The sequence below is a fragment of the Rathayibacter sp. AY1C2 genome (genome assembly GCF_002931195.1).
Classification (GTDB): domain Bacteria; phylum Actinomycetota; class Actinomycetes; order Actinomycetales; family Microbacteriaceae; genus Rathayibacter.
In genome coordinates this window covers 1-57405 of the sequence record NZ_PSWG01000016.1, presented here as the reverse complement: position 1 = coordinate 57405, position 57405 = coordinate 1, and the positions used below count along the sequence as shown (strand labels likewise).

The window sequence follows — 57405 nt, the reverse complement described above, 5'->3', positions numbered from 1 at the left end:
CCCGAGACCTCGCCGCCACCCGCACGTCGAGGCACGACGTCGCCTCGGCGAGCCCGAGCAGCGCGTTCACCAGCAGCTCCAGCTCGACCGCGGTCGCGTGGAGCACCAGCACCCGCGAGGCCGGGCTCGACGGGCGGCGGACGAGGAGCGTCGCTCCGGTCATCGTCGCCGCCCCCCCCTGCCCGGGACCGGTCCGGGAGGTCCGCCCCGCCTCGGCCCTCGGCGACCGCCCGCGCGACGTCGGCGTGCACGCATGGGGTTCCTTCTCTCGTCCTGCTGCGGCGCGATCTGCACCGCACCTCCATCCCACGACGCGGGCACCCGGCCGGGGAGAGGGTTGCCAAGCGCGCGTCGGCGGGTCAGGAGGCGCCGGGGCCGCCGGGGATGAGAGGGTTGCGCGATGTCCACTGCGAGCGTGCCGTCGCCGCGCGCCGGAGTCCGGACCCGGCGCTTCCGGCGCCTCGCCCGCACGGGCTTCGCCGTCAACGGACTGATCCACCTCCTGATCGGCGGCCTCGCCCTGCGCGTCGCGGTCAGCGACGAGACCTCGCGGGAGGCGGACGCGTCCGGAGCGATCGGGCGCATGGCCGACTCCCCCGTCGGGCTCGTGGTGGTCTGGGCCGCGCTGATCGGGCTGGTCGCGCTCGGCCTCTGGCAGCTCTCCCTCGGCGGGCGCTCCTCCGCGCCGGGGCTCCCCGCCCGCCTGGGCCGCCGGATCGTCGAGTCGGGCAAGGGCATCGCCTCCCTCACGCTCGCGGGCACCACGCTCGTCTTCGCCCTCGGCGGCTCGACGAGCTCCTCGGCCACGATCCGCCGCATCAACACCGAGCTGCTGACGAGCACGGTCGGCGTCGTGATCCTCGTGATCGTCGGCGGGATCGTGCTGGGCAGCGGGATCGGCTTCGTCGCGATCGGGATCCGGCGCGGCTTCCGCAAGCTCGTCCGCATCCCCGAGGGCCCGACGGGGACCGCCGTGCTGATCCTCGGCGCGACCGGCTACATCACGAAGGGGCTCGCGCTGGGCCTGGCCGGCGGGATCTTCGTGGTCGCGGCGCTGACCGGCGACGCCCGCCAGGCGACCGGGCTCGACGGGGCCATCCGCTTCCTCGACGTCCCTCCGTACGGCACGATCGCCCTGACCCTCGTCAGCGCGGGACTGGTCATGTACGGGCTGTTCCTCGTCGCCCGGGCGAAGCTCGCGAAGCTCTGAGCCGACGCGGCAGTCGTTCACAGTCGCCACCCATATCGCTGAGTATCGTTCGGACAAACAGGAGGTCATCATGAACGGATCGTCATCGACCGGCGCGTTCGGCACCGGCACGCCCATCGAGAGCATCTGGCGCGCGATGGAGCAGGCCCGCTCCCGCATGGAGAAGCGCGTCGGCTCCCGGGTCGGCCGCGGGGACGTGCGCACCGCGGTGCTCGCGCTCCTCGCCGAGCAGCCCATGCACGGCTACCAGATCATCCGCGAGATCGAGGAGCGCAGCGGAGGCGACTGGAAGCCGAGCCCCGGCTCGGTCTACCCGACCCTCCAGCTCCTCGCGGACGAGGGCCTCATCACGGCCGACGAGCAGAACGGCCGCAAGACCTACACGCTGACCGACGCCGGCCGCGCGACGGTCGCCGAGCACGGCACCTCGACCCCGTGGAACGACTCCGACCACGTCGACTTCGGCGCCCTGCCCAAGGCGGGCCTCGAGCTCGCCCAGGCCGCGGCCCAGGTCGGACGCTCGGGCACCCCCGAGCAGATCCGCAAGGCCGTCGCCGAACTCGAGGACGTGCGCCGCCGCCTGTACGCGATCCTCGCGCAGGACTGACCCGGGTGGCCTCGGTCAGCCCGGGTCCTGCCGCCCCGGGCCACCGAGAGCGGGAGGACCGGCGGCGCTACCGCCGGATCCTCCGCTTCGCCGCGTGGCATCTCGCGGTCACCTGGTTCTTCGACCTGCTCCTGCCGCGGGTGGGGCTCACGCGCGTCGCGGTCCGCACCCGGCCCGGCCGGATGCGCCGCTTCGCCCGCAGCTTCCACGTGCTCGCGGTCGACCTCGGCGGCCTGATGATCAAGGTCGGCCAGTTCATGTCGTCGCGCCTGGACGTGCTGCCGCCCGAGATCACGCGCGAGCTGGAGGGGCTGCAGGACGAGGTCCCGCCCGTCCCGTTCCCGCGGATCCGGGCGCTGGCCGAGTCCGAGCTCGGGCTGCCGCTCGAGCGCGCGTACGCCGGAGTCGACGAGTCGCCCGTCGCCGCCGCCTCCCTCGGGCAGGCCCACCGCGCCCGGCTCTCCCCCGTCGACGCCGAGGACACCGGCTACTCCGCCGCCATCATGAAGGTGCAGCGGCCGGGGATCGACCAGATCGTCGAGGTCGACCTCGCGGCTCTGCGCCGCGTCGGCGGCTGGCTCAGCCACGTGCGCCTGGTCTCGGACCGCGTCGACGCCCCGGCCCTCGTCGAGGAGTTCGCGGTCACCAGCCTCGAGGAGATCGACTACCTGCAGGAGGCGGCCAACTCCGTCCGCTTCGCCGCCGACTTCGCGGGCGACGCCCGGGTGGCCGTCCCGGACGTGGTCTGGGAGCGCTCGACCCGCAAGGTCCTCACGCTCGAGGACGTCACCGCGATCAAGATCACCGACCACGCCGCGCTGCTGGCCGCCGGGATCGACCCGCGGGAGGTCGCTCCGGTCTTCGCGGCCGTGATGTTCGACCAGCTCTTCACCAACGGCTACTTCCACGCGGATCCGCACCCCGGCAACGTCTTCGTCACGCCGACCCCCGGGGGCGAGCTGCCCTGGCGCCTCACCTTCATCGACTTCGGGATGATGGGCGAGGTGCCGCCGAGCACCCGCGCGGGCCTGCGCCGGATGCTGATCGCCGCCGCCTCCCGCGACGGCAAGGGGCTCGTCGACGCGGCCCGCGCGGTCGGCGTCCTCCTCCCCTCGGCCGACTCCCGCGAGCTGGAGCGGGCGCTCACGCAGCTCTTCGCCCGCTTCGGCGGCATGGGCTTCGCCGAGCTGCGGGAGGTGGATCCGCGCGAGTTCCGCGACTTCGCCGTGCAGTTCGGCGACGTCGTGCGCGCGCTGCCGTTCCAGCTCCCCGAGAACTTCCTGCTCGTCATCCGCGCGATGTCGCTGACCTCGGGCGTCTGCAGCGCGCTCGACCCGGCCTTCAACCTGTGGGACTCGGTTGAGCCCTACGCGCAGCAGCTGATCCGCGAGGAGCGCGGCTCCGTCGTGCAGGACGTCGGCAAGCAGGCCGTCGACACGCTCGGCCTGATCTGGCGCCTGCCGCGCCGGCTCGACGAGCTCGTCACGACCCTCGACGACGGCGAGCTCGCGGTCACCGTCCCCACCATCGAGCGCCGGCTGAACCGGCTCGAGGGCACCGTCCGCCGCGTGATCTCGGCCGTGCTGTTCGCGGGCCTGCTGATCGCCGGCGCCGTCGTGCGCCCGGACGACAGCGGCTTCGGGACCGTGCTGATGATCGCGTCGGCGCTGCCGCTGCTGCACGCCCTGCTGGCCCGCGGCCCGCGCGGCTGACGGCCGCCGTCGGGCCGCGGCTGCCGCGTCGCATCCGTCACCTCCTCCGCCCACCTCACCGGCGACGCGGTCGACATCGGCTACACGGACGCGGACAGCTGGCTCGCGCAGCACGGCACCGACTACGGGCTCTGCCAGACCTACGCGAACGAGATCTGGCACTTCGAGCTCGCCACCGAGCCGGGCGGCGACTGCCCGGAGCAGCTGCCCGACGCGAGCGCGACCTGAGCGGCTCTCCCGCGCTCCCGGGGATCCGATGCGTCGCGAACGGTCGTCATCGGAGCCGCGTGGGAGCCGTTCGCGACGCATCGATCGCGCAGGCGGCCGGGCTCAGCGGCTGGTGAGCAGCTCGACGAACTCGTCGGCCATCGCGAGCTGGGCGCTCAGCGCCTCGCGGCGCTCGCGGGCCTGCGCGACGAAGGCGTCGAGCTGCGCGCGGACCTCGGCCGGCGCGTCGTCGCCCTCGGCCTCGAGGGTGTCGATCACGCGGAGCAGCGCGGCCATCTCCTCCAGCGAGAAGCCGAGCGGCTTCATGCGGCGGATGAGGATCAGGCGGTCGTAGTCGGTGGACGTGTAGAGGCGGAAGCCGCCCTCGGTGCGGCCGGACGCCTTCACGAGGCCGATCTCGTCGTAGTGGCGCAGGGTCCGGAGCGAGAGGCCGGTCCGCTCGGCGAGCTCGCCGATGTGCATGGTGCCGATCCTGCTCACCCCTTCAGATCTACCCTTACGTGAGGGTAGGGTTGCACGTGCTGCTGACACGCCTCTGCAAGCTTGGCATCCCCGCCCGCTTCCGCCGACCCGATGCCGCAGCCCTCCGCGCTCCTCGTCGAGCACCCCTCCCACTCCCTGGAGCCGCCGCGATGGCCCTCGCCTCGAAGACCCCTGCCCGCCCGCACGCCGAGCCCACCGTGATGACGGCGCTGCGCACCCCCCGCATCCTGACCCGCGAGGTCCTCGCCGGCCTCGTGGTCGCGCTCGCGCTCATCCCCGAGGCGATCTCGTTCTCGATCATCGCGGGCGTGGATCCGCGGGTCGGCCTCTTCTCGTCGTTCGTGATGGCCGTGTCGATCGCGTTCCTCGGCGGACGCCCCGCGATGATCACCGCCGCCACGGGCGCCGTCGCCCTCGTGATCGCCCCCGTCGCCCGCGACTACGGGATGGACTACTTCATCGCGACGGTGATCCTCGCGGGCGTGCTCCAGATCGTGCTCGGGCTGCTCGGAGTGGCGAAGCTCATGCGCTTCATCCCCCGCAGCGTGATGGTCGGATTCGTGAACGCGCTGGCGATCCTGATCTTCTCGGCGCAGATCCCCAACCTGATCGGCGTGCCCTGGCTGGTCTACCCGCTGGTCGCCGTCGGCATCGTGATCATGGTCGTGATGCCGCGCCTGACGAAGGCCGTTCCGGCGCCTCTCGTCGCCATCGTCCTCATCACCGCGGCGGTCGTCGTGACGGCGGTCGCCGTCCCCACCGTGGGCGATCAGGGCGAGCTGCCCCGCAGCCTTCCCGAGCTGTTCCTGCCGAACGTACCGCTGACCTGGGAGACCTTCACGACCATCGCGCCGTACGCCGTCGCGATGGCGCTCGTCGGACTCCTCGAGTCGCTGATGACCGCGAAGCTCGTCGACGACATCACCGACACCCCCTCCCGCAAGACCCGCGAGTCGCTCGGGCAGGGCGCCGCGAACGTGCTCTCCGGCCTGTTCGGCGGCATGGGCGGCTGCGCGATGATCGGCCAGACGATGATCAACGTGAAGGCGTCCTGCGCCCGCACCCGCATCTCGACCTTCCTCGCCGGCGTGTTCCTCCTGATCCTCGTCGTCGCGCTCGGCGACCTCGTCGCGATCATCCCGATGGCCGCGCTGGTCGCGGTGATGGTGATGGTCTCGGTGGCGACCTTCGACTGGCACAGCATCCGCCCGTCGACCCTGAAGCGGATGCCCGTGGGCGAGACGGTCGTCATGATCGCCACGGTCGTCGTGGTCGTCCTCACCCACAACCTGGCGATCGGAGTCGTCGTCGGCGTCCTCGCCGCCATGGTCGTCTTCGCCCGCCGGGTCGCCCACTTCGCGACCGTCGAGCGCACCCTCTCCGCCGACGGATCGACGGCCCACTACACGGTCACCGGCGAGCTGTTCTTCGCCTCCAGCAACGACCTGACCACGCAGTTCTCGTACGCGGAGGACCCCGCGCACGTCGTGATCGACCTCTCCGGCTCCCACATCTGGGACGCCTCGACCGTCGCCGCGCTGGACGCCGTCACCACCAAGTACGAGCGCCACGGCACCCGCGCCGTGATCGAGGGCATGAACGACGCCTCCACCCGGATGCACGGCCGCCTCGCCGGGAACCTCGGCGCGGGGCACTGAGGGTCGGGGCTGCGGGACCGCACGCGCAGCCCCTCAGAGCGGCGCGAGCACCAGCGACCAGAGCCAGCGCCCGCCGACGACCCGGTGCACGACCACGAACAGGGCGGTGATCGCGAGTCCGACCGGCAGCAGCACGGCGCCGGCCGCGAGGCGGTCGGCGGGCACGGCGAGCAGCAGGCCGAGCGGCACCGACGCGCAGGCTGCGACCAGCGCCGCGACGAGAGCGGCGCGGCGGTCCCGGGTCGGCTGCGGCACGACGCCGATCCGGCGCCGGACCAGCCAGTGGGCGAGGGCCCACGCGGCCGTGGTCCCGAGGGCGGTGCCGCCCGCGATCGCCGGCACGACGAGTTCGGCAGGCAGGAGGAGCCCGCCGACGAGCGCCCCCACCGCGACGCCGACGGCCGAAACGACCTGGGTCGCCAGCGAGTCGCGGGCCCGACCCAGCGCGAACATCGCCCGGTTGAGGACGTAGGTCTGGCTGAAGCCGACCAGGCTCAGGGCGAGCAGCTGCAGGACTCCGCCGATCACCGGTGTGCCGAAGACGAGCTGCGTGAGCAGTGGCGCCGCCGCGACGAACAGGAGCGTCGCGAGCAGAGTGACGGCGAGCACCGCGTCCTCGGTCCGTCGGAGGTTCACCGCCGCGGCCGCCCGATCGCCGCGGTGCAGGTCCCGGCTGAGCGGCGTGAACATCGCCGTGGCGACGGAGACGACCAGGATGCCGTGCGGCAGCAGGAGCAGCAGCTGCGCGCTCGAGAAGGAGTTGAGGCTCGGCCCGTCGACGCCGGCGCGGTTCATGGCCTGGCCGGCCGCCGTCGCCGCGTTCGAGACGACGATGTACGACACCTCTGCGACGAGGGCGCCCAGGAACACCCAGACCGCGTCCCGCGACACTCCGCCGAGCCCCGCGACGCCGAAGCGCGGCCGCAGGCGGACGCCGACGGACCGCGAGAACGCGACCGCGATCACCCCCTGCACCACGATCGCGGCGGTGGCAGTGCCGCACAGGAGCGCCACCATCTCCGGCGTCCACTCGTCGGCGGGCGTCGACGCCGCCTCGGGGTGGATCAGGAGGAACACCGCGATCCCGAGCACGGAGATCACGTTCGCGCAGGCGGGCGCCCACGCGCCCGGCCCGTACTTCTCGGCGGAGTTGAGCAGCTGCGAGAAGACGGCGAAGACGATGTAGAAGAAGATCTGCGGCAGGCACCAGTAGGCCATCTGGGTGGCGAGCAGAGCCCAGTCGGCCGACCAGCCCCCGGCGTAGAGCCCGACGATCAGCGGCGCCGCGAGCGTGCAGGCGGCCGTGAGGAGCGCCGCTCCGCCGAGGCAGACGGTGAGCAGCCGCTCGAGGGTCCGCACGCCCTCCGGTCCGTCGGCCCGCGCCCGGACCATCTGCGGCACGAGCACCGCGCCGAGCACCCCGCCCGCGATGAGCCCGTACAGGTAGGTGGGCGCGGAGTTCGCGACCTCGAACACCTGCCCGCCGACCGACGCGCTCGTGCCGCCGACCGCCACGATCAGGAGCGCCAGCCGGACGAACCCGAGGATCCGCGAGACGAACGACGCGACCACCATCCCCCCGGTCGCGCTGCGCATCCGGGCAGCATAGGCGGTGCGACCCGGGTCGCCACCGACCGCGGCGCCCGCCGGGGTCGATGCGTCACGAACGGTCGTCACGGGCGCGGGAGAGGGGCCGTTCGTGACGCATCGATCCCGAGGGGGCGGGGTGGGAGGGCGAGCGGGCGGCGCTAGACGCGCACGGGCGCGACGGAGGCGCGGCGGATCAGCCGCGTCTCCAGCTCCATGCGGGTGGCCGAGGCTCCCGAGGCGAGCGGGGTCGCCGACCGGTGCGCCTGGTGCAGCATCCGGAAGGCGATGGCGCCCATCTCGCCGATGGGCTGCTGGATCGTGGTCATCGGCGGGGTCGCCCAGGCCGACTCCTCGACGTCGTCGAAGCCGATGACGCTGAGGTCTCGCGGGATGCGGAGGCCGGCGTCGTCGGCGGCCTCGTAGACGCCGAGCGCCATCACGTCGGAGCAGGCGAAGAAGGCGGTCGGCGCGTCCGGCTCAGCGAGCATCAGCCCGGCGGCCTCGCGGGCCAGCTCGCGGTCCCAGTCGCAGTAGGCGACGCGCGGATCCTCGACCCCGGCGGCGCGGAGCGCGGTGGTGAAGCCGTCGATCCGGGCGCTGCTGTAGAGCTGGGTGCGGGTGCCGCCGAGGACGCCGAAGCGGGTGTGGCCGGCGTCGAGGAGGTGCTCGGCGGCCATGCGGCCCCCGTCCCAGTTGGTCGCGCCGACGCTCGCGACGTCGGCCGGCGGCCGCGTGCTGGGGTCGACGACGACGACGGGCAGCTCGGCGGTGGTCAGCAGGTGCAGCTGCGCGGCCGAGACGTTGACCAGCACCACGATGGCGCCGAGCGAGGGGCGGCGGAGGAGGCGGCTGATCCAGGCGCCGTCGTCGCGGGCGCGGGTGAGCACCAGGTCGACCCCGGCGGCGGAGGCCTCGGCCTCGATGCCCTCGAGGACCGGGCCGATCCAGGTGCCGCCGATGTGGCCGACGACGACGTCGACGATCTGGGCGGAGTGCGGATCCTCGACCGGCGGGCGCAGGCGCGGACGGCGGCGGTAGCCGAGCGCGTGCGCCGCCTCCATCACGCGCAGACGGGTCGCCTCCGAGACGTCGGTGCCGCCGTTGAGCACCTTCGAGACGGTGGGGACGCTCGTCCCGGCGCGCTCGGCGATGAGCGCCATGGTCGGGCGGGTGGTCGCTCCGGAGACGTCGTCGTGGTCGGGCATGTGCTCACCGTAGCGGATACCGACTTTCGCAACTGGACCGGCGCGCGGACGGCTTGCTCCCGCCGGGAACCGCGGTGCATGATGGTCGGACGCCGGGGCTCCCGCGCAGAAGTTGCGCAAGTCCTGTTCGATGACGAACCGCGGAGCGATCCGCCCGCACGTGAGGACGACGATGACCGACCACTCCCCGACCACTCCCGGCAAGACGGCCCTCGTCGTCCGAGGGGGCTGGGACGGCCACCAACCGGTCGAGGCGACCGAGCTGTTCCTGCCGTTCCTCCGCGACAACGGCTACGACGTGCGCGTCGAGGAGTCGACCGCCGTGTACGCCGACGAGGCCTACATGCGGACGGTCGACCTGATCGTGCAGTCGAACACGATGACCTCCATCCAGTGGGAGGAGTTCCTGGGCCTCCGCGCGGCGGTCGAGCGCGGCACAGGCCTCGCCGGCTGGCACGGCGGGATCGCCGACTCCTACCGCGACAACTCCGACTACCTGCAGCTGATCGGCGGCCAGTTCGCCTCGCACCCCGGCAAGCACCCGGACGAGCGCACCGGCGAGCAGTCGGACAACTACATGCCGCACACGATCGAGATGACGGCCCTCGCCGCCGACCACCCGATCACGCAGGGCATCACCGACTTCGAGCTGGTCACGGAGCAGTACTGGGTGCTGCACGACGACTACAACGACGTGCTCGCCACGACCACGCAGGCCGTCCGCCCGTGGGACCCGTGGAAGCGCCCCATCACCTCCCCCGCGATCTGGACCCGCCTCTGGGGCGAGGGCCGCATCTTCGTCTCGACGCCGGGCCACCGCGTCGAGATCCTCCAGGACGACAACGTCCGCACGATCATCGAGAGGGGAATGCTGTGGGCGTCCCGCTGAGAGTCGGCATCATCGGCGTCGGGAAGATCAGCGAGCAGTACCTCGCGAACCTCCCGACCTTCCGCGGCCTCCGCCTCGTCGCGGTCGCCGACCTGAACCAGGAGCGGGCGCAGCAGGTCGCCGACGAGCAGGGCGTCCGCGCCCTCACCGTCGACGCGCTGATCGGCGACCCGGAGATCGACGCGGTGCTGAACCTCACGATCCCGGCGGCGCACGTCGAGATCGGCACCCGCGCCCTGAAGGCGGGCAAGCACGTCTTCGCCGAGAAGCCGCTCGGGCTGAACCCGGCCGAGGCCGCGCCGATGCTCGACCTCGCGGACGAGCTGGGCCTGCGCTTCGCGAGCGCCCCGGACACGGTGCTCGGGACCGGCGTGCAGACCGCGCGCCTCACCCTCGACTCCGGCGCGATCGGCACCCCGATCGCCGCGCAGGTGCACTGGGCCGCTCCCGGCCACGAGCGCTGGCACCCGGCGCCCGAGTTCTACTACCAGCCCGGCGGCGGCCCGCTGCTGGACATGGGCCCGTACTACCTGACGGCGCTCGTGCACTTCTTCGGGCCGGTCGTCCGCGTCACGGGCCTGGCCACCCGCTCCGACCGCCCGCGCACGATCGAGACCGGGCCGAAGGCGGGTACGCCGATCGAGGTGACGATCGACACGCACATCACCGCGCTGCTCGAGCACGCGAGCGGAGTCGCCACGACCGTCACCGTGAGCTTCGAGGTCTGGCGCAGCCGGGCCCCGAAGTTCGAGGTCTACGGCACCGAGGGCACCATCTCGGTCCCGGATCCGAACATGTTCTCGGACCCGGTCGAGGTCGCCGTCCGCGACGAGGACTGGCGGGTCGTCCCCGACTCCGCCGGCGTGATCGACACCGGTCGCGGAGTGGGACTGGCCGACCTCGCGGAGGCGATCGCGGAGGACCGCCCGCACCGCGCCTCCGGCCGCGTGGCCCTGCACGTGCTCGAGATCATGGACGCCGTGCTCCGCTCGAACGAGGAGAAGGCGGTCGTGACGATCGCGAGCACCGCCGAGAAGCCCGACGTGATGCCGCTGCGCACGGCGGGCTCGATCGGCGCCTGACAGCGCCGGGGGGCGACGACGGGGGGCGGGGGATCGCCGCCAGCGCGTCGCTCCCCGTTCGGGGGTGACGGCGGGGCGCGACGCCGTAGACTCGGCGGATCGACGGTCCTCAGCCGCCGTCGCACGCGGAGGGGGATCGGCCGTGGCAGTCGGCTTCCGGCGGAGCGGAGAGCTCCGTGCCCTCGCGCGCCCCCGGCTCCGGGCGGCCGGCGACCCGCTCTCCCCCGAGGACCACCGCTCCCGGCTGTCCGGCTGGCTCAGCATGCCCGGCGGGCCGGGTCTCGTGCGCCCCTCCGCCCTCGCTCCGGCGTGGGAGGCGCCCCTGCTCCGGCTCGTGCGCGCCGGGGCGCCGGCGGAGGACCTGCACGAGGCGACCACCGGCTCCCCCGAGGGCTCGCGCCTCGCGGCCGTCGTCGAGCTCGTCCGCGACGCCCTGCACTCCGCGGACGACGATCGCGCTCTGCGGCTCACCGGCTGGCTGGTGCGCATCCGCTACGACCCGTCGGCCGACTCCTTCCTCCGCCGCTACGGGATCGCGCTGACCGTCCGCCTGCCGCTGAGCGGCGGCCTCGACGTGGAGGTGCCGCTCGACGCCCCGGCGCTGCGCCTGCTCTACGCCGAGCTGACGGCACCCACGGATCCGGCCGCGGCGGTCGTGGCGGTCGAGACCCTGGAGCCGTCGACCCTCGCGGCGTCGACGCTCGCCTCCCTCTACTCCGCCCGCCGACGCTGGAGCGACGTGGCCGAGTTCTCGGCGCCCGTCGAGAACGTGGACGCCGCCTCCGCCGCGGTGCTCATCCGCCGCGGCGTCGCTCTTCGCGAGCTCGGCGTGATCGAGGGCGCCGTCGAGGCGTTCGACCGGGTGGTGCGCCCGACCGTCACCAGTGCGCGGCCCGTGGAGCTGCGGGCGGAGGCGCTGCTCGAGCGCGCGAGCACGCTCCTCTCGGACGGGCGCACGGCTCCGGCTCGGCGCGATCTGGAGCGCGTGCTCTCCCGCTACCCGGACAGCGCCGCGGCGCACGAGCTGCTGGCGGTCACCGGGCGCTGACGCGATGGAGGGGCGCACCCTCTGCAGGATGCGCCCCTCCGGGGAGTGCGTCGGCTCAGTGCGTCGGCTCAGCCCTCGGCCTTCGAGGGCTTGCCCTCGGCGGGCAGGACCTTGTGCGGGGTGTCGCGCTCGTCCTCGCCCTCGGCCTGCGACGGCTTGTCGGACTGGTCGTCCGGGTCCTCGACGGGGCTCGGGGTCTGGTCGCTCATCGGAGTCCCTCCGGCTCGTCGGACGTGGCGGACGGCTCGGGGTGCGCCTCGAACTCCATCCAGGCGCGTTCCAGATCGGCCTGCGCCGACTCGGGCTCGCTGGCGAAGTAGCCGTCGTAGATCGCGCGGCCGCCGTGCTCGGGCAGGTCGTCGCGACCGCCGAAGGCCTGCGCGAAGCGGCCGACCTCGTCGTCCCTCTTCTGCTGATCCCGCAACCAGGCGGGGAAGGTCTGCGTCATGGTGACACCTCTCTCTCCTGCCCTCCAGCCAATCGCCCGTCGCGGATCCGGGCAAGCCCTTCCGCCGCGGGCCCCGAGGGGCCAGGCTCCGCCCTGGAGGGCGCGGGCTCCGCCCTGGAGGAGCGGCGCTCCGCCCTCTAGAGGACATGTCCGCTACAGGGCGCCCCCGCCCCGCCCCGGAGGAGAGCCGGCCCCTAGCGTGAGCCCGTGACCGACCCCGCTTCTCCGCGCCCCGCCCGCACCGCCGCGGGCCTGCGCCGCACTCTGCTCGCTCTGACCGCGACCGTCGCCCTGCTCGCCGGCACCGCGGCTCCCCTCGCCTCTGCCGAGCCGGACCCGGTGCCGGTCGGGAACGACCACCTCGCCAACGGCGTCGCCGCCTGGGGGCGCTACCTCAACGGGGAGTGGGACGTGCCGGCGGGCATGTCCGACCTCACGGACGTCGCGAGCAGCTACAGCCACACCCTCGCGCTCCACACCGACGGCACCGTCGAGGCCTGGGGAGCGGATCTGGAGGGCGAGCGGGACGTGCCGGCCGGGCTCCGCGAGGTGACCGCGATCTCGACCGGGTACCTCCACAGCATCGCCCTCACGATGGAGGGGACGGTCGTCGCGTGGGGCGACGACCGCCAGGGCCAGACCGACGTCCCGGCCGGACTCGGCGGCGTGACCGCCGTCGCCGCGGGCAGCTACCACACCCTCGCTCTGCGGGGCGACGGGACCGTGGCGGCCTGGGGCTCCGATCAGTTCGGAGCGACCGAGGTGCCGGCGGGTCTCTCCGGAGTGGTCGCGATCGCCGCGGGCGGCTGGAACAGCCTCGCGCTGCGCGCCGACGGGACGGTCGTGGCGTGGGGCGGCGACGACAGGGGCGCGTACACCGCCCCGGCAGGCCTCCGCGACGTCGTCACCGTCTCGGTCAGCTACTCCCACAGCCTCGCCCTGAAGCGGGACGGCACCGTCGTCACCTGGGGCGACCCCGCCGACTCCGGCTTGCCGCGGGTCCCCGCCGATCTCGGCGGCATCACCGCGATCGCCGCCGGCATCGGCTTCAGCGTCCTGCTGACGTCCGACGGCACCGTCGTCTCCCTGCACTCCGACGGCGACACGGAGCTGGACGTCCCGGCCGGGATCACCGGCGCCACCGGCATCGCGGTCGGCTTCAACCACGCCTTCGCGATCGGCCCGCTGCCGACCCTCACCGCCGACACCGCCGAGACGCTCGTCACGACCGGGACCCGCTACTCCGCGGCCTTCACGGCGTCCGGCCCGGCCGCGACCTTCGAGGTCTCGTCCGGCGCCCTTCCCGCGGGGGTGGCCCTCTCGCCGGAGGGCGTCGTCTCGGGCAGGCCGACCACCGCAGGCGACTCCACCTTCACGGTGAGCGCGCGGAACGCGTACGGCACCACGGCCGGCGTGCCGCACACGGTCACCGTGGTCCCCGCGAACACCCCGCCTGTCGTGACGGTCGCCTCCGCCACCGACGGCGCCTCCTACGAGAAGGGCTCGGAGCCGAGGGCCGCCTGCGCGATCACGGATGCGGAGAGTGGAACGTTCAGCGAGGAGGCCGTCGTCACCGGCACGCTCGTGAACGGCCTCGGCACCCGCACGGCGACCTGCACCTGGACCGACCCCGGAGGACTGACCACGACCGCCGCCGCGACCTACCGGATCGTCGACACCGGCGTCCCCACCATCGCCGCGACGACCGCGCCGACGGCTCCGAACGCCGCGGGCTGGTTCCGCTCCCCCGTCTCCGTCGGCTTCTCCTGCGCCGACGGCAGCGGCTCCGGGATCCGCAGCTGCACCCCCGCGCGGATCCTGCGCGAGGGCCCCGGCCAGAGCGTCACCGGCACCGCCGTCGACAACGCGGGCAACCGTGCCACGACGACCCGCAGCGGCATCGCCATCGACACCACGAAGCCGCAGCTCTCGTTCACGTCGAGGCCCGAGGGGTCCTACCCCTACGGCACGGTGCTCCCGGAGGCGCGCTGCCTCGCGGACGACGCGCTCTCGGGCCTCACCGGCGACTGCGTGATCACGGGCGGCGGCCGCTCCGTCGGTCCGCACGTGTACCGGGCGACCGCGACCGACCGGGCGGGCAACGTCTCGACCCTCACCGCGTCCTACACCGTGACCCCGTGGACGATCGGCGGGCTCAGCACCTCGGTGAAGAGCGTGGCCGCCGGAGCCGCGACCGGCATGACGTTCCAGGTGACCTCGACGTCCTCCGCGGGAACGTTCCGCCACTCCGCCCTCGCCGACGTGCGCAGCGTCACGCAGAAGCAGACCTCCTGCACCGCCGGCGCCGTCCTCACCGGAGCGCCGACGACCACCCTGACCGGACGCCTCCGCTACGACACCGCGACGAACCGCTACGTGAAGGCGTGGACGGTGCCCGCGAAGCGGGGCACCTGCTGGACGCTGACGGTCACGACGGCGGACGGCAGCACGGGGAGCGCCCGGTACTCGGTGAAGTAGCGGCGGAGGACGGCCGACGCGGTCCGGTCAGGCTCCCGCCGCGGCGTACCGCTCCGCGAGCACGACGAACGCGGCGGCCAGCTCGGGCGGCTCCGCCCCGGCCATCGGAGCGTCGAACCGGCCGAACGACGCGGCGAGCGCCTCCCACGACCAGGCGCCGAGGGCGAGTCGGCAGCCCGCGTCGCCGAGGTCCTCCACCTCCCCGTCGCCCGCGTAGGGCAGGACCTCGGCGGCGGGCGCCTCCAGCACCACCGAGCCGCGGCACGGCCACCCCTCCCCGGGCGCTCCGCCGCGGAACCGCGCCTCCAGGAACGCGGCGGGACTCCGGACCGGCAGCGCCCGGCGGCGGAAGCGGGCACCGCGGGGTGACCGCGGCTCGAGCCGGTCGACGCGGAACACCCGCCAGTCGTCGCGGTCGAGGTCGAAGCCGATGAGGTACCAGCGGCCCTGACGCGCGACCAAGTGGTGGGGCTCGACGCGGCGCACCGCCTCCGCGTACGCGAAGCGGAGCACCTCCGAGGCCCGGACGGCCGCCGCGACCGCGACCAGCCGCTCCGAGGGGACCGCGGGAGCCGGCGCCGCCGCGACCGTGAAGCGCAGCGCATCCGCTCGGGGCCGGAGCCGGGCGGGCAGGACCTGCCGCACCGTCGCCAGCGCACGGGCCGACGCCTCCTCGAGCCCCGCGATCGGCGCGCGCAGGGCGGCGGTGAGGGCGAGCACCTGCTCGTCGTCGAAGAGCAGCGGCGGGAGCTCGGCGCCGGCCTCGAGCCGGTACCCGCCGTCGGGGCCCTTCGCCGCGTCGATCCGGTAGCCCATCGTGCGGAGCCGGTCGACGTCGCGACGCACCGTGCGCGGCGCGATCCCCAGGCGCTCGGCGAGCACTCCGCCCGGCCAGTCGCGGCGGGTCTGCAGGAGGGAGAGGAGCAGGAGGAGCCGCTCGGTCGTCGTGAGCACGTCCCGAGGGTATTCCGAGAAGAGGACCGTCATCGTCCTCTTCTCCTGGGAGCGTCGGGGCACCGGGTGATCGACCCGGCACGACTGCGAGGAGCGCACCATGAGCATCACCACGACGACCCACCTCAACTTCCGCGGACAGGCCCGCGAGGCACTGGAGTTCTACGCCTCGGTCACGGGAGGCCGGGTCGACGCGATGTCCTACGCGGACGCGAACGCTGTCACCGCGCCCGACGAGGCCGACCAGCTGATGTGGGGCCAGGTCGTCTCCGAGGCCGGCTTCCGCGTCATGGCGTACGACGTCCCCGCGCACACGGCTTACGACCCGGGCACGATCCCGGTGTTCGTGTCGCTGCGCGGCTCCGACGCCGACGAGCTGCACCGCCTCTGGGACGGCCTCTCGGAGGGGGCGGCGGTCGTCGTGCCCCTGGCCCCGGCAGCCTGGTCGCCCCTCTACGGGATGCTGCGCGACCGCTTCGGAGTGACGTTCGTCGTCGACCTCGAGGTCGCCTGGGGCTGAGGCCCGCGGGCTCGGCGGCGGGGCGCGTCCCACTGCGGACGCGCCGGCCGCCGACTCGGTACGCTCAGCACCGGATCCGGTCGGAGGGACGCTGCATGCTGGAGACGATCTCCGAGGCCCTCTCGCTTGTCACCCTCCCCCTCGGCGTGCTGTTCCTGCTCGCCGCGTTCGTCGCGGCGCTGATCGACGGACGCTGGCTGACGACGACCGCCTACCTCGAGGAGGGTCCGCCCCTCGCACTGCACTGGGTGACCCGGGCCGGCGAGGTGCGATCGCGTCCGCTGTCCGCCGGGGACCCGCTGACGCCGACACGGTCGGACCAGCGGGAGGTGCACTACCGCGAGGAGGATCCGCACCGCATCCGCCTGCACCGGTGGAGCGACGCGGTGCGGGCGCTGCGCCTGACCGGCCTGATCCTGCTCGGGGCGGGCGTCGTCCTCGGGATCCTGTCGACGGCACTGGCGGTCCTCGCCTAGGCGGCGCCCCGTGCGCGAGGATCGGACCCGTGGATGCGGAACGGGTTCTCGGTGACGGTCGGGCCGACGGGGTGTGGTGCCGGCTCGGGGAGCCGCTGACGGTCGCGCAGATCGCGCGCGGCGGGCCGGCGTGGCTGTGCCTGGACGCGCAGCACGGCGCGTTCGACGACGCCGCGGTCCTCGCCTCCCTGCGCGCGCTCGGCGCCGTGAGCGGGAGGCCGCCCGTCGGCGTCCGGGTCGCCGGGCTCTCCGACGCGCTGATCGGCAGGGCGCTCGACGCCGGAGCGGACGTCGTGGTCGTCCCGATGATCGAGACGGTCGAGGAGGCGCTCGCGGCCGTCCGCGCCGCGCACTACCCGCCGCTCGGCCGCCGCAGCTGGGGGCCGATGTCCGATCTCTGGGGCGCCGCTCCCCCGTCGGCCGCCGAGGCGCGCACCGCGCTCTGGGTCATGATCGAGACGCAGGCCGGCCTCGACGCCGTCGATCGGATCCTCGCGGTGCCGGGCGTGAGCGGAGTCTTCGTCGGCCCGTTCGACCTCGCGATCGGCCTCGGACGGGACCTGTCCGACCTGCTCGCCGCGGACGGACCGGACGACCCGCTGCCGAGGATCGCCGCGGCGGCCCGGCGCGCGGGCAAGGGCGCCGGGGCCTACGCGGGCGACCGCGAGCGCGCCGGGCTGCTGCGAGCGCTCGGCTTCCCGAGGGTCGCGGTCGCGACGGATCAGTCGCTGATCGCGCTCGGCACCGCGGCGGCGCTCGACGCGGACGCCGCCGACTCCGGCTGCTGAGCCCGAGGCCGGGAACGGGGCCGGACGCCGGTCACCGGCGAGCGCTCCCACCGGGGGGACGCACGGGCTCCGGCGGCTCGGGGACGAAGCGGAGGCCGCCGGCGGAGTTCGCGAGATCGGTGAGCGCCGAGATCCAGGCGGGGTTGATGCGGGGCATGCGGCCGCCGGCGTAGGTGTAGCGGAGCGTGTGCGAGGGGTGCAGCCAGATCGCGCTGCGGCCGTCGCTCATCCCGTTCTCGTCGCGCCAGGTGAGCAGGCACGACTCCCCCTGGCGCAGCTTCGCGGTGAGGACGATCTGCAGGTGGGCGAGCACCCGGTCCTCGACGTCGATCTCGACCGATCCGTCGTAGTGCAGCTTCCCCATCGGCGTCTCCCGGCCTCGTCCTCGGAGGACGGGCGCGCCTCCGGCCCACCATCCTCGGGTGTCGTCCAGTGACCCGTTCGGGGCGGCGACAACCGGCGGATCAGCTGGTCTCGGCGGATCCGCTGGTCTCGACGGGGCGGGGCTCAGGCCGGCGGGTTCGCCGCCATGAAGTCGCGCATCGGCAGCAGGTTCTGGAGGGGCGCGAAGTACCCGAAGCGGGGCAGGTCGAAGACCACTCCCGCGACTCCGGAGGACCCCATCGCCGCGATCCACTCGAGCGCGGCCGGCATCGGCACCTTCAGCACGCGCGACGCGTCCTCGTCGGAGAGGCCGGCGTGCAGCGCCCCGGCGCGGGCGCGCTCCCCCGTGGTGAAGGCGAAGACCATCGGCCCCGACTCCAGGCCGCCGACGAAGGGGGTGGGCGCGTCGTCCGGCCCCCGCGCGATGAAGCACCACATCGGCAGGGCGTAGACGCTGCGCCAGAGCGCGTCCATCGCGGCGAAGCTCTCGGGGTCGGCGCGCAGGGCCTCCGCCCGGGCGTCGATCTCGACGGTCTGATCCATGGGGCTCCCCTCGGCGCCGGCGATCGGCGCGGACCTCCACGCTAACGATGCTCCCGCTGGGCCGCACCCGCGATCGATCCGTCAGCAGCGGCCCGTCCCCGCGGCGGGCACGGGCCGCGGGCGACGGATGGACGCGGCGGCGGCCCGCTCAGGCCGTCGCGTGCAGCGCGGCGTACGCGCCGCCCGTCGCGAGCAGCTCATCGTGCGTCCCCTGCTCCACGACGCGCCCCTCGCTGAGCACCACGATCCGGTCGGCCGTGCGGACGGTGCTCAGGCGGTGGGCGACGATCAGCGTCGTGCGCCCCTCGCGCAGCCGGTCGAGGGCGAGCCGGACCTCGCGCTCGGTGCGCGGATCGAGTGCGGCGGTCGCCTCGTCGAGCACGAGCAGACGGGGGTCGCGGATCAGGGCCCGCGCGATCGCGAGGCGCTGGCGCTGGCCTCCCGACAGCAGGGCGCCCCGCTCCCCCACGACCGTGTCCCAGCCGTCGGGCAGCTCGAGGACGAACTCCGCGTTCGCCACCCGCAGCGCCGCCTCGAGCCGGTGGTCGTCGGCGTCCGCTGTCCCGTAGAGCACGTTGTCGCGGATGCTGCCGCGGAAGAGCACCGACTCCTGCGGCACGACCGAGATGAAGCGGCGGGCCGTGCGCATGTCGAGGGCGGCGATGTCACGGCCGTCGAGCAGCACGCGGCCCTGCGAGGGGCGGACGAATCCGAGGACCACCCGGGTCAGCGTCGACTTCCCCGAGCCGGAGGGGCCGACGAAGGCCACGGTCTCCCCCGGGGCGATCCGGAGCGACACGTCGTGCAGCACGCGCCGGTCGCCGTAGTCGACGCTCACCCGGTCGAGCTCGACTCCTCCGGCGAGGGCGTCGACGACCGGCTCGCCCTCGTTGTGCTCCACGTCGGGGTCCGCCAGGACCTCGGCGATCGAGCGGCGCGACTCGAGGCCGCGGGTGACCAGCGGAGCAGTCTGGAACGCCGCCGTGATCGTCCCGGTGAGCAGCGCGAAGTAGGAGCTCAGCAGCACGACCTCGCCGACCGTCACCGGCAGGACGCCCGTCATCGCGATGACGGCTGCGCCGAAGAGCGAGCCGAGCGTGATGAGCTGGTAGCTGCTCCACGACAGCGCCCCGAAGCGCCTGTTCAGGCGGTCGAGGGCGACGCCCGCCCGCTCGACGCGGCGGGCGGCCTCCACCACCCGCTGGACCGAGACCTTCTCGAGGCCGTGGGCGCGGGTGACCTCGAGGAGCGCGGACATCTCGCCGACGGTGCCGGACATCGTCTCGACGTGGCGCCGGAACGCCTCGTTGCCGGCCGCTGTCCGCCGACGGAGCCAGAGCACGAGTGCGGCCGCGAGCGGGACGGTCAGCGCGAACACCAGCAGGAACTGCGGCACCCTCGTGCCCGTCGCCACTCCGGCTCCGACGAGCACCACCAGCGCTGTCAGCACCGGCCCGAAGGCCTGCTGCAGCATCAGCTCGAGGTTCTCGACGTCGCGCACCACCTTCGTCTGGGCGATGGAGGCGCTGCCTCGCGAGTGGTAGTCGAGCGAGAGGCTCTGCAGCCGCTCGGCGAGCGCCTCCCGTAGCCGCAGGCCCAGCGCGCGGACGGCGGACGAGGAGAGCCGCACGTAGACCGCGTTCGCCCCGATGTTCGCGAGGATCGTCGCCGCGGCGGCCGCGGCCGGCACGACGAGCGCCGATGGCGACCGGCCGTCGACGAGGGCGTCGACCACGGCGGCGGTGACGAGCGGCAGGATCCACAGCGGGCTGTCCTTGACGACGTAGGCGAGCGCCGCCCCGACGACCCGGTGCCGCGACGGGCGCAGGGCCGAGCGGAGCGGATGCTCGGAGGAGATGCCGCTCACGGCACGAGGGCGGGCTCGCGCGCCGCCGCCGTCGATCGGAGGATCAGGGCGGCCGCGCCGATCAGAGGCCCCTCCCCGCCGAGCCCGGACGGGCGGACGTCGAGACCGCGGGCGTAGTCCAGGACAGCGTGCTCCCGGGCGCTCGCCTGCACGAGGTGGAGGTAGTCGCGGGTCACGCCCGCGAAACCGCCGCCGACGGCGAAGTCGTGCACGTCGAGCAGGGTCGCCGCGCCCGCGATCGCCGTGCCGACGGCCTCGGCGGAGCGGCGGACCGCGGACAGGGCCACGGCGTCGCCGTCCGCGGCCGCGCGCCCGAGCTCCTCCCCGGCGCTCCCGGCGAAGCCCCGGCGCCGGGCCCAGGCGACGGTGCTCGGTCCGGAGGCGATGCTCTCGAGCGTCCCGTCGCTCCCCTCCTCGGGGTCGGCGTCGGCGACGTGCACCTGGCCCAGGTGGCCGGCGTTGCCGGAGCGGCCCGCCAGCACCCGGCCGTCGAGGACGATCCCGCCGCCGATTCCGGTCGACACGACGAGGCTCACCGAGGAGACGGCGCCCCGGTTGGCCCCGTACCAGTGCTCGGCGAGGGCGATGCAGGTCCCGTCGAGGCGCAGCTCGACCGGCCGACCGGGCACGAGCCGCTCGAGCGCCTCCCGGAGCGGGACGCCGTGGAGCAGCGGGAGGTTCTTCGGTCGGATCCGGCCGCCGTCGAGGTCGATCGGCCCCGCGGATCCGGCGCCGACGCCGACGACGTCCGCCCCGGCCGTCGAGGCGGCGACGCACTCCGCGAGCGCCCGCTCGAACTCCTCAGGAGTCAGGGCGGGGCCGGTCGCGCGCCGGTGCCGCGTGCCGGGCACGAGCCCGCCCCCGGCATCGACGAGGGCGGTCTCGATCTTCGTGCCGCCGACGTCGACGGCCAGGGCGGGCTGCGTGCTCACCGCGGATCAGGCCCAGTCGGCGACGAGCTGGTTGGCCGTGCGCAGCACGCTCGGCGACACCAGCGCCTCGGTGTCGAGACCGGAGCCGCGCACCGTGAAGACGACGCTCTCGCCCGGCAGCAGCGTGACCAGCTGGTCGTCGACGACGGCGGACGGGTCCACCTTGTCGACCAGGAGGGTGACGTCGCGCACGAGGTTCTCGGCGGTGACGGTCACCTGCACTCCGCCCTCGACGGGGGCGGCGCTCGTGCGCAGGCGCGCGGCCTCCAGGGCGGAGTCGCGGTACTCGGCGAAGAACCAGAACGCGCGCGTCCCGGCGAAGTCGACGACGAGCAGCTCGGCGGCGGCGTCCTCGGGCGTCGCCACGCCGGACCCGATCGGCAGGGTGCGCACCGAGCGCGCCCCGACCGCGAGCTCCTGCCGCTCCTCCGCCAGCACCGTCCCGTCGAACGCCAGGCGGCGCACGACGCACTCGCCGGCCCACTCCTCGGGGGAGTCGCCCACGGCGACCACGGCGAGCCCCTCCCCGCGCGGCTGCACGGTGAGCAGACGGTCCTCGAAGACGTGCTTGAGCGCGTAGAGGAGCGGCTTGGCGGTGCCGTCGCCGTCCACCGCGGCCCACGAGGTGACCGGCCAGCAGTCGTTGAGCTGCCAGACGATCGAGCCCATGCAGCGCGGGCTCTCGGAGCGCTGGTGCTCGATCGCGAGCGTCACCGCGAGCGCCTGGTTGAGCGACATCGCCCAGTGCCAGTCCTCCGTGTCGTCGGGCAGCGGGAGGTGAGCGACGAGACCGTCGGTCAGCTTGTCGTTGCCGTCGGTCGCCTTCTGGTGGTGGATCATCCCGGGCGACTCGGGAGTCAGCGGCGAGTCCGAGATCGAGCGCTGGATGGTCGACCACGACGCCGGCCCCTGCCAGCCGAACTCGGCGACGAATCGCGCGTGGGCGTCCCGGTAGGCGGGGTAGTCGACGCGGTTCCACAGCTCCCAGAGGTGCACGGAGCCGTGGTCGAGGTCGTTCGCGAAGATCTGCGGGTCGCCCGACCAGGGGCTCCCGGGCGTGTACGAGCGCGCCGGGTCGAGCTCGGCGACCAGGCGCGGGAGCAGATCGAGGTAGTAGCCCAGGCCCCAGGTGCGGCCCTGGAGGCGCTTCTCCCAGCCCCACTCCTCGAAGCCCCAGATGTTCTCGTTGTTGCCGTTCCAGAGCGCGAGGCTCGGGTGCGGCATGATCCGCGTGACGTTGTCGCGGACCTCCGCCTCGACCTCGCTGCGGAGCGGCTCCTCCTCCGCGTAGGCCGCGCAGGCGAAGAGGAAGTCCTGCCAGACGAGGATGCCGCGCTCGTCGCAGAGGTCGTAGAAGTCGTCGGACTCGAAGTAGCCGCCGCCCCAGATGCGGAGGAGGTTGAGGTTCGCGGACTCGGCCTGGTCCATCCTGCGGGCGAGGCGCTCGCGGTCGACCCGGGTGATGAAGGCGTCGTCCGGGATCCAGTTGGCTCCGCGGATCCAGACGGGCTCGCCGTTGACGACGAAGCGGAACGAGGTGCCCTCGTCGTCGCGGTCGAGCTGCACCTCCAGGGTCCGGAAGCCGATCCGCTGGGAGCGCTCGTCGATGACGGCTCCGCCCTGCAGGAGCGCGACCTCGAGGTCGTGGAGCGGCTGCCCGCCGAAGCCCCGCGGCCACCACAGGGCCACCTCGGCCGCCTCGAGGTGGAGGACCGCGGTGCGCTCGCCACCGGGGACGCTCGCCACGGCCTCCGCGCCGGCGACGGAGGCGCGCACCTCCACCTCGGCGTCCGAGGCCCGGTCGAGCCCCACGTGCAGCTCGACGCGGCCGGTCGTCCCGTCGACCGTGACCACGGGGCGCACCGAGGCGAGGCGCGCACCGCTCCAGGCATGGAGGGTCACCGGCTTCCAGATGCCGGCGGAGGCGGCGTCCAGCCCCCAGTCCCAGCCGAAGTTGCAGGCGGCCTTCCGCAGGGCGTTGAAGGGGTGGGAGTAGGTGTGGGGCCGGTAGCCGATCTCGAGGCTCGCTCGGTCGGCCTCGGCGACGGGCGATGCGAAGGCGACGACCAGCTCGTTCGCCCCCTCCTGCAGAGCCTCGTCGACGCGGATCCGGTAGGTGCGGTGCTGGTTGCGGGTGCGGGCGATCTCGCGCCCGTTCAGCGTGACGACGGCCACCGTGTCCAGGCCCTCGAAGACGAGCTCGTGCACGTCGCGGCCGTCGGGGGCCCAGTCGAACGAGGAGGAGTACTCCCAGTCCGTCTCGCCGATCCAGGTGACCTTCTTCTCGTTCTGGTCGAGATAGGGGTCGGGGATCAGACCCGCGGCGAGCAGGTCGGTGTGCACCAGGCCGGGCACGACCGCGGGGACGACGGCGGCGACGAGCTCGGCGGGGACGGGCCCGCGGGTCGCGCGGACGCTCCAGCCCTCGTGCAGGCGGCGGGTGGCCGCGGTGGTCGCCCGGCTGTCGGTGTCGATGGTGTGGGTCACTTCGTGGCTCCTGAGGTCAGTCCGTTGTAGATGAAGCGCTGGAGGAAGAGGAAGGCGACGAGGGTCGGCACGATCACCAGGATCGTGCCCGCCGCGATGACCTCCCACTGGGCCCCGAACGGGCCCATGAAGCGGAAGAGGGAGGTCGAGATCACGCCGAGGTCGCGCGAGGGCATGTAGAGGAAGGGGATGTAGAACTCGTTGTAGACCGCGATGCCCTTGATGATCACGACGGTCGCGATCGCGGGCTTCAGCAGTGGGAGCACGATCCGCCAGTACACGGTGAAGCGGCTCGCTCCGTCGAGCATCGCGGCCTCGTCCAGCGAGACCGGGATCGACTGCATGAACTGCAGGAAGATGTAGATCGCGACGATGTCGGTGCCCGTGAACAGCAGGATCGCCGACCATCGGGTGTTGAAGAGGTCGAGGGCGTTGATCACCTGGAACGTCGCCACCTGCGTGGTGACGGAGGGGACCAGCGTCGCGAGCAGGAAGAGCCCGGTCACCAGGCTCCGCCCGCGGAAGCGGAACCGGTCGATCGCGTAGGCGGCCATCGTGCCGATCAGCACGGTGCCCACGATCGAGACGACGAGGATGATCCCGGTGTTGAGGAACCCGGTGACCATCCCGCCCTGCGTGAAGGCGATGGCGAAGTTCTCGAGGTTGAACCAGTTCGAGGGCGGCGTGAGCGGTCCGGTGCCCCGGTACTCCGCCGAGGTCTTGAACGCGAGCATCACGATCGTGACGATCGGCACGAGAGCGAAGAGGCAGGCCACGATCAGCGAGCCGTACTTCCCCATCGAGCCGAGGACGGATCCCGCCGACCGGCGGGTGCGCCGCTCCTTCACGGCCGCCTGCCGCGTCACCGGGAGACCGGTGACCGCCGGGGGGCGCTGCTGGGTGCTGGTCATTCCTGGCTCGCCTTCTCGTCGGGGAACACGCGCCGCTGCACGGCCGTGATGATCAGCACGATCGCCAGCAGCACCACGGCCATCGCCGACGCGAGGCCGACCTTGGAGTAGCGGAAGGCGGTGTCGACGGTCTGGATCACGAAGGTCTCGGACCCGTTCGCGCCGCCGGTCATGATGTAGGGCATCTCGAAGGCCGAGAGCGCCCCGGCGATCGCGAGGATGAAGGACAGCCCGAGGATGCGCCGGATGCTCGGCACGATGATGTAGCGGAACTTGTCGAACGCGCTCGCGCCGTCGAGATCCGCCGCCTCGTACTGCTCCTCCGGGACCGACTGGATCGCACCGAGGAACAGCACGAAATTCAGCCCCATGTAGCGCCAGACCGAGGTGGCCGCGAGGGACACGTTGACGACGGAGGGGTCGCCGAGCCACTGCGGGGTGTCCTGCACGCCGAAGACGCCGAGCACCGCGTCGAGCGTGCCGTCCGGACGGAAGAAGTAGAGGAACATCAGCCCGATGGCGACGCCGTTGATCAGGTAGGGGAAGAAGATGACGCCCTTGAAGAAGTTGCGGAACCGGGTGCGGAAGCTCAGCAGCGTCGCGAAGAAGAGGGCGAGGCCGAGCTGCGCGATCGCGCCGGCGAGGTAGAACAGGCTGACGAAGAAGACGCGGAAGATCTCGGGCCGGGTGAAGATCTCGACGTAGTTCTCGAGGCCGACGAAGGTCTTGTCGGGGTCCAGGCCGTCCCAGTCGGTGACGCTGTACCAGAACATGTTCGCGACCGGGATGTACGTCAGCACGACCAGGAACGCCAGCGGGACCGCCAGGAAGAGCCAGGGGGTGATGCGCCTGCCGGTGAGGCGCTGCCGGCGGCGGGGCCGGATCCGCTTGCTCGCTCCGACCTCGATGGGCGGAGCGTCGGTGATCGCCATGGTCGATCCTTCCGTCGTTCGGGGGTGCAGGAGCGGTGGGGCTCCGGAGGGAGGGGCGGGCGGCCGCGGGAGGCGGCCGCCCGCGGGGACTACTCGGCGACGTCGGCGCGGGCCGCGGCCCAGCGCGAGTTGAGGTCGGCGAACAGCGACTCCTTGTCGCCGGCGCCCGCACCGCGCGCGGCGTCGATCAGCTCCTGGCGGTAGGCGTTGCCGAACAGGTCGATCTCGGCCTCGTTGGCGATGTCGTTGATGACCGCCTCCTTGCCGACCGGGTCCGGGGCGAGTTCGAGGTACTGCACGCCGAGCGCGTCGAAGTCCGCGAGGGTGTCGGGAGCGGGGTCGCTGATCACGGGGCTGATCGCGCCCTGGCTCTCGGCGTAGCCGGACTCGTTCGTGAACCAGTCGATCCACGCGCGGGCGGTGGCCTTGTTGTCCGAGTTCTTGTTGATCGCGAGGAACTTGTCCGAGGCGGTCACCGAGGTGAAGGTCCCGTCCTGCGCCCACGGCATCGGCCAGAAGCCGATGACGTCGCGGGACTTCCCGGCCTTCTCTGCCGCGTCCTGCATCTGCGAGACGGCCCAGGAGCCGAGCACCATCGAGCCGATCTCCCCGCTCGCGAGGAGGTCCTTCGACTCCTCCCAGTTCGTGGTGGTCGGGTCCGCCTCGCTGAGGCCCTGCGCGACCGTGTCGTAGAGCAGGCCGTCGATGTTGTACTGGTCGTTGCCCTCGGTCCAGGGCGCGTCGTCCGCGATCATCTCGGTGCGGACGTCCGCCCCCTGCACCGTGCCGAGGTTGCCCTCGATCGTCGCGAGGGGCCACCCGTCCTTGTAGTTCGTGTAATAGGGGACGACGCCGTCGGCCTTGATCTTCTCGAGGTCGGCGAGGTACTCCTCCTCCGTGGCGGGCGGGTCGGTGATGCCCGCCGCGGTCCAGACGTCGCGGTTGAACACGTAGCCCATGGCCGAGCCGAAGGTCGAGACTCCGTAGGCGGTGCCGTCGAACGAGCCCTCGTTGGTGAAGCGGTAGGTCTTCGACAGCTCCTCCGTCGAGCCCAGCGGCTCGAAGTAGTCGGAGTAGTCGTCCTTGGTGACGTTGGAGCTCGGGATGAGCAGCACGTCGCCGTAGTCCTTCGAGTTCAGGCGGATCTTGGTGTCGCCCTCGTAGTCGGTCAGGGCCTCGAACTTCACTGTCGTCCCGGGGTACTTCCCCTCGAACGTCGTCGCGTAGTCGGCGAAGGTCGTGTCGACCAGGTCGGTGCGGTTGGTCAGCACAGTGATCTCGCCGGCCGGCTCGCCGGAGTCGTTCCCCGCCGATCCGCCGGAGCAGCCGGCGAGCGCGAGGGAGGACGTGACGGCGACGGCGACGATGCCGATCAGCGTGGTCCTGCGGTTTCTGGTGGGTCGTTGCACGGGTGTTCTCCTCGGTAGGGCGTCGCGGTGCGACGGTGAGTGCAGTGGGTGCGGAACGGAGGTCAGTGACGGGCCTGCCACCAGTGCCGGATCGTCGGGAGGTACTGGCGCACCAGCGACTCCAGCCACGACGGCACGTGGGGGTGGGGCGAGGGTCCGGCCGTCGGCGGCGCGGTGGGAGTCGTCGGCGGCGCGGTGGGCGTCGTCGTCGGCGGGGTGGTCGGCGTCGGCGTCGGGGCGGGCCCGGCGGCGACCACCGTCGCCACGTCGCCGACGGTGAGGACTCCGGTCCCCGATCCGTTCACGTAGAGGGCGTACTGGGTCACCGAGGTCAGGTCGAGATCGGCCTCCGGGGCCCACGACGGCGGAGCGAAGGCTGAGAAGGGGACGACGGTCGGCCCCTCCGTCGCCGGGGTGACGGAGGCCTCCCAGTAGGCGCCGTTCGCGACGAACTGCACCGAGAACGGGGCCGCGGCGTCCACGTCGAGGGTCAGCCCGGAGTAGCCCCACCAGTTCTGCGGAGCATCGAACGTCTTCACGACGCCCGCGTAGCCGGCCGTGCCCGTGTCGTAGTCGAAGCGCGCGGCGCTGCCGGCGCCGGAGGGCACCAGCGTCGGCGCGATGGTGCCGCCCCCGCTGTTCCGGACGTAGGCCTCGCGGACCGCCGCGTCGTCGGCGTAGCCCTCGAAGTCGTCGACCACGACGGGCTCCGTCGGCACGGCCGAGGTCTCGAACGAGCGGACCTCGGAGACGGTGGAGCCGACGCCGTTCACGGCGGTCACCCGCCAGGAGTAGCGCGTCTCGGGGGCGAGGTCGACGTCCGGGCGGACGGTGGTCGCGGTGAGCCCGGTCGTCTCCACGATCGGGTCGGAGAGGTCCTCCGATGCCGAGAGGGTGAAGCGGTAGAACGCGGCGTCGGCGGCGGGCTCCCACGAGAACGCGGGGGTCGCGGTGATCCCGTCGGCGCCGGCGGCCGGCGCGACGAGCGCGGGGGCGGCCGGGGCGCCGAGCGGAGCGGCGTTCGGCGAGAAGAGGTTCACGGAGCCGATCTGCGGCGTCCACGCCTCGCCCGGGCCCTGCGGCCACGAGACGCGCAGCTGGTTCACGCCGGAGAGGCCGCGCACCGACAGCGTGTACTGCTTCCAGTTCCCGGTGCCGCCGCGGGTGTCGACCGCGATCGGCGCCCACGTCGCACCGTCGGCCGAGCCCTCCACGGTGAGCGGGGCGACCGGCTGGTCGGGCCAGTACCAGGCCGTCACGTCGGCGCCGCTGATGTCGTCGAAGCTCCAGGTGAGGCTCGCCGGATCGGTGCTCTCGCGCTTCACGCGGGAGACGTCTCCGCCGAACTGCGCGGGCGAGCCGGAGTCGATCGCGAGGCTGCCCGTGCGGGCCGACACCTTCGAGAAGTCGTCGAGCGGGTCGGCGAGGGCCACCGCCTCCGCCGCGCTCGTGATGGTGGCGCGCTCGAGGGTGGCGCTGCCGCTCCAGGAGAGGCGGACGGCGTCGCCGTCGAGGCCGTCCGCTCGGAGGGCGCCGCCGTCGACCGTGGTCGCGGCCGGAGTCCAGGTCGTCCCGTCGGTGCTCGTCGAGACGGTCGCGGCCGAGGGGTCCGAGAGGAGGAACTCGGCGGCGGTCACGCCGTCACGCTGCCAGGTGATGCTCGCAGCGCCCGTCGCGGTGACGACTCCGCCGGCCGGCGTCGGCTCGAGCCGCGCGTTCTCGTGTGCCGAGCTGAGGGTCCAGGTCTGCAGCGGGTCGACGAGCACCGTGCCGGCCTCGGGCGCGGCCACGGGGTCGGAGGCGGGGCCGGGGCGATCGCCCTCGCCGACCGCGACCACGCGGTAGCGCGCTCCGTCGGGCGAGTCGTAGTCGGTGACCGGGGAGGCGGAGGCGGAGACGGCGCCGTCGGTCACGTCGCTCCAGGCACCGCCGTCGACCGAGCGCTGCACGAGATAGCCCTGCGCTCCCGCGGTCCCGCGCCACGAGACGGTGGTGATGCCGTACACCTGGTCGAGGGCCGTGACGAGCGGGGCGCCGAGCTCGTGCCGGCCGGGCGTGCTGCCGACGGCCGCGCTGTAGCGCTCGACCGCGTCCACGCTCTCCCGCTCCCGCGCCGAATCGCCCGGGTAGTGGAGGGTGAAGCCGTCGTCGTGCGGGACGAAGCCCCCGCGGTCGTTGTTCCCGAACAGCGACCAGAAGAACATGCCCGAGACGTTCCGGTCGGCCGCGGCCGCGTCGAGCAGCGTGGCGGAGGCGGCCGTCGAGGCGTACTCCCCCGCGATGTAGACCTTGCCCGCGTCCGCGACGGTCCGCGCGTCGGCCGAGACCCGCTCGGCGGTCGGCGGGTAGTAGTGGACGTCGACGATGTCGAGGTCCGGCGACGCGAGGGTGTCGGGATCGATGTCGAAGCGGCGGCCGGCGGCGACGAGCTGCTCCGGGGCCTTCTCCTTCAGGTGCGCGACCTGGGCGTCGATCCACTCGCGGGTCATGCCCTCGAGCTCGTTGCCCAGCTCCCACGCCATGATCGTCGGGTCGTCGACGAAGCGCGTCCCGGTGATCGTGTTCGTGTGGTCGAGCACGTGGTCGACGTAGTCCTGGTATGCCGCGATCGCGGCCGGGTCGGTGTAGAAGTCGTCCGACTCGAGGCCGAGCGGAGTCGTGAAGTCGCGGTGACCGCCGTGGTAGTACTCCCACTGGTCGGTGAGCGGCAGGACCAGGCGGATGCCGAGAGTGCCCGCGTAGGCGACCGCGAAGTCGATGGTGCGGAACGCCTCCTCGTTGTACTCGCCGAGCCGCGGCATCAGCGCGAGCGGGTCGGCGTCGTCCTGGCTGGTCGACGTCATCATGTGCGAGCGCACGACGGTGACACCGAGCCCGGCCGCCGTGTCGAGGGCGTCCTTGATGCGGAAGTAGGTCGGGTAGTCGATCCCGCCGACGTTCTCGTCGAGGCCGAGCCAGTAGATGTTCGTCCCGCTGGCACGGAAGCGCTCGCCGTCGAGGGTGAGGGCGCTGCCGTCGCGCTGGACGAACGCGGTGTTGGCGCTGGTCCAGTCGGCCGGCGCGGCCTGGGCGGCCTGGGCGGAGGACGCGGTCGCGACGAGGGTCGAGGCGACGACGGCGGCGATCGCTCCGCCGGCGAGGGCCGAGCGGAGGCGGGAGCGCCTCGGGGCGGGCGGTGCTGCGGCACGGGTCATGTGTGTTCCAGGGCTCCTTCGACCGGGGTGGAGGACCGGCTCGCGTCGTTCCGCTCTCGGGAGCGGGGCTCGTCGCCCCACCCTCGTCGGCCGGTCCTCGGACAGACTCCCCTGTCCTCCCCGTCGAGGTCAATATCAAAAGTAAATAATTTATGTAACGAATCGAGACGGCAGTGCGAGCACGCGGGGCGTGGCGACGGCCGTCGACCGACGGTCGGAGATGCTCAGGCCGCCGGCGCGCCCGTGGATCCGCGCGGGACGATCACGACGGCGGGGCTGCTGATCGCGCGGCTCTCGCCACCCGCGATTCCGGCCAGGAGCTCCCGGCCGGCGAGCATCCCGATGACCTGCACGTCGTGCGAGACCGCCGAGAGCGGGGGCTCGCTGAGCTGGCACTGCGCGGAGTCGTCCCAGGCGAGGAGCGAGAGCTCGCCCGGGACGACGAGACCGCGATCGCGGGCCTCGTCGAGTCCGCCGAGCGCCATCAGGTCGCTGTCGAAGACGACCGCCGTCGGCCGCTCGTCGCCGTCGAGCAGGGCCGCCAGAGCTCGGGCCCCGGAGGCCCGCGAGTAGTCGCCCCCGGCCGTCGGTCCGGACACTCCGTGCCGCGCGCACTCCTGCGCGAACGTCTCCTCGCGGATGCGCGTGTGCAACAGCTCCGCGGGTCCGGCGACGCGGCCGAGCCGGGAGTGGCCCTGACCGGCGAGGAAGTCGACGGCCGCGCGCATCGCGTTGTCGTCGTCCGTCCACACCGCGCGGAAGCCGACGGCGGCGCTCGGCGGGCCGATCACGACGGCGGGGAGGCCGAGGCCGCGCACGAACTCCGGCCGCGGATCCCCGTCCTCGAGGTCGACCAGGATCACGCCGCTCACCTCGCCGTCCTCGCTCCACCGCCGATAGGTCGCGAGCTCGGCGTCGGCGTCGGGCAGGACGTTGAGGAGCACCGAGTAGCCCGAGGGGCGGACCGCCCGCTCGACACCGGCGATGAACTCGTGGAAGTACGGCTCCGCGCCCATGATCTCGGTCGCCCGCACCAGGGCCAGGCCGATCGGTCTCGTCCGCGTCATCGCCACCGCCCTTCGTCGCCCGTCCAGAGTAGGGGGCCGATCGGCGCCGGAGCCGTCCCGTACGCTGACGAGCGGAACGGGAGGTGACGGCATGGCACGGCGCGAATCGACACCCGCGGCCCCCGGGAGCCGCGCCCTCGTCGTGGACCTGATCCGCTCCTCCGGGCCGATCAGCCGCGTCGAGCTGACCGCCGCGACCGGCCTCACCCAGCCCGCCATCTCGATGATCGTGCGCAAGCTCCTCACCGACGGCATCGTCCGCCAGACCGGCTCGACCTCGACCGGGGGCAAGCCGCGGCAGCTGCTCGAGATCAACGCGCGGGCGAGGATCGCCATCGGCCTGCAGCTCGGCTTCGAGTCGATCACCCTGGTCGCGACCGACACGGGCGGAGGCGTGATCGCACGCCAGCAGATCGACGGCGCCGCGCTCGCCTCCCCGGAGGAGGTCACCGCGCGCCTGGTCCGGGCCTACGACGACTTCATCCGCGGGACCGGGATCGACCGCGGCTCGATCGCGGGCGTGGCGGTCGTCGCTCCCGGCCCGATCGACCAGGCCGCGGGCCGCGTCCTCGGCCCGCCGACGCTGCACCACTGGCGCGACCACCCGCTCCGCCAGGAGCTCGGCGCCGGTCTGGGCGCGCCGATCCTGCTCGACAACGACGCCGCCGCCGCCGCGATCGGCGAGTTCTGGAGCCGCGGCGTCTCGCGGCACCGCACCTTCGGGAGCATCTACGTCGGCACCGGCATCGGGGCCGGCGTCGTCCTCGACGGCGCACTGCTGCGCGGGGCGAGCTCGAACGCGGTCGAGATCGGCCACGTCACGATCGTGCCGGGCGGGCGCGAGTGCTTCTGCGGCAACGTCGGCTGCCTCGAGCGGTACGCCTCGCCGACGGTGGTCGTGGAGGAGGCGCGCTCCGACCGCGCCGCGTTCGCCGACCTCGACCTCGCCTTCCGCGCCGAGGAGCACGCCCGCGACTTCGACGTGCTCAGCCTGGCGGCGATCAACGGCCATCCGGCGGCCCTCGCCCTGATCGAGCGCGCGGCCGGGCACCTGGCCGACGGCGCTCTGATCCTGGCCAACCTGTTCGACCTCGACGAGCTGGTCCTCACCGGCCCCGGAGTCGCCATCGCCGGATCGATCCACACCCGCGCGATCCGCGCCCGCCTCGACGAGCGCCGCTTCGCCCGCCGGGCCCACCCGATCGAGGTCGAGCTCTCGAGCAACCCGCGCGACGCGGCCGCCGTCGGAGCGTCCTCCCTCGTGCTGCAGAGCACCCTCTCGCCCGGGCACGGGCCGGTGCTCCTGCAGCCCGGAGGGCGCGATGGCTGAGGCCGTCGTCTCCGCCGGTCGGCTGCTCGGGCGGACCGTCGAGACGCCGGACGGAGCGGCGCACGCGTTCCTCGGGGTGCCCTACGCGGGCGACCCCCGGCGCTTCCTCCCGGCTCCGCCGCTCGAGGCCTGGAGCGGACGGCGCGAGGCGCTGGAGCCCGGACCGCGCGCTCCGCAGACGTCGGGTGGAAGCGAGACCGGCTGCCTGACCGTAAACGTCTGGACGCCGGAGGCAGCCGAGGCCTGCCCGGTGATCGTCTGGATCCACGGAGGGCTGCACGTCGCCGGCTCCCCCTCCGAGCCCTTCTGCGACGGAGCACGGCTCGCCGCCCGGACCGGCACCGTCGTCGTGGCGCTCGGCCACCGGCTCGGCGCGCTCGGATTCCTCACCGTGGACCACCTCCTCGGCCACGAGTACCGCGACTCCGCGAACGCGGGCCTGCACGACACCGTCGCCGCGCTCGAGTGGGTCCGCGACGAGATCGCGGCGTTCGGAGGAGACCCCGGTCGGATCACGCTGGCCGGCCAGTCCGCCGGCGCGACGTCGGCCGCGATGCTGCTCGCAGCGCCCCGCGCCGAGGGCCTCTTCGCGCGAGCAGTGCTGCAGAGCGCGAACCCCGAGCGCGTCGGGTCCCGCGAGTACGGCGAGGAGGCGACTGCGGAGCTGCTCGACCTGCTCGGCGCGCCGCCGGAGCGGCTCCTGGACCTGCCCTGGACGCGCCTGATCGAGGCGCAGGACCGCCTGCTCGCCCGCCGCTCGGCCGCGGGTCCGAACACCGTCGCCGTGTTCCGGGCGGGCCTCGACGGCCGCCTGCTGACCCGCGACCCGGTGTCCGCCGTCGCGGCGGGAGCCTCGAGCGGAGTGGATCTCGTCGTGACGACGAACGTCAACGAGGGCTCGGGCTCCGTCGACCTCCGGGCTCCCGACTCCGTCGAGCTGCGCGCACAGCTCGACCGGCACGTCGCCGACCTGCTTCCGGGAGGGGACGCGGGGGCCTATCGAGAGGCTCTGGCGGCCGACCTGGGCCGCACCCCCTCGGACGCCGAGGCCCTGGAGGCGTGCCTCGCCGACGAGATCTACCGGCAGCCGAGTCTGCGGCTGCTCGACGCCCGGGCCGCAGCGACCGGATCGACGCGCGCCGCCCTGTTCGCCTGGCGCGCCGACGACTCCCGCGGCGCGACCCACTCCCTCGAGCTGCCCTTCCTCTTCCGCAGCCTCGACGACGCCCGTGGCACGATCGGGCCCGCCCCGCAGCGCCTCAGCGACGAGGTCTCGTCGCGCTGGGCCGCCTTCGCGGCGACGGGCGACGCCGGCTGGCCCGAGTACGGATCCGAGCGCACGACGCTCGTGCTCGACGACCCCGTCCGGATCGTCGACGCTCCCCGCGAGCACCTGCGCCGCCTGGTCGCGTCCCACCGCCGCTGATCCCCCCGGCCACTGGCCCCGTCCAGGCGGTTAGGTTAGGTTAACCTTCGCAACCCACACCACCCCCTTCGAAGGATCGCCGTGCCCGCCACTCGCACCCCCCTCCGCCTGACCGCCGTCGCCTCGCTCGGCCTCGCCGCGCTGCTGCTCACCGCCTGCTCGGGAGGAGCCGACGCCGGCTCCGAGGGCACGTCCGAGAGCAGCGCCGCCGAGAGCAGCGAGGGCTTCCCCGTCACCGTCGACCACGCCTTCGGCAGCACCACCGTCGAGTCGGCCGACCGCGTCGTCGCGACGAGCTGGACCAACCAGGACGTGGCGCTCGCGCTGGGTGTGACCCCGGTCGGCTTCACCCGCGCCTCCTACGGCGACGAGGACGGCGACGGCCTGCTGGTGTGGACGAAGGAGGCGCTCGACGCCTCCGGCGCCGAGACCCCGACCCTGTTCGACGAGACCGACGGCGTGCCCTTCGAGGCGATCTCGGACCTCAGCCCGACCGTGATCCTCTCGGCCTACTCCGGCATCACCCGGCAGGACTACGACACCCTCAGCCAGATCGCCCCCACCGTCGCCTACCCGGGCCTGCCCTGGGGCACGACCTGGCAGGACTCCGCGAAGCTCGACGGCGCCGCGCTGGGCCTCGAGGACGAGGCCGTCGCGAAGGTCGGCGAGATCGAGAGCGACATCACGCAGACCACCGCGTCCTACCCGCAGCTCGCGGGCACCACGTTCATGTACGGCTGGTACGACCCGACCGACGCGAGCACCTTCACCTACTACACGCCGAACGACGCGCGCGTGAAGTTCGTCGAGGACCTGGGGCTCGACGTCGCCCCGAGCGTCGCCGAGCTCTCCGGCGACTCGGAGGCGTTCAGCGGCACGATCAGCTCCGAGAACGCCGACCAGCTCGACGCCGACGTGCTCGTCGTCTACGGCGACGACACGACCCTCGCCGCACTGCAGGCCGACCCGCTGCTCTCCAAGATCCCGGCCGTCGAGCGCGGCTCCGTCTACGTGCTGGAGGACGGCTCCTCCGCCGCCATGGCCACCTCGTCGCCGAACCTGCTCAGCATCCCGTGGGTGCTCGACGAGTACACCGCCGGCCTCGCCGCGGCCGCCGACAAGGTGTCGTGACCCGCACCGCACCCACCCGGAAGACGAGGGCGACCGCGCTGGCGGTCGCCCTCGTCGCACTGGCCGTCGCGTCGGTCCTCTCGCTCGTGTACGGCTCCCGCGAGATCCCGCTCGGCGAGGTCTGGCCGGCGCTGACCTCGCCCGATCCGGCGTCCATCGTCGACGCGGCGGTGCAGGGGCGGGTGCCGCGGACGGTCCTCGCGATCCTGGTCGGCGCCGCGCTCGGGCTCGCCGGAGCCGTGATGCAGGGCCTGACCCGCAACCCGCTCGCCGATCCGGGCATCCTCGGCCTCAACTCCGGCGCCTCGCTCGCGGTCGTGCTCGGGATCGCCGGGGTCGGCGCGACGAGCCTGCCGCAGTTCATCTGGCTCGCGTTCCTCGGAGCCGCCGCCGCCGGGGCGTTCGTCTACGCGGTCGCCTCGCTCGGCCGCGAGGGCGCCACTCCGCTGAAGCTCGCCCTCGCCGGAGCCGCCACCGCCGCCGCGCTCACCTCCCTCATCAGCGCGGTCCTGCTCACCCAGGAGACCACGCTGAACCGCTTCCGCTTCTGGCAGGTCGGCGGAGTCGGCGGCGCCGAGACCGCGAGCATCCTGCAGGTCCTCCCGTTCCTCGCGGTCGGCGCGGTGCTGGCCCTCTCCAGCGCGCGAGGGCTCGACGCCCTGGCGCTCGGCGACGACCTGGCGACCGGCCTCGGCCGGCGCGTGGGGCGCATCCGCCTGGTCGCGGGGCTCGCGGCCGTGCTGCTCTGCGGCGCCGCGACCGCGATCGCCGGACCGATCGGATTCATCGGCCTGGTCGTCCCGCACCTCGCCCGCCGCGTCACCGGCCCCGCGCACGCCTGGCTGCTGCCCTCCTCCGCTCTGCTCGGCGCCCTGCTGCTGCTCGTCGCCGACGTGGTCGGCCGCGTGGTCGCCCGGCCGAGCGACGTCGAGGTGGGCATCGTGACCGCGCTGATCGGCGCCCCGGTGCTCATCGCGATCGTGCGCCGCTCGAAGGTGCGGGCGCTGTGAGGACCGCGGAGGCGCCCGCCGCGGTCGGCATCGCGGCCGGCCGCACGCTGCGCCGTCGGCGCACGGTCATCGGCTGCGCGGTCCTCGCGGTGCTCGTGCTGGTGCTCGTCGTCGTCTCGCTCACGGTCGGCAGCACGGTCTACTCGGTGCCGGAGGTCGTCCGCGTGATCCTCGGCGAGACCGTGCCGGGCGCCTCCTTCACCGTGGGCACGCTGCGGCTGCCGCGCACCATCACGGCCGTCCTGGTGGGCGTGGGCTTCGGGATGGGCGGCGTGATCTTCCAGACGATGCTGCGCAACGCCCTCGCCAGCCCCGACATCATCGGCATCACGTCGGGGGCGAGCGCGGCGGCCGTCGTCGCGATCGCGTTCTTCGGGCTCTCGGGCGGCGCGGTCTCGGTGATCGCGGTCGCGGCCGGGCTCGCGACCGCCCTGATCATCGCCGGGCTGGCCGAGGGCGGCGGAGTGATCGGGGCGCGGCTGATCCTCATCGGCATCGGCGTCGCGGCGATGTTCCAGAGCGTGATCGCCTACGTGCAGACCCGCGCCGACTTCGAGGACGTCCAGGAGTCGCTGCGCTGGCTGACCGGCAGCCTCAACTCGGCCGCCTGGCCCTCCGTCCCGCCGCTCGCGCTGACGATGCTCGTGCTGGTGCCGCTGGCGCTGCTGCTCTCGGGCCGGCTCGGCGTGCTGCAGCTCGGCGACGAGTCGGCGACCGCGCTCGGGCTCGACGTGCGGCGCAGCCGGCTGGCCCTGCTCGCGGTCGGAGTCGGCCTCGTGGCCGTCGCGACCGCCGCCACCGGCCCGATCGCGTTCGTCGCCTTCGTCTCGGGGCCGATCGCGCGGCGGATCCTGCCCAGCGCGCGCACGCTGCTGATCCCCTCCGCCCTGGTCGGCGCGGTCGTGGTGCTCGCCGCCGACCTGCTCGCCCAGTACGTCGTCGGCGCGCTGTTCTCGGGCGCGCGCTTCCCGGTCGGCGTCGTCACCGGCGCCCTCGGCGCGCCCTTCCTGCTCTGGCTCCTCGCCCGCCGCAACCGCTCCGGAGGCTCCCTGTGACCGACGCCCCGCCCACCCTCGCCGCCGACGCGGTCACCCTCGCCTACGACGAGCGCGTGGTGGTCGACGGGCTCTCGCTCGCCGTGCCGCCCGGCCGGATCACGGTGATCGTCGGCGCGAACGCCTGCGGCAAGTCGACCCTCCTGCGCGCCATGGCGCGGCTGATCACCCCGCGCTCGGGGAGCGTCCTGCTCGACGGGCGCGCGATCCACCGGCTCCCGACGCGCCAGGTCGCGCAGCAGGTGGGGCTGCTGCCGCAGACCCCGATCGCCCCGGAGGGGATCGCCGTCTCGGACCTGGTCGCCCGGGGCCGCTACCCGCACCGGGGCCTCTTCGGCCGCGGCTCCGGATCGGACGACGACGCGATCGTCGAGGAGGCGCTGCGCGACACCGGCACGCTCGAGCTCGCCGACCGCCCCGTGGACGAGCTCTCGGGCGGGCAGCGCCAGCGGGTGTGGATCGCGATGGCCCTCGCCCAGCGGACCGACGTGCTCCTCCTGGACGAGCCGACGACCTACCTCGACGTGTCGCACCAGGTCGAGGTGCTCGACCTGCTCACCGACCTCAACCGCTCGCGCGGGACGACCATCGTGATCGTGCTGCACGACCTCAACCTCGCCGCCCGCTACGCCGACCACCTCGTCGCCGTGCGCGACGGCGCCCTGTACGCCTCGGGCACGCCCGCCGAGGTGGTGACGCCGGAGACGGTGCGCGCGGTGTTCGGGATGGAGTCGCGCGTGATCGAGGACCCGGTCTCGCGGACGCCGCTGGTGCTGCCCATCGGGCGCCACCACTCGGGCTGAGCCCGGCCGTTCAGGGCCGAGCGGTCAGGGCCGGCCGGTCAGGCCGGAGCCGCGGCCAGGGAGGCGCCGTCGACGAGCGTGCAGCGGAGGAGCTGCTGCTCCCGTCGCGCGGGGTCGCCCTCGATGAGGATCTGCACGGCGCGGCGGCCCATGTCGCGCCGGGGCAGCTCGAAGCCGGCCTGCCAGCCGGTGCGGTCGGCCGATCCGGAGAGCGACACCAGCGACAGGTCGCCCGGCACCGCCACCCCCTCGGCCCCGGCGGCCTCCTGCAGGAGGACGAACTGCTCCTCCTGCTCGGCGAGGACGACCGTGACGCCCTCGGCGGCGATCCGGCGGATCCACTCCCGCGGCGACGCCTCCGGCCCCGGGACGAGGTGGAGGAAGCCGTCGCCGAGCTCGGCCCGCGCGCCGGCCATGCGGTCGGTGTACGACTCGACGCCCTCGCCGTGGCCGGCGTAGGCGAAGCGGGTGTGGCCGAGGGCGCGCGCGCAGGAGATCAGCTCGCGGACGATCGACGCGTAGTCGGCGGCCACGTAGGGCACGGGCCCGCCGGCGTCGTCGCGGCGGCCGATGCTGACGAAGGAGAAGCCGCTCGCGTTGAGGAACTCGAGCTCCTCGCGGGGCATGCGCTGCCCGAGGAGGATGCAGGAGTCGGCCAGGCGCAGCCGGGTGGTGCCGCCGCTGAGGCCGCCGCGACGGCCGCCGACGCGACCGCTGGTCAGCAGGAGGAGGTCGATGTCGCGGTTCTGCGCCTCCTCCTCGATGCCGGCGAGGAACGGGTGGAAGAAATCCTCGCGGTCGAGCGGGAACAGGCTCTCGTAGGTGTAGACGCCGATCATGCCGGTGCCGACCTGCTTGAGGCGGCGCGCGATGGGGTCGGCGACGTACCCCGTCTCCTGGATCGCCTTGAGGATCCGCGCCCGCGTCGCCTCCGGGACCCGGGCGAGCTGCTCGCCCTTGTCGTTGAGCACGAACGACACCGTCGTCTGGCTGACTCCCGCGAGACGCGCGATGTCCTTCTGCGTGATCCGCGGCACCCGGACACCCCCGCTTCATCTTGGTAATAGGTATTACTTCTTGACCTCAGGCTACCGATGACGAAGGATCGCCGTACGCCCATCCGGGGCGAGAGAGGGCGGAACGTCGACGATGATGAATCCCGCAGACCCAGACAACCAGACCACGGCCTCCCCGAGGCCCGATCGGCAGCACAAGCCCGATCAGCAGCCCGAGCACGATCCGCAGCGCAGGCCCGACAACTCGCGCCGCCTCTTCCTCGCCGGGGGCGCCGCCGCCCTCGCCGGCGCGGCAGGGGCCGTCGGCGCCGCCACTCCGGCCGCCGCCGCGCCCCCGGCCGACGCTCCCGGGCAGAAGAAGCGCCTGAGCGTCACCGAGGGGCCGATCTCGCCGCTCGACAAGGAGTTCCGCTGGGACGACCGCGCCGGCGCAGACAACACCCGCGCGGTGCAGGCGGCCATCGACAAGGCGATGACCGCTCCGGGCGGCGAGGTGTCGCTGCCCGCCGGCGAGATCCGGGTGACGGGCCTCGCGGTCGACTACCGCGGCTACCCGGTGCAGCCCGAGAACGGGCCGCCCTACGGCTACGCCGGGCCGAAGATCGTCGGCGCCGGCATGCGCCAGACGAGGATCGTCCAGATCGAGGGCTCGACCCGCGACATCTTCACCGTCTCCGGCCAGACCGGCGACGCGGCCGGTCCCGCCAACAACAACAAGGCCACCGGCGTCGTCCTCGCCGACTTCGAGATGACGGGCACACCCTCCGGCGGCCACGGGATGTCGCTGCGCTCGCTGGTCAACTGCGAGTTCCGCAACCTGTGGATCCAGAAGACCGGCAAGTCGGGCATCTTCCGCGAGCGCGCCACCTTCGTGTCGGGCGTCGACGACGAGTACTCGTACGCCAACTCCTGGAACAAGATCAAGATCGTCGCCCCCGCGGGCTGGGGCGTGGAGGACTCGGGCAAGGCCTCCATCGGCGGCTCGATGACCAACGTCGAGGCGATCAGCCCCGGCCTCGGCGGCTTCCTCCTCGCGCCGACGAACATGACGCTGCTCGACTGCCAGGCCATCGGCGGCACCGTCGGCCTCCGGTCGATCCGCAACGAGAACCGGCGCTCGGTTAACTCCGGCCTGACCCTGATCAACTTCCGCTCGGAGGGCTCCCGCGACGGCTGGGAGGTGCTGATCGAGGCCGGCACGAGCCACATGATCGTGAACCCGAACTTCTTCCCGACCTCGGGCGCGAACTGCCTCGGCGTCGGCCTGACGAACGGCGGAGCGGACTTCGAGGTGCGCAACCTCACCGTCCTCGGCGGCTTCTACGGGCTCAGCCTCGGCCGCTTCCCGCAGCAGAAGGCGATCGTGCTGGGCAGCGACTCCTCGCAGACGCGCCTCGTGAACCCGTTCATCGAGCGCGGCGCCGCGGGAGTGGACGAGGGCTCGCTGATCGTCGACGACGGACGCCTGACCTCGTTCGAGCTCGGCCGCGGCCGGGTGGAGCGCGCGGCCGGCTACACCACGGTCGCCCGCGCCCCCGAGACCATCCCGACCCCTCCGGCCGGACAGGTCAACGAGGGCTGGGAGCGCTCCGGCGACACCTGGCGGAAGGTGGCCGTCTTCCCCGACGGGCACCGCGTCGTCATCGCCTCCTGACCCCGGGCGGCGGCGCCCTCCGCGCCGCCGCCCTCCCCCACTGCACACGGAACGAGCACCAGAACGCATGCATGACGACAGCACCCGCATCGAAGCCCGCATCGCCCGCTTCCGCGCCGAGAGCCTCCGGCCGGCGATCCACCGGGCGGTCGAGCCGCTCGGGATCGAGTCGTGGACCGCTCCGGGCGAGCCGGTCCCCTTCGACCAGGCGCGGGCCGCGTCCTACGCGCCCGCCCGCATCGGGGAGCCGTGGGGCGCCCCCTGGGGCACCGTGTGGTTCCACGTGCGCGGCGAGATCCCCGCCTCCTGGGTCGGCGTCGACGGCTGCGAGCCCGAGCTCGTCGTCGACCTCGGCTACACCGGCGCCCAGTCCGGCTTCGAGGCGGAGGGGCTCGTCTTCACCGCGACCGGCACGGTCGTGAAGGCCGTCGAGCCGTTCAACCAGTCGGTCCCGCTCGACCGGCTGCCCGGCCGCGAGGCGGGCGACCGCACGGTCGAGCTCTACATCGAGGCCGCCGCCAACCCGAACATCACCGGCGACTGGTCCTTCACCCCCACGGCGCTCGGCGGCCGCCCCGCCGACGGCGCCCTGCCGTCCGACCCGCTCTACCGCCTCCGACGCCTCGAGCTCGGACTGCTCGACCGGGAGGTCTGGGAGCTGGAGCAGGACATGGCCGTGCTCGTCGGGCTGATCGGGCAGCTGCCCGAGTCCTCCCAGCGCCGCGCCGAGATCGTGCGCGCCCTCGACCGCGCCGTCGACGTCCTCGATCCGGACGACGTGTCCGGCACCGCCGCCGCCGGCCGGGAGGCGCTGAGGACGGTCCTCGAGCGCCCCGCCTCGGCCAGCGCGCACCACCTGCACGCCGTCGGCCACGCCCACATCGACTCCGCCTGGCTCTGGCCCGCCCGCGAGACCGCCCGCAAGGTGGCCCGCACCTTCTCGAACGTCTGCGACCTGATCGAGCGCGAGGAGGGCTTCGTCTTCGCCGCCTCCTCCGCGCAGCAGTACGCGTGGCTCAAGCGCGACCACCCGGAGCTGTTCGAGCGCGTCCGCGGCCACGTGCTCGCGGGCCGCTTCGTGCCGGTCGGCGGGATGTGGGTCGAGTCGGACACGAACATGCCCGGCGGCGAGGCGCTCGTACGCCAGCTGCTCGAGGGCAAGCGCTTCTTCCTCGACGAGTTCGGGATCGACACCGAGGAGGTCTGGCTCCCGGACTCCTTCGGCTACTCCGCCGCGCTGCCGCAGATCATCGCCGGAGCGGGCGGGCGCTGGTTCCTCACGCAGAAGATCTCGTGGAACGAGACCAACACGATGCCCCACCACACCTTCTGGTGGGAGGGCATCGACGGCACCCGCGTGTTCACGCACTTCCCGCCCGTCGACCTCTACAACTCCGACCTCTCCGGCGAGGACCTCGCCCGCGCCGAGCGCCAGTACGCCGAGAAGGGCAGCGGCACCATGTCGCTCGTGCCCTTCGGCTACGGCGACGGCGGAGGAGGCCCCAACCGCGAGATGATCGCGGCCGCCCGCCGCACGCGCAGCCTCGAGGGCTCGCCGACCGTCGAGCTGTCCACACCCCGCCGCTTCTTCGAGGAGGCGCAGGCCGAGTACCCGGACGCGCCCACCTGGTCGGGCGAGCTCTACCTCGAGTTCCACCGCGGCACCTACACGTCGCAGGCGCGCACCAAGCAGGGCAACCGCCGCAGCGAGCACCTGCTCCGCGAGATCGAGCTGTGGGCGACCACGGCCCTCGTCCGCGCCGGGGTCCCGTACCCGGCCGACGAGCTGCGTGAGATGTGGCGGACGGTCCTCCTGCAGCAGTTCCACGACATCCTGCCCGGCACCTCCATCGCCTGGGTGCACCGCGAGGCGGAGGAGAACTACGCCCGCATCGCGCAGCGGATCGAGGAGATGATCGCCGAGACCGTCCGGGCCCTCGCCGGCGAGGGCTCCGCGGAGCTGCTGGTGAACTCCTCCCCCTTCGCCGTCGGGGGCGTGCCGGCGCTCGGCGCGGCCGCGGCCGACCCCGCCGCGGAGCACTCGGCCCCGACGCTCCGCTCCGACGGCGACGCCCACGTCCTCGACAACGGGCTCGTCCGGGTGCGGATCGGCGCCTCCGGACTCCTCGAGTCGGTCGTGGACCTCGCGAGCGGCCGGGAGGTCGTGCCCGCCGGCGCCGCCGCGGGGCTCCTCCAGCTCCACCGCGACACCCCGAACAAGTGGGACGCCTGGGACCTCGACGACAACTACCGCCGCACGGTGGAGGACCTCGTCGGCGTCGACTCGGTCCGCGCCGGCACCGTGAGCGACCCGCTCGGCCGCGAGGTGCCGGCGGTCGTGATCACCCGCTCGTTCGGCGGCTCCACGGTCGTGCAGACCGTCTCGCTGCAGATCGGCAGGGCGGCCGTCGACCTCGACCTCGACATCGACTGGCACGAGCGCCGCAAGCTGCTCAAACTCGCCTTCCCGCTCGACCTGCTCTCGGACCGGGCGACGTCCGAGATCCAGTTCGGCCACGTGCACCGCCCGACCCACGTGAACACGACGTGGGACGCCGCCCGCTTCGAGACCGTCGCGCACCGCTGGGTGCACGTCGGCGAGCCGGGCTTCGGCGTCGCGGTCGTCAACGACTCCACCTACGGGCACGACATCACCCGCGACCGCGCCGCGGCCGGCACCCCGACGACCACGGTCCGGCTCTCGCTCCTGCGCGCGCCGCTGTTCCCCGACCCGGACGCCGACCAGGGCCGCCACCGCCTCGCAGTGTCGCTCGTGGTCGGCGCCGAGCTGCCCGACGCCGTCGAGGCCGGCTACGCGCTGAACACCCCGGTCCGCAGGCTCACCGGCGCCGCGCCCGTCGCTCCCCTGGTGTCGATCGACGACCCCTCGGTGATCGTCGAGGCTGTGAAGGCGGCGGACGACGGGAGCGGCGACGTGATCGTGCGACTCTACGAGTCGCTCGGCCGCCGCGCCGCAGCGACCCTCCGCGCCGCCTTCGCCGTCCGGGCGGTCACCCGCACCGACCTGATGGAGCGCCCGACCGAGCAGGTCCGCATCGAGAGCTCCGTCGAGGCGGAGTCGGCCGACGTGCGCCTCGAGCTGCGTCCGTTCGAGATCGCGACGGTGCGCCTGGCGCGCTGAGCGCGAGGGGACGCGGGGGCGGGAGCAGGCCGAGCCGGCTTGCTCCTGCCCCTGCGTCATGTGGTCTGCTCGATGCACACCGTCCCGATCGGAGAGGCCCCCCCATGCAGTCGTTCCCCGCCCCGCCCCGCCAGGTGCAGATCGGCGACGCCGCCGCGTTCGCCGGCGTCACTCCGCGGGCGATCCGCCACTACCACCGGCTCGGCCTGCTCCCCGAGCGCGAGCGGGGCGGAGACGGTCGTCGGCGCTACGGCTACGACGACATCATCCGGCTGCTCTGGATCCGCCGCCTGGCCGACGCCGGGGTCGCGCTCGAGGACATCCGGGACGCCTTCGCCGTCGCAGCCCCGGCCGGCGCCGAGGACAGCGCCGACCGCGAGGACGAGGTCGCGGGCGTCCTCTCGCGGCTGGACGCCGCGCTCGCCGCGCAGGAGGAGGAGCTGCAGCGGAAGCGGGCCTCGGTCCGGCGCATGCGGACCCTCGGCGGCCGACTGGGGCTGCTCGACGACATCGTCTCGCGCCGCCTCGAGGGCGCACCCGAGGGCTCGCTGCGCCAGGCCGACCTCGACACCCTGCTGGTCACCGAGCGGATGTTCGGCCCGCTGGGCGCCGTCTCCCAGGCCGGCCGCTTCGTCGTCCTCGCCGCCGATCCGGCGCTGCGGGCGGAGGCCGACCGCGTCGACGCCGCCGAGGAGGCCCTCGACGACACGGTCGCCGAGGACGACCCCCGGGTGGAGCAGGTGGCGCAGGAGCGGCACGCCTTCGAGGCCCGGCTGATGCGCGTCGTCGAGGAGTCCGGTCAGCTCGAGGAGGACGAGGCGATCTTCGACGCGTGGGACGAGGCGCACCCGCCCGAGGACCCCGCGCCGGCCCCCGATCCCGCACAGGGCTCCCGCGCCCGGAGCGCCGGCGAGATCATCCGGAGCCTGCCCTACGACGTCTCGCCGGCCCGCCTGCGCGCCATGGACCTGGCGATGCGGCTCGGGATGGAGGAGGAGCCGACGTCCTGAGACGCGGGGTCACGCCCGTCCGGTCACAGGACCTCTCGCAGCACCTCCAGCGCCCGCTCGCGGTCGCCGACCCCGCCGCCCTCGTGCCCGCTGTACGGCCACACGTCGATCGACGTCTCGCCGCCGGAGACGTTGTGGGAGGCGAAGACCGTCGAGGGCGGGCAGATCGGGTCCATCAGGCCGACCGAGCGGTGCACCCGGCAGCGCAGGCGCCGCGAGAAGTGGACGCCGTCGACGTAGGAGAGGGTCCGCTCGACGGCGTCGAGGTCCTCGGGGCGGGTCGCCAGGTAGCGGGCGATCTCCACGTAGGGCGCCTCGTTCGTGACGGTCGTGGCGCGCAGGACGTCGGAGAGGAAGGGCACCAGGGCGATCGCCGCGCGCACCCGGGGGCGCAGCGCCGCCGCGGCGGTCGCGAGCGCTCCGCCCTGGCTGCCGCCGAAGACCGACACTCGGTCCGGGTCCAGCCCGGGGAGCGCCTCCACGGCGTCGACGGCGAGCGCCGCGTCCGCGATCAGGCGCCGGTAGTAGTACTTCTCGGGCGACTCGATGCCGCGGGTCGTGACCCCGGGGTACGCGGGTCCGCTGCCGTGGGGGTCGGGGGTGGCTCCGGAGCGGGCGAGGCGGCCGGCTCCCTGGCCTCGCGCGTCGACGACCAGGTGCGCGTACCCGGCGGCGGCGATCCAGAGGTGCTCGATCGGACGGCCCCGTCCGCTGCCGTACCCGGGGTACTCGATCACCACGGGGAGCGGGGCGCCCGGGTCCGCTGCGGGGGTCACCAGCCAGGCGGCGATCGGCTCGCCCGCGAAGCCGGGGAACCGCACGTCCCGCACCCGCACCAGCGGGAGGCCCGCGTCGACCGGCGCGGCGCTGACGCCGGGGCCGCCCTCCCGCCCGAGCGCGAGGGTGGCCCGCCAGAAGGCGTCGAAGTCGTCGGGCTCCGCGACCTCCGCACGGAACTCGCGGAGGGCGGCGAGGGGGCGATCCGTGAACACCGGGTCAGCCTTTCAGACCGGAGTGCGCGAGCCCTTCCACGAACTGCCGCTGAGCGAGGAGGAACACGGCCAGCACGGGCACGACCGTCATCGTCGCCGCGGCGAGCTGCACGTCCCACATCTCCCCGCCGTAGGCGTCGGTGAAGCGGGTGAGCGCCTGGGGCAGGGTGAAGAGCTCGGGTGAGGTCAGGTAGACCGTCGGCTCGAGGTACATGTTCCAGGACCCGAGGAAGGTCAGGATCGCGACGGCCGACAGCGCGGGCTTGGACAGCGGCAGGAAGATGCGCCGCCAGATCCCGAAGCGGCCGAGGCCGTCCAGGCGCGCGGCCTCCTCGAGCTCGCCGGGCATCGCGATGAAGTACTGCCGCATGATGAACGTGCCCAGCACCGCCGGCGCTCCGACCATCGGCACCAGCAGCAGCGGCACGTGGGTGTCGATGAAGCCGAGCTGCCGGAAGATCTGGAACAGCGGGATGATCGTCACCTCCGTCGGCACCAGCAGGCCGGTCAGGACGACGAGGAACACCGCGTTGCGTCCCGGGAACGGGATCCGGGCGAAGGCGTAGCCGGCCAGGCTCGAGACCAGCAGCGTCACCACGGTGACCGTGACCGCGATGTAGAGGCTGTTCCAGTACTGGAGCGCGAACGGCTGGAACCGGAACGCCTCGGCGTAGCCCGCCAGGCTCGGCGAGTCCGGCAGCAGGGTCGGCGGGTTCGAGAAGATCTCGTTCACCGGCTTGAACGACGAGGCGATCATCCAGAACGTCGGCACCGCGAACGGCAGCACGAGCAGGATCAGCGTCACGACGAGCAGGGCGGTCATGAGCGGGCTGCGGCCGCGGCGGCGCTTGACGGGCGGCTCCGGGACGGCTTCGAGGCGTGGCGTGAGCGGGGTCCCCTGCTCGACGACGGCGTCAGTTCTCATAGAAGACCCATTTCCTGCGCAGCTGCCACTGCACGACCGTGAGGATCAGGACGAAGAGGAGCAGCATCAGCGAGAGCGTCGCGCCGTAGCCGATGTCGCTGAACTCGAAGGCCTGTTGGAACACGTAGTAGACGAGCACTGTCGTCGACAGCTCCGGCCCGCCCTCGGTCAGGACGGCGACCTGCGCGAACGCCTGCAGCGAGCCGACGATCGTGAGGATGGCGGTGAGGAGCAGGGTGGGCGAGATGAGCGGGAGCGTGATCCGGAAGAAGATCGCGCGGGGGCTCGCGCCGTCCAGCCGGGCCGCCTCGTAGAGGTCGCCCGGCACCCCCTGCAGCGCGGCGAGGAAGAGCACCATGTTGACGCCGACGCTGCGGATGACCTGCGTGACGATGACGCTCGCCATCGCGGTGGGTCCCTCCTGGAGCCAGTTCGGCCCGTCGAGGCCGACCAGCGAGAGCAGGCCGTTGATCGCGCCGTTGTCCTGGAGGAGGAAGCCCCAGACGAGGGTCCAGGCGACCACCGAGATGACGACGGGCGAGAAGAAGAGCGTGCGGAACAGGGCGCCGCCCGGGATCCTCCGGTTGAGCAGCACGGCCAGGCCCAGCCCGAGGGCGAGGTTCAGGACGACCACTCCCCCGGAGAAGACCGCGGTCGTGCCGAGCACCGCGCCGATGCTCGGGTCGTTGATCGCCCGCTCGTAGTTCTCGCCGCCGACGAAGGTCATGGAGCCGGTGAAGACGTTCCACTCGTTGAGGCTGAACCAGACCGCGAGCCCGACGGGCAGCAGCACGAACACGATCACACCGAGCAGCTGGGGCGCGATGAAGAGCCAGCCGGCGAGCGCGTCGCGGCGCCGGAGGTTCCAGTAGGCGCCGGCGGGAGCGGATCGGCGGCTGTCCGTCGAGGTCGCGGTCACGGGATCACTTCCCCTGGAGGACGGGCGCGATGGCGTCGCAGACGCCTCCGAGCACCTCGGCGACGTCGGCGTCGGCCGACCACATGCGGTCCAGCGCCGTCTTGCCGACCGAGGTGATCTCGGCGGGGCTCGTCACCGGAGGGGTGGCGGACACGTCGGCGAGCTCGTCGACCACGACGCGGTCGAGCTGCTCGGCGCTGAGGCGCGTGTTGACCTTCGCCAGCTCCTCACCGGACAGCAGCGACTCGCGGGGCGGCGGGAAGAACTGCGCGAGCTTGGCGGAGTTCTCCGGGTTGGTCATGAACGAGAGGAAGCCGGTCGCCTCCTCCACGTGGTCGCCGCCTGCGAGCGCGGCCATGCCGGCCTGGCCGATGTTGCCGTACTCGCCGGCGGGGCCGACGGGCAGCGGGTAGATCTCGAACGGGAACGAGCCGTCGAGCAGGCTCGCCCGCGAGACCTGCGCGGTCGTGAACGCGGCGTCGCCGGCGAAGAAGTCCGCCGTCACGCCGGGTCCGGGGGTCGCGCCGCTGACGTAGACCGAGTCGTGGAAGAACTGGAACGCCTCCACCATCTCGGGCGAGTCCATCGTGCACTGGGTCCCGTCGTCGCTCCACGGCTGGGCTCCCCAGCCCGCCCAGAGGTTCGCGAGGCTCAGCCAGCCCGAGAAGTCGAAGTCGCGGATGATGTAGCCGGCCTTGCCGGTCGACTCGTTGACGGCCGCGCCGATGCGGTCGACGTCCTCCCAGCTGAGCGTCGCGGGGTCGACGGTCTGCCCGGCCTGCGCGATGAGGTCCTGGTTCACGTACAGCGCGAACGGCGAGTTGGAGAACGGGTACGCGTAGAGCTCGCCGTCCTGGCTGAACGACTGCGCCACGCTGGGCAGGATGTCGTCGTACTCGTAGCCCTCGGTCCCCTCGAAGGTCTCGGTCAGTGGAGCGAGCGCTCCGGCGTCGATCAGGTCCTTCGCGATGTCGCCGACCCAGGCGAGGTCGGGGGCGTTGCCGCCCGCGGCCTGCGTGGTCAGGGTCGAGTTGTAGTCCGCGAACGGGAGGGACTCGAAGGTCACGGACTCGATCTCGGGGTGGTCGGCGATGTACTCGTCGGCCATCGAGTCGAACAGGGCGAGCTGCTTCTCGTCGGAGGTCCAGACGGACATCCTCAGAGCGACGGGTGCTGAGTCGTCCCCGCCGCCGGCGGCGCCGCAGCCCGAGAGGGCGGCGATCACTCCGACTGCGGCGAGCGAGGCCATCAGCTTCTTCGCTGGTCTCATCGTCTCTCTTTCTCCAATGGTCTTCTCGGTGTTCCCGGTCAGTACCCGACGACGTCGGGCCAGTGGGTCTCTACGCCGCGCGACTCGAGCCTCGCCTGCAGGCGGGCGACGAGGGCGGGGTCGGCGGCGATCTCGTGGGGCGACAGGTCCTCGGCGAGGGCGAGGGCCGCCAGCTCGCCGACGGCCTCGCCGATGTTCCACTCCACGGGGTGGAGGCGGTACGCGCCGTTGGTGATGTGCGTCGTCCCGATGTTCTTGCCCCCGGGCAGCAGGTTCGTCGGGGTGCGCGGCACGAGGGCGCCGAGCGGGATCTCGAACGGCGAGCACTCCACGTCGAGGTAGTTGTCGCCTCCGGTGGTCGGGTGCAGGTCGATCCGGTACATGCCCACGCCGACGGAGTCGTCGAAGCGCGCGGGGCTCCCCGTCCCGCGGGCGGCGACGGAGACGTCCTGCTCGCGCACCGTGGTGAGCGCGCGGATCCGGCGGGACTCGCGGATGTAGGGGGCCTGCGCGAGGCCGTCGGCGGTGCCCATCACGTCGCCGCGGAGCCGGAGCCCGGGCCAGCCGCGGCCGCCGTCGGGCCGGGGCGCCTCGGTCTGGAGCCAGTAGAAGTACGACAGCGAGAGCGCGCGGGCGCCGGCGAGGTGCTTCTCCGGCTCCGGCACGTCGAGGATCGAGCTGTCGAGGTAGTCGAGCATCGGCCAGTTCGCGAGCACGATGTCGCTGTCGAGCGCGCCCGGTCGGAGGGTCTCGGTCGCGAGGATCCGGCGGAACATCCAGAGGTCGGTGTCCCCGCCCTGCGCGCGCTGGTCGGCGGTGCGGGTGTCGCCCACGGCGTTGACGTGCATCGTGCGGGTCTCGGGGCGCAGCGTCCTCGGGTTCGGCGCGGTGAAGGAGAGGAGCTTCCCGCCCCAGAACGGCACCTCGTACTCGTGCCAGTAGTCGTAGTCGGCCGGGCGCTCGATGGTGTGGTCGCCGTCCGCGCTGTCGAAGCCGAAGCACCAGGTGACGGCCTGCACGTTCATCGGGTCGGCGACGGCGGGAGCGCTGGGCTCGCCGTGCTCGTCGCGCGACTCGGAGCCCGTGACGTAGTCGACCTCCGCGAGGGGGAGCAGCTCCCCCGTCTCGGTCGCGTCGACCACGTACCGTCCGGAGACGGCGAGCTCCTCGCCCGAGACCGCGTCGCGCAGCAGGACGCGCTCGATCCGGCCCGGGCCGCCGTCGACGGCGAAGGGGACGACGCCGGTGACGACGCGGATCGCTCCGCTCGAGCGGTAGGGGGCGAGCATCTCGTCGAGCACGGCGACGGCGACGCGGGGCTCGGCGCAGAGCCTGCTCACGAGTCCGCGGCCGGGGTTCAGGCGGTCGTCGCGCATCGCCTCGGCGGTGAGGGGGTAGTTGCGGCGGTAGTAGCCGCGGATGCCGTCCCGGAGGCGCCGGTAGTCGGCGGTGACGCCGAACTGCTCGACCCAGGTGTGCTCGTCCGGCGGGACGCCCTGCGAGGTGAGCTGGCCGCCCAGCCACGGGTACTGCTCGGTCAGCACGACCGAGAGGCCGTTGCGGGCGAGGGCGATCGCCGCGGCCACTCCTCCGAGGCCGCCGCCGATCACGGCGACATCTGCTTGCATCGGGGTCACGCGTCCGCCTCGTCCTCGTCGACAGTCTGGGTCATCGGCCTACTACCCGCGGGTAATACGTATTGCCGATTGATTAGACCGTAACGCACGAGTGTCCGGTTGGCAACGGTCTCCGATGTTCCGAGCGACGCCGCGGCGACCCGCGGGCGTCCTCAGCCGGAAGCGGGCCGGATGTCAGGGCTCGGTGGCATGCTCGACCCCGAGCGCGGCCGGCGGGCGGCGGCGCGGAGCGGAGCGGAGCAGCATGATCGGGTTGGATCTCACCGGGCGCACGGCCCTCGTCACGGGGTCGGGGCAGGGCATCGGGCTGGCCATCGCGACGACGCTCGCGGAGGCGGGCGCCGAGGTGATCGTGAACGCCCGCTCCGAGCGGTCGATCCGCCGGGCGATCGAGGCCGTCGGCGCGGCGGTGCCGGAGGCGCGGGTGCGCGGAGTCGCGGCCGACGTGTCGACGGAGAAGGGCACGGCCTCCCTCCTGCGCGCGGCCGCCGAGGTGGACGTGCTCGTCAACAACCTCGGGATCTTCGGCTCCGCCGATGCGCTCTCCATCGACGACGACGAGTGGCGCCGCTACTTCGAGGTCAACGTGCTCACCGGCGTGCGCCTCACCCGCGCCTACCTCCCCGGGATGATGGAGCGCGAGTGGGGCCGCGTCCTCTACATCGGCAGCGACTCCGCCGTCGTCACGCCCGCCGAGATGATCCACTACGGAGTGTCGAAGACCGCGCTGCTGGGCGTCTCGCGCGGCTTCGCCAAGGCCGCCGCCGGCACCGGGGTGACGGTGAACAGCGTGCTCGCCGGGCCGACCCACACGGGCGGCGTCGAGGACTTCGTCTACGAGCTGGTCGACCGCGAGCTCCCGTGGGAGGAGGCGCAGCGCGAGTTCATGCGCCTGCACCGGCCGCAGTCGCTGCTGAAGCGCCTCATCGAGCCGGAGGAGATCGCCCACATGGTCGCGTACCTCGCTTCCCCGCTCGCCTCGGCCACCACGGGCGCCGCCGTGCGCGTCGACGGCGGCTACATCGACTCGATCGTGCCGTAGCGCGCGCTCCCGGGGCGCCGGCCGTCAGCGCGGAGGGGCGACCGAGCCGCCGGGGCGCCACGGGCCGCCGATGCGCTCCTGGAGGAGCGGCGCCGCCGGGTCGGCGAGGCGGGCGAGCAGCGCCTCCACTCCGCGGCGGCCGAGCTCGCGGCCGGGCGCGACGAGCAGGTCGAGCGCCGGGTCGGCCAGGTCGGCGACGTCGGGGTCGGAGGCGAGCAGGACGATCGAGAGGTCCTCGGGCACGCGCAGCCCGCGGTGCCGCACCTCGTGCGCGAACCCGACGGCGGCGCCCCCGTTGACGATCACCACGGCGGTCGCGGAGGCGGGGTCGAACGAGCGGGCGAGGGTGCGGCCGCCGGCGGGGGACTCCTCGCAGCGCAGCAGCACGCCCTCGACGCCGCGGGCCGCGCAGGCGAGTGCGAACGCCTCCTGGGTGCGCGCGTAGGGGCCGAAGTCGGCCGCGGCGTCGCGGTCCGGGCCGAGCACGAGCGCCACCCGCGCGTGCCCCAGGCCGGCGAGCCGGCCGAGCGCCTCCTCGACCATCCCCTCGAAGTCGATGTCGACCCAGTCGAGGGCGGACGGGTCGCGGGTGCGCCCGATGAGGGCGAAGGGCGTGCCGGAGTCCCGCAGGACCGGCACGCGCTCGTCCTCGCTGGTGACCTGCATCAGCACGACGCCGTCGATCAGGCCGTCGGCGCGCAGGTCGGCGAGGCGGTCGGAGCCGCCGACCGTCGGCCACAGGACGATCGAGTGGTCCTGCTCCGCCGCGGCCTCGGCGGCCCCGAGCAGGAACGAGGTGGCGGTGTTGAGCGGCCGGCTCGACACCAGCGGGTAGACGACCGCGACGATCCCGGAGCGGCGCCGAGCGAGGGCGCGGGCCAGGGCGTGCGGCCGGAAGCCGAGCTCGCGCATCGCCGCCCGCACCCGCTCGCGGGTCTCGGGCGAGACGGGCTTGGTGTCGTTGACCACGAACGAGACCGTCGCGATCGAGACCCCCGCGAGGCGCGCGACGTCCCTCATCGTGGCCACCGCGCCTCCTCCGCTCGCGCCGCCCGGCCGTGGTTGACGTGGGGCGGACGTCTCCCGCATCCTAGGAGACGCGGCCGGTAAAGCGGTTAACCCCGTGTCGGGCCGCCCACTGCCGCACCGTCTCCACCGTCGAAGAAGGAACACCGTGACCACACCCTCCTCCCCCGTCCGCGTCCTCGTCTGGGGCGAGAACCGCCATGAGCAGATCGAGGAGAAGGTCCGCGCGATCTACCCCGACGGCATGCACAGCACGATCGCCGACGGCATCCGCGAGAACCTCGGCGAGCGCGCCTCCGTCTCCACCACCACGCTCGACGAGCCCGAGCACGGCCTCACCGAGGACGTCCTCGACGCCACCGACGTGCTCGTCTGGTGGGGCCACATGGCTCACGGCGACGTCTCCGACGAGATCGTCGAGCGCGTCCAGCGCCACGTCCTCTCGGGCATGGGCCTCGTCGTCCTGCACTCCGGCCACTGGTCGAAGATCTTCGGCAAGCTCATGGGCACCACCTGCACGCTGCGCTGGCGCTCGGAGCAGGACCGCGAGCTGGTCTGGACCGTCGACCCCACGCACCCCATCGCCCAGGGGATCCCGCACCCCTTCGTGATCCCCCGGCAGGAGATGTACGGCGAGTTCTTCGACGTGCCGGCGCCCGACGAGCTCGTGTTCCTCTCGACCTTCACGGGCGGCGAGGTGTTCCGCTCCGGCATGACCTGGAAGCGCGGCCACGGGCGCATCTTCTTCTTCTCCCCCGGCGACCAGGACTACCCCGTCTACCACCAGGCCGAGGTGCGCCGCGTGATCGCGAACGGCGTCGAGTGGGTGCGCTCCTCGCGCCCCGAGCGCCGCCTCCCGGTGCTGCAGCGCTACGAGACCGAGGACTTCCACAACGGCCAGGACTACGAGGGAGCGCTCGTCCGATGACGGTCCGCCTCGTCCAGGTCGGCGCCGGCGCGATGGGCCGCGCCTGGATCCGCACCATCCGCGACTCCCCGGACGCCGAGCTCGTCGGCCTGGTCGACCTCGACGTCGACCTCGCCACGGCTGCCACGGAGGAGGAGGGGGTCGGCCCGGTCGCGGTCGGCACCTCCGTCGCCGAGGTCGCCGCGCGCTCCGGCGCCGACGCCGTGGTCAACGTGACCGTGCCGCGGGCGCACCTCCCCGTCAGCTCGGAGGCGCTGTTCGCCGGGCTGCCCGTGCTCTCCGAGAAGCCGATCGCGCCGACCATCGCCGAGGCGCTGGTGCTCGCGGCGACGGCAGAGGCCTCGGGCCGGCTCCTGATGACCAGCCAGTCGCGCCGCTACTACTCGGCGATCACCGCCTTCCGCGAGCAGATCGCCGGGCTCGGGCAGCTGGGCACCGCCTCCGTGCACTTCGCGAAGGCGCCCCGCTTCGGCGGCTTCCGCGACGAGATGGACCACGTGCTCCTGGTCGACATGGCGATCCACGCCTTCGACGCGGCGCGGTACCTGCTCGACAGCGACCCGGTCGCGGTCTACTGCGAGGAGTACAACCCGGGCTGGAGCTGGTACGCCGACGGAGCCGCGGCGAGCGCCGTGTTCGAGTTCGCCGGCGGAGTGCGCTTCAGCTACACCGGCAGCTGGTGCGCCGACGGCCTCGAGACCTCGTGGAACGGCGACTGGCGCGTGAACGGGGCCGGCGGCACCGCGCACTGGGACGGCGACGGCGCTCCGGAGTGGCAGTCGCGCGAGTCGGAGGCGGTGCGGACCGCCACGCTCGAGCCCGTGCCCGAGGAGATCGCGGGCTCGCTCGCGGAGTTCGTGCGGGTGCTGGGCTCGGGGGAGGTGCCCTCGGGCGAGGTGCACTCGAACGTGCGGAGCCTCGCGATGGTGGAGGCGGCGGTCCGCTCCTCCGAGACGGGCGCGCGGGTGCGGCTCGACGACGTGCTGGAGGAGGGGTACGCGGAGGCGCTGACGCTCGCGCGCGACGAGCGAGTCCGCGCGGCCCTCGGCTCCTGGGGCTCGGCCGCGGAGGGCCTCGCGCGCTGACCACGCCGCCTGGCGGATCTCGAGGCGTCCGTGCCGGCGTCTCGAGACCCCCGCCGGTCGCGGCTCCGCCACCGCGCGTTCGCCGGGCGGACACCTGCGGGCGGCGGGGCGTTCACCGGGGGCGGCCAGCGTGGTCGGGTTCCTTCGAAGCCGCTCAGGAGACCCGTGTCCTCTCGTCACACCCGCACCCGCACCCGCACCGCCGCCCTCGCCCTCACCGTCACCCTCGCCGGCTGCACCCTCGGAGCCGCGGCCCTGCCCGCCTCCGCCGCGGGCGACTCCTTCTTCACCCGCATCGCCACGGTGCCGGCCTACCTCAACGCGGCCGACCCGTCCGCCGACTCCGCCGTCGCCGAGATCTCGAGCGCGTCGCCCGACGGCCGCCTGGTCTACTCGACGGACTCCGCCGGGCAGCGCATCGACGTCCTCGACATCTCGGACCCCGACGCCCCCGAGCCGCGCGGCGGCGTCGGCGTGGGCGGCGAGCCGACCTCGGTCTACGCGACCGGCGAGTACGTCCTCGCGGTGGTCGACACGAGCGACGGCGACTTCGCGAACCCCTCCGGCCACGTCAGCGTGCTGCACGCCGACGACCTCGCGCCCGTCGCGAGCATCGAGCTCGGCGGCCAGCCCGACTCCATCGACGTCACCACCGACGGCTCGACCGCGGTCATCGCGATCGAGAACCAGCGCGACGAGGACCTCGCCCCCGAGGGCGGCGAGGAGGGCGACCTCCCGCAGGCGCCCGCCGGGGAGCTCGTGGTGATGGACCTCGCGGGCGACCCCTCCGCCTGGGTGCCGGAGCACGTCGACCTCACCGGTCTCGCCGGCCTCGACACCCCGTCGGACCCGGAGCCCGAGTACGTCTCGATCAACCCGGCCGACACGGCCGTCGCCGTGACGCTGCAGGAGAACAACGCCGTCGCGATCGTCGACCTGGCCACCCGCTCCGTCACCGCCTCGTACACCGCGGGCACCGCCTCCGTCAGCGGCATCGACACGCTCGACGACGACTCGATCTCGCTGACCGGCTCGATCACCGACGTCCCGCGCGAGCCCGACGCGATCGGCTGGGTCGGCGACGACCACGTCGCGATCGCGAACGAGGGCGACTGGAAGGGCGGCACGCGCGGCTGGTCGATCCTCGACGCCGCGACCGGGGCCGTGCAGTGGGACGCCGGGAACTCGTTCGACCACCTCGCGGTGCGCCTCGGGCTCTACCCGGACAAGCGCTCCGACGCGAAGGGCTCCGAGCCCGAGGGCCTGCTCTCGGCCACCTTCGACGGCGTCCCCTACGTGTTCGTCGGCGCCGAGCGGGCCAACTTCGTGGCCGTCTACGACGTGTCGGAGCCGACCGCGCCGCGCTTCGTGCAGGCGCTGCCGTCGACGCCCGGCCCGGAGGGGCTGCTCGCCCTGCCCGAGCGCGACCTGCTGGTCGTCTCGAGCGAGACCGACGACGCCGAGGCCGCCGTCCGCGCGAGCGTGCAGCTCTACGCGCTCGGCGCCTCCGCCCCCGCGTTCCCGACCGTGCTGTCGGCCGACGTCGACGGATCGCCGCTGCCCTGGGGTGCGCTCTCGGGCCTCTCGACCGACCCGGCGGCGCCCGACCGCCTGTACGCGGTGAGCGACAGCGCCTACGCGCCGAGCACCCTCCACTCGATCGACACCTCCGTCTCGCCGGCGCTGCTCGACACGACGCTCACGGTGACGGAGGGCGGCGAGCCCGCCGCTCTGGATCTGGAGGGGATCGCCGCCCGCGTCGACGGCGGCTTCTGGGCCGTGACGGAGGGCGGGACAGGCGACGGCAACGCGCTCCTGCGGCTCGACGCCGACGCCGCGGTGACCGAGCGGATCGCCCTGCCCGCGGAGCTCGCCTCCGCGCTGGGCAAGCAGGGCTTCGAGGGAGTGACCGTCCAGGACGGCGCCGCCGGTGAGATCGTCTGGACGGCGCTGCAGCGCGAGGCCTCGATCGACGCCGACGGAGTGGTCCGGATCGGGCGCTACGACGTCGCCGCCGACAGCTGGAGCTTCTTCGGCTACCCGCTGGAGGCCGTGTCCGGGGCGGACGGCGACTGGAACGGGCTCTCGGAGATCACGCTGACCCCCGCGGGCACGCTCGCGGTGATCGAGCGCGACAAGCTCAACGGGCCGGACGCCGCGCTGAAGGCCGTGTACACGGTGCCGCTGCCGACGGAGGCCGGCGCGGCGGTCGGCGAGACGCTGCCGATGCTCAAGAAGACCCTCGCGGTCGACGTGCTGCCCGCGCTGCAGGCCGGGAACGGCTGGACCCAGGAGAAGCTCGAGGGCCTCGGGATCACCGGCTCCGGCGAGGTGTTCGCGGTGACCGACAACGACGGCGTGGACGACGCGAACGGCGAGACGGTGCTCGCATCGCTCGGCTCCGCGGCGTCCGTGTTCGGGGCGGGGACGGTGCCGACTCCGGGACCGACTGTCGAGCCGACGGTGGCGCCGACGGCTGAGCCGACCATGGCGCCGACCGCGCAGCCCACTGCACAGCCCACCGCGCCGCCCACGGCCGAGCCGACCCGCACGCCGGCTCCCGCTCCGGCCGGCGCCGTTCCTCCGCGGACCGGCTCGGGACTCGCGAGCACCGGCGTCGAGACGGGCTGGACCGCCGCGGCGGCGCTCGCCCTGCTCGCCGGTGGAGCGCTCGCGCTCGGAGTCACGCGCCGCCGCCGCGACGCGCGCTGACGGACGCCGACGGCCCGGGGGACAGTGTCCTCCGGGCCGTCGGCGTTCCCCCGGGCGACCGGGGCAGGTGGTCGGGTATCAGCTTCCGGTGGGGGCGTCCTCGGTGTCGGGAGAGGTGCTCTCGGAGGGCGCCTGCGGGGCGACGGGCGCCCTCCGAGAGCACCTCTCCCGACACCGAGGACGCCCCCAC

At 73.4% G+C, this 57405-nt stretch carries 48 protein-coding genes (1 of these 48 only partly in view); 24 read left to right on the top strand and 24 right to left on the bottom strand.

The genetic code is table 11. The features are described from left to right. On the bottom strand, positions 1-163 hold the 5' portion of the coding sequence (locus C5C55_RS11850) for a hypothetical protein (RefSeq protein WP_104234040.1). 155 nt of this gene lie to the left of the window's left edge; the window shows 163 of its 318 coding nt (coding positions 1-163); it begins with the start codon at positions 161-163; the stop codon falls past the left edge of the window. Positions 164-400: 237 nt separating this feature from the next. Between C5C55_RS11850 and C5C55_RS11845 the strand changes: the two genes are divergently transcribed. From C5C55_RS11845 to C5C55_RS11835, 3 genes are all read left to right on the top strand, one after another. Further along, the gene (locus tag C5C55_RS11845) at positions 401-1210 is read left to right on the top strand and encodes a DUF1206 domain-containing protein (protein WP_104234039.1); all 810 of its coding nucleotides are present in this window, start codon (positions 401-403) and stop codon (positions 1208-1210) included. A gap of 70 nt (positions 1211-1280) precedes the next feature. Continuing rightward, positions 1281-1817 (top strand): PadR family transcriptional regulator, encoded by a 537-nt coding sequence (locus tag C5C55_RS11840; protein ID WP_104224292.1) that lies wholly within the window; start codon positions 1281-1283, stop codon positions 1815-1817. A 5-nt stretch (positions 1818-1822) separates the two neighbouring features. Further along, positions 1823-3529 carry an AarF/ABC1/UbiB kinase family protein gene (locus C5C55_RS11835; RefSeq protein WP_104234038.1) on the top strand — a complete coding sequence of 569 codons (1707 nt, stop codon included), beginning with the start codon at positions 1823-1825 and terminating at the stop codon, positions 3527-3529. Positions 3530-3859: 330 nt separating this feature from the next. Here C5C55_RS11835 and C5C55_RS11825 read toward each other — a convergent pair whose 3' ends face one another. Beyond that, positions 3860-4219, bottom strand: coding sequence for a MerR family DNA-binding transcriptional regulator (locus C5C55_RS11825; protein ID WP_104227142.1), 360 nt, complete (start codon positions 4217-4219; stop codon positions 3860-3862). Between the two features lie 170 nt (positions 4220-4389). On the opposite strand from C5C55_RS11825, the gene C5C55_RS11820 reads away from it, so the two are divergent. Next, positions 4390-5898 (top strand): SulP family inorganic anion transporter, encoded by a 1509-nt coding sequence (locus C5C55_RS11820; protein ID WP_104234037.1) that lies wholly within the window; start codon positions 4390-4392, stop codon positions 5896-5898. Positions 5899-5931: 33 nt separating this feature from the next. Here C5C55_RS11820 and murJ read toward each other — a convergent pair whose 3' ends face one another. Next, positions 5932-7494, bottom strand: a complete 1563-nt coding sequence (gene murJ, locus C5C55_RS11815; protein WP_104234036.1) for a murein biosynthesis integral membrane protein MurJ — start codon at positions 7492-7494, stop codon at positions 5932-5934. A 152-nt stretch (positions 7495-7646) separates the two neighbouring features. Next, positions 7647-8693: a LacI family DNA-binding transcriptional regulator gene (locus C5C55_RS11810; RefSeq protein WP_104224297.1), complete on the bottom strand. Its 1047-nt coding sequence runs from the start codon at positions 8691-8693 to the stop codon at positions 7647-7649. 172 nt (positions 8694-8865) lie between these two features. On the opposite strand from C5C55_RS11810, the gene C5C55_RS11805 reads away from it, so the two are divergent. The 3 genes from C5C55_RS11805 (at position 8866) to C5C55_RS11795 (ending at position 11712) form a co-directional block, all read left to right on the top strand. After that, on the top strand, positions 8866-9582 hold the full coding sequence (locus C5C55_RS11805) for a ThuA domain-containing protein (RefSeq protein WP_104227162.1): 717 nt from the start codon (positions 8866-8868) through the stop codon (positions 9580-9582). Further along, positions 9567-10664, top strand: a complete 1098-nt coding sequence (locus C5C55_RS11800; protein WP_104234035.1) for a Gfo/Idh/MocA family protein — start codon at positions 9567-9569, stop codon at positions 10662-10664. The genes C5C55_RS11805 and C5C55_RS11800 overlap by 16 nt, the downstream gene beginning before the upstream one ends. A gap of 142 nt (positions 10665-10806) precedes the next feature. Next, the gene (locus C5C55_RS11795; RefSeq protein ID WP_104234034.1) at positions 10807-11712 is read left to right on the top strand and encodes a tol-pal system YbgF family protein; all 906 of its coding nucleotides are present in this window, start codon (positions 10807-10809) and stop codon (positions 11710-11712) included. Positions 11713-11780: 68 nt separating this feature from the next. On the opposite strand, the gene C5C55_RS16645 is transcribed toward C5C55_RS11795, so the two are convergent. Both C5C55_RS16645 and C5C55_RS11790 read right to left on the bottom strand, forming a co-directional pair. Further along, a complete protein-coding gene (locus tag C5C55_RS16645) occupies positions 11781-11921 on the bottom strand; it encodes a hypothetical protein (protein WP_181067846.1) in 141 nt (46 codons plus the stop codon). Further along, positions 11918-12160 (bottom strand): hypothetical protein, encoded by a 243-nt coding sequence (locus C5C55_RS11790; protein WP_104234033.1) that lies wholly within the window; start codon positions 12158-12160, stop codon positions 11918-11920. Before C5C55_RS11790 ends, C5C55_RS16645 begins: the two co-directional genes overlap by 4 nt. Positions 12161-12367: 207 nt before the next feature. On the opposite strand from C5C55_RS11790, the gene C5C55_RS11785 reads away from it, so the two are divergent. Then, a complete protein-coding gene (locus tag C5C55_RS11785; RefSeq protein ID WP_104234032.1) occupies positions 12368-14638 on the top strand; it encodes a PxKF domain-containing protein in 2271 nt (756 codons plus the stop codon). Positions 14639-14665: 27 nt separating this feature from the next. Here C5C55_RS11785 and C5C55_RS11780 read toward each other — a convergent pair whose 3' ends face one another. After that, positions 14666-15592, bottom strand: a complete 927-nt coding sequence (locus tag C5C55_RS11780; protein ID WP_258072548.1) for a YafY family protein — start codon at positions 15590-15592, stop codon at positions 14666-14668. A 100-nt stretch (positions 15593-15692) separates the two neighbouring features. Between C5C55_RS11780 and C5C55_RS11775 the strand changes: the two genes are divergently transcribed. From C5C55_RS11775 to C5C55_RS16635, 3 genes are all read left to right on the top strand, one after another. Further along, positions 15693-16112 carry a VOC family protein gene (locus tag C5C55_RS11775; protein ID WP_104224302.1) on the top strand — a complete coding sequence of 140 codons (420 nt, stop codon included), beginning with the start codon at positions 15693-15695 and terminating at the stop codon, positions 16110-16112. 95 nt (positions 16113-16207) lie between these two features. Next, complete coding sequence (locus tag C5C55_RS16640) at positions 16208-16588, top strand: hypothetical protein (RefSeq protein ID WP_104267914.1); 381 nt, start codon at positions 16208-16210, stop codon at positions 16586-16588. 29 nt (positions 16589-16617) lie between these two features. Then, the gene (locus C5C55_RS16635) at positions 16618-17376 is read left to right on the top strand and encodes an HpcH/HpaI aldolase/citrate lyase family protein (protein ID WP_159940053.1); all 759 of its coding nucleotides are present in this window, start codon (positions 16618-16620) and stop codon (positions 17374-17376) included. A gap of 31 nt (positions 17377-17407) precedes the next feature. Here the strand turns inward: C5C55_RS16635 and C5C55_RS11765 are convergent, their stop codons facing one another. From C5C55_RS11765 to C5C55_RS11720, 10 genes are all read right to left on the bottom strand, one after another. After that, the gene (locus C5C55_RS11765) at positions 17408-17740 is read right to left on the bottom strand and encodes an ATP-dependent DNA ligase (protein ID WP_104234029.1); all 333 of its coding nucleotides are present in this window, start codon (positions 17738-17740) and stop codon (positions 17408-17410) included. Positions 17741-17883: 143 nt separating this feature from the next. Continuing rightward, positions 17884-18303: a hypothetical protein gene (locus C5C55_RS11760; protein ID WP_104224305.1), complete on the bottom strand. Its 420-nt coding sequence runs from the start codon at positions 18301-18303 to the stop codon at positions 17884-17886. Positions 18304-18451: 148 nt separating this feature from the next. Next, positions 18452-20170, bottom strand: a complete 1719-nt coding sequence (locus C5C55_RS11755) for an ABC transporter ATP-binding protein (RefSeq protein ID WP_104234028.1) — start codon at positions 20168-20170, stop codon at positions 18452-18454. After that, entirely contained in the window at positions 20167-21102 is a 936-nt protein-coding gene (locus C5C55_RS11750; RefSeq protein ID WP_104234027.1) for an ROK family protein, read from the bottom strand. The genes C5C55_RS11755 and C5C55_RS11750 overlap by 4 nt, the downstream gene beginning before the upstream one ends. 6 nt (positions 21103-21108) lie before the next feature. Beyond that, complete coding sequence (locus tag C5C55_RS11745; protein ID WP_244229557.1) at positions 21109-23589, bottom strand: glycoside hydrolase family 2 protein; 2481 nt, start codon at positions 23587-23589, stop codon at positions 21109-21111. Continuing rightward, positions 23586-24500 carry a carbohydrate ABC transporter permease gene (locus C5C55_RS11740; RefSeq protein WP_104234026.1) on the bottom strand — a complete coding sequence of 305 codons (915 nt, stop codon included), beginning with the start codon at positions 24498-24500 and terminating at the stop codon, positions 23586-23588. Before C5C55_RS11740 ends, C5C55_RS11745 begins: the two co-directional genes overlap by 4 nt. Further along, the gene (locus C5C55_RS11735) at positions 24497-25432 is read right to left on the bottom strand and encodes a carbohydrate ABC transporter permease (RefSeq protein WP_104234025.1); all 936 of its coding nucleotides are present in this window, start codon (positions 25430-25432) and stop codon (positions 24497-24499) included. Before C5C55_RS11735 ends, C5C55_RS11740 begins: the two co-directional genes overlap by 4 nt. Positions 25433-25521: 89 nt before the next feature. Continuing rightward, complete coding sequence (locus tag C5C55_RS11730) at positions 25522-26841, bottom strand: ABC transporter substrate-binding protein (RefSeq protein WP_104234024.1); 1320 nt, start codon at positions 26839-26841, stop codon at positions 25522-25524. A 62-nt stretch (positions 26842-26903) separates the two neighbouring features. Continuing rightward, entirely contained in the window at positions 26904-30035 is a 3132-nt protein-coding gene (locus C5C55_RS11725) for a cellulase family glycosylhydrolase (RefSeq protein ID WP_104234023.1), read from the bottom strand. A 224-nt stretch (positions 30036-30259) separates the two neighbouring features. Then, the gene (locus C5C55_RS11720) at positions 30260-31102 is read right to left on the bottom strand and encodes a LacI family DNA-binding transcriptional regulator (RefSeq protein ID WP_208543346.1); all 843 of its coding nucleotides are present in this window, start codon (positions 31100-31102) and stop codon (positions 30260-30262) included. 91 nt (positions 31103-31193) lie between these two features. Here C5C55_RS11720 and C5C55_RS11715 point away from each other — a divergent pair, with 91 nt between their 5' ends. The 6 genes from C5C55_RS11715 to C5C55_RS11690 all read left to right on the top strand — a co-directional run bounded on the left by C5C55_RS11715 (position 31194) and on the right by C5C55_RS11690 (position 37857). Then, positions 31194-32432: an ROK family transcriptional regulator gene (locus C5C55_RS11715; RefSeq protein ID WP_104234022.1), complete on the top strand. Its 1239-nt coding sequence runs from the start codon at positions 31194-31196 to the stop codon at positions 32430-32432. Then, positions 32425-33858, top strand: a complete 1434-nt coding sequence (locus tag C5C55_RS11710) for a carboxylesterase/lipase family protein (protein ID WP_104234021.1) — start codon at positions 32425-32427, stop codon at positions 33856-33858. Before C5C55_RS11715 ends, C5C55_RS11710 begins: the two co-directional genes overlap by 8 nt. 81 nt (positions 33859-33939) lie before the next feature. Beyond that, on the top strand, positions 33940-34989 hold the full coding sequence (locus C5C55_RS11705; protein ID WP_181027213.1) for an iron-siderophore ABC transporter substrate-binding protein: 1050 nt from the start codon (positions 33940-33942) through the stop codon (positions 34987-34989). After that, complete coding sequence (locus C5C55_RS11700) at positions 34986-35999, top strand: iron ABC transporter permease (RefSeq protein ID WP_104224306.1); 1014 nt, start codon at positions 34986-34988, stop codon at positions 35997-35999. The genes C5C55_RS11705 and C5C55_RS11700 overlap by 4 nt, the downstream gene beginning before the upstream one ends. Then, positions 35996-37054 (top strand): iron chelate uptake ABC transporter family permease subunit, encoded by a 1059-nt coding sequence (locus C5C55_RS11695; protein WP_104234020.1) that lies wholly within the window; start codon positions 35996-35998, stop codon positions 37052-37054. Before C5C55_RS11700 ends, C5C55_RS11695 begins: the two co-directional genes overlap by 4 nt. Further along, positions 37051-37857, top strand: a complete 807-nt coding sequence (locus C5C55_RS11690; protein ID WP_104224308.1) for an ABC transporter ATP-binding protein — start codon at positions 37051-37053, stop codon at positions 37855-37857. Before C5C55_RS11695 ends, C5C55_RS11690 begins: the two co-directional genes overlap by 4 nt. Before the next feature lie 38 nt (positions 37858-37895). Here C5C55_RS11690 and C5C55_RS11685 read toward each other — a convergent pair whose 3' ends face one another. Then, complete coding sequence (locus tag C5C55_RS11685; protein WP_104234019.1) at positions 37896-38894, bottom strand: LacI family DNA-binding transcriptional regulator; 999 nt, start codon at positions 38892-38894, stop codon at positions 37896-37898. A 112-nt stretch (positions 38895-39006) separates the two neighbouring features. Here C5C55_RS11685 and C5C55_RS11680 point away from each other — a divergent pair, with 112 nt between their 5' ends. The 3 genes from C5C55_RS11680 to C5C55_RS11670 all read left to right on the top strand — a co-directional run bounded on the left by C5C55_RS11680 (position 39007) and on the right by C5C55_RS11670 (position 44679). Beyond that, the gene (locus C5C55_RS11680; protein WP_104234018.1) at positions 39007-40527 is read left to right on the top strand and encodes a hypothetical protein; all 1521 of its coding nucleotides are present in this window, start codon (positions 39007-39009) and stop codon (positions 40525-40527) included. A 67-nt stretch (positions 40528-40594) separates the two neighbouring features. Further along, positions 40595-43669 carry a glycoside hydrolase family 38 C-terminal domain-containing protein gene (locus tag C5C55_RS11675; protein WP_104234017.1) on the top strand — a complete coding sequence of 1025 codons (3075 nt, stop codon included), beginning with the start codon at positions 40595-40597 and terminating at the stop codon, positions 43667-43669. 104 nt (positions 43670-43773) lie between these two features. After that, the gene (locus tag C5C55_RS11670) at positions 43774-44679 is read left to right on the top strand and encodes a MerR family transcriptional regulator (RefSeq protein ID WP_104234016.1); all 906 of its coding nucleotides are present in this window, start codon (positions 43774-43776) and stop codon (positions 44677-44679) included. 23 nt (positions 44680-44702) lie between these two features. Here C5C55_RS11670 and C5C55_RS11665 read toward each other — a convergent pair whose 3' ends face one another. Genes C5C55_RS11665 through C5C55_RS11645 form a run of 5 tightly spaced genes read right to left on the bottom strand, consistent with a single transcriptional unit; the run spans position 44703 to position 50413 of the window. Then, complete coding sequence (locus C5C55_RS11665) at positions 44703-45671, bottom strand: acetylxylan esterase (protein WP_104234015.1); 969 nt, start codon at positions 45669-45671, stop codon at positions 44703-44705. A 4-nt stretch (positions 45672-45675) separates the two neighbouring features. Then, positions 45676-46596: a carbohydrate ABC transporter permease gene (locus tag C5C55_RS11660; RefSeq protein ID WP_244229554.1), complete on the bottom strand. Its 921-nt coding sequence runs from the start codon at positions 46594-46596 to the stop codon at positions 45676-45678. Continuing rightward, positions 46586-47515, bottom strand: a complete 930-nt coding sequence (locus C5C55_RS11655; protein ID WP_104234014.1) for a carbohydrate ABC transporter permease — start codon at positions 47513-47515, stop codon at positions 46586-46588. The genes C5C55_RS11660 and C5C55_RS11655 overlap by 11 nt, the downstream gene beginning before the upstream one ends. A gap of 4 nt (positions 47516-47519) precedes the next feature. After that, entirely contained in the window at positions 47520-48785 is a 1266-nt protein-coding gene (locus C5C55_RS11650; protein WP_104224315.1) for a sugar ABC transporter substrate-binding protein, read from the bottom strand. A 38-nt stretch (positions 48786-48823) separates the two neighbouring features. Further along, positions 48824-50413 (bottom strand): FAD-dependent oxidoreductase, encoded by a 1590-nt coding sequence (locus C5C55_RS11645; RefSeq protein ID WP_104234052.1) that lies wholly within the window; start codon positions 50411-50413, stop codon positions 48824-48826. 256 nt (positions 50414-50669) lie between these two features. On the opposite strand from C5C55_RS11645, the gene C5C55_RS11640 reads away from it, so the two are divergent. Further along, positions 50670-51464 carry an SDR family NAD(P)-dependent oxidoreductase gene (locus C5C55_RS11640; RefSeq protein WP_104224325.1) on the top strand — a complete coding sequence of 265 codons (795 nt, stop codon included), beginning with the start codon at positions 50670-50672 and terminating at the stop codon, positions 51462-51464. A gap of 24 nt (positions 51465-51488) precedes the next feature. On the opposite strand, the gene C5C55_RS11635 is transcribed toward C5C55_RS11640, so the two are convergent. Continuing rightward, entirely contained in the window at positions 51489-52484 is a 996-nt protein-coding gene (locus tag C5C55_RS11635; protein ID WP_258059511.1) for a LacI family DNA-binding transcriptional regulator, read from the bottom strand. 154 nt (positions 52485-52638) lie between these two features. On the opposite strand from C5C55_RS11635, the gene C5C55_RS11630 reads away from it, so the two are divergent. The 3 genes from C5C55_RS11630 to C5C55_RS11620 all read left to right on the top strand — a co-directional run bounded on the left by C5C55_RS11630 (position 52639) and on the right by C5C55_RS11620 (position 57215). Continuing rightward, entirely contained in the window at positions 52639-53418 is a 780-nt protein-coding gene (locus tag C5C55_RS11630; RefSeq protein ID WP_104234013.1) for a ThuA domain-containing protein, read from the top strand. After that, positions 53415-54503, top strand: coding sequence for a Gfo/Idh/MocA family protein (locus C5C55_RS11625; RefSeq protein ID WP_104234012.1), 1089 nt, complete (start codon positions 53415-53417; stop codon positions 54501-54503). The genes C5C55_RS11630 and C5C55_RS11625 overlap by 4 nt, the downstream gene beginning before the upstream one ends. A gap of 165 nt (positions 54504-54668) precedes the next feature. Next, positions 54669-57215: an esterase-like activity of phytase family protein gene (locus C5C55_RS11620; RefSeq protein ID WP_146080941.1), complete on the top strand. Its 2547-nt coding sequence runs from the start codon at positions 54669-54671 to the stop codon at positions 57213-57215. The last annotated feature ends 190 nt before the right edge of the window (positions 57216-57405 follow it).

What these genes read in the sequence shown, in the direction of transcription:
- C5C55_RS11635 (WP_258059511.1), bottom strand. Translation starts at nt 52,484, where the DNA reads ATGAGGGACGTCGCGCGCCTCGCGGGGGTCTCGATCGCGACGGTCTCG.
- C5C55_RS11735 (WP_104234025.1), bottom strand. Translation starts at nt 25,432, where the DNA reads ATGGCGATCACCGACGCTCCGCCCATCGAGGTCGGAGCGAGCAAGCGG.
- C5C55_RS16640 (WP_104267914.1), top strand. Translation starts at nt 16,208, where the DNA reads ATGCTGGAGACGATCTCCGAGGCCCTCTCGCTTGTCACCCTCCCCCTC.
- C5C55_RS11805 (WP_104227162.1), top strand. Translation starts at nt 8,866, where the DNA reads ATGACCGACCACTCCCCGACCACTCCCGGCAAGACGGCCCTCGTCGTC.
- C5C55_RS11710 (WP_104234021.1), top strand. Translation starts at nt 32,425, where the DNA reads ATGGCTGAGGCCGTCGTCTCCGCCGGTCGGCTGCTCGGGCGGACCGTC.
- C5C55_RS11625 (WP_104234012.1), top strand. Translation starts at nt 53,415, where the DNA reads ATGACGGTCCGCCTCGTCCAGGTCGGCGCCGGCGCGATGGGCCGCGCC.
- C5C55_RS11765 (WP_104234029.1), bottom strand. Translation starts at nt 17,740, where the DNA reads ATGGGGAAGCTGCACTACGACGGATCGGTCGAGATCGACGTCGAGGAC.
- C5C55_RS11820 (WP_104234037.1), top strand. Translation starts at nt 4,390, where the DNA reads ATGGCCCTCGCCTCGAAGACCCCTGCCCGCCCGCACGCCGAGCCCACC.
- C5C55_RS11645 (WP_104234052.1), bottom strand. Translation starts at nt 50,413, where the DNA reads ATGCAAGCAGATGTCGCCGTGATCGGCGGCGGCCTCGGAGGAGTGGCC.
- C5C55_RS11650 (WP_104224315.1), bottom strand. Translation starts at nt 48,785, where the DNA reads ATGAGACCAGCGAAGAAGCTGATGGCCTCGCTCGCCGCAGTCGGAGTG.
- C5C55_RS16645 (WP_181067846.1), bottom strand. Translation starts at nt 11,921, where the DNA reads ATGAGCGACCAGACCCCGAGCCCCGTCGAGGACCCGGACGACCAGTCC.
- C5C55_RS11720 (WP_208543346.1), bottom strand. Translation starts at nt 31,102, where the DNA reads ATGACGCGGACGAGACCGATCGGCCTGGCCCTGGTGCGGGCGACCGAG.
- C5C55_RS11715 (WP_104234022.1), top strand. Translation starts at nt 31,194, where the DNA reads ATGGCACGGCGCGAATCGACACCCGCGGCCCCCGGGAGCCGCGCCCTC.
- C5C55_RS11790 (WP_104234033.1), bottom strand. Translation starts at nt 12,160, where the DNA reads ATGACGCAGACCTTCCCCGCCTGGTTGCGGGATCAGCAGAAGAGGGAC.
- murJ (WP_104234036.1), bottom strand. Translation starts at nt 7,494, where the DNA reads ATGCGCAGCGCGACCGGGGGGATGGTGGTCGCGTCGTTCGTCTCGCGG.
- C5C55_RS11775 (WP_104224302.1), top strand. Translation starts at nt 15,693, where the DNA reads ATGAGCATCACCACGACGACCCACCTCAACTTCCGCGGACAGGCCCGC.
- C5C55_RS11680 (WP_104234018.1), top strand. Translation starts at nt 39,007, where the DNA reads ATGATGAATCCCGCAGACCCAGACAACCAGACCACGGCCTCCCCGAGG.
- C5C55_RS11660 (WP_244229554.1), bottom strand. Translation starts at nt 46,596, where the DNA reads ATGAGAACTGACGCCGTCGTCGAGCAGGGGACCCCGCTCACGCCACGC.
- C5C55_RS11840 (WP_104224292.1), top strand. Translation starts at nt 1,281, where the DNA reads ATGAACGGATCGTCATCGACCGGCGCGTTCGGCACCGGCACGCCCATC.
- C5C55_RS11740 (WP_104234026.1), bottom strand. Translation starts at nt 24,500, where the DNA reads ATGACCAGCACCCAGCAGCGCCCCCCGGCGGTCACCGGTCTCCCGGTG.
- C5C55_RS11675 (WP_104234017.1), top strand. Translation starts at nt 40,595, where the DNA reads ATGCATGACGACAGCACCCGCATCGAAGCCCGCATCGCCCGCTTCCGC.
- C5C55_RS11760 (WP_104224305.1), bottom strand. Translation starts at nt 18,303, where the DNA reads ATGGATCAGACCGTCGAGATCGACGCCCGGGCGGAGGCCCTGCGCGCC.
- C5C55_RS11825 (WP_104227142.1), bottom strand. Translation starts at nt 4,219, where the DNA reads ATGCACATCGGCGAGCTCGCCGAGCGGACCGGCCTCTCGCTCCGGACC.
- C5C55_RS11725 (WP_104234023.1), bottom strand. Translation starts at nt 30,035, where the DNA reads ATGACCCGTGCCGCAGCACCGCCCGCCCCGAGGCGCTCCCGCCTCCGC.
- C5C55_RS11810 (WP_104224297.1), bottom strand. Translation starts at nt 8,693, where the DNA reads ATGCCCGACCACGACGACGTCTCCGGAGCGACCACCCGCCCGACCATG.
- C5C55_RS11670 (WP_104234016.1), top strand. Translation starts at nt 43,774, where the DNA reads ATGCAGTCGTTCCCCGCCCCGCCCCGCCAGGTGCAGATCGGCGACGCC.
- C5C55_RS11845 (WP_104234039.1), top strand. Translation starts at nt 401, where the DNA reads ATGTCCACTGCGAGCGTGCCGTCGCCGCGCGCCGGAGTCCGGACCCGG.